This is a genomic window from Fulvivirga sp., from assembly GCF_040218215.1.
Lineage (GTDB): Bacteria > Bacteroidota > Bacteroidia > Cytophagales > Cyclobacteriaceae > Fulvivirga.
Genome location: NZ_JAVJQL010000006.1, coordinates 1 through 52,259, shown reverse-complemented (window position 1 = coordinate 52,259; position 52,259 = coordinate 1). Strand labels below are relative to the sequence as shown.

Genomic DNA, 52,259 nt, shown 5'->3' with positions numbered 1-52,259 from the left:
GCGAATGTTAGTGGAGTAGCAGAAGTAGCGACCATAGTAGTAAGTGAGGATGGCACCTGTGGTGGATCAGACATGAGCTTCACCGTAACGGTCTACCCGGACCCTGTACTGAACGTAGTGGCAGACCAGGTCTTCTGTCCTGGAGAGAGCGTAAGCATCCCATTGGGCAGCAATGTAGCAGGTTCAACGATCGCGTGGACGAATGACAATGCAGCTATCGGCATCTCAACTACGGGTAATGGCGACATCATCTTCACCGCCCCATCGAACAACACCGGAGCAGCGATAGTAGGCAACATCAGTGTAACGAGCAGTAAAGATGGCTGTACGAGCAGTACGCCAGAGACCTTTACGATCACGATCAGCCCTGACAATGTAATCACCCAGAAGGCGAACATTGCAGAATGTTCAGGGGACAACATCAGTGTAGGGCCTTTTGCAGTGAACACGGGAGCGAGTGTAACATGGACCAACAGCAACACTGCTATTGGTTTAGCGGCCAGTGGTACAGGAACCATAGCCGACTTTGCAGCAGCAGCGAATGTTAGTGGAGTAGCAGAAGTAGCGACCATAGTAGTAAGTGAGAACGGCACCTGTGGTGGATCAGACATGAGCTTCACGATCACGGTATACCCTCAGCCAACTATGAGTATAAACAATACACTCACTGAATTGTGCAGTGGAAGTACAACAAATATTACTCTTAATAGTACAACTGTGGGTGCTATCATGAGACTGGATGCCATTAGTGGTGCTGGTGTGGCTAGCGTTGGAGGCAAGAGCTCAATAGGTTTGACATTTACAGATGGAGGTCAAATTATGGATGATTTGACGAACCCTACTAATGCTCCTATAACAATAACCTATGAATTTAGTGTGAGTGTAAATGGTTGCTCCGATGGAGTTCCTCTTTTTACAACAAGTGTAATTGTAAACCCCAATCCAGATTTTACAATAAATAATGCAGCACCCGTTATTTGCAGTGGAGATGATGTGAATATTACATTAAACAGTAACACAACTGGTCATCAAATTAATCTTGTGAGTGTAGACTATGCAGGGGGAAATGTTACAGGAGGTAGTGCAGTAGGTCCTTACGTTGATGGCAATCAGATTACAGAGACTTTAATGAATACAACCAGCACAACACAGCTAGTTACATATATCTTCAATGTCATGACACCGGGGACTACGCCAGATTGCCCGCTGGTGCCAGTAACCAAGACAACAACAGTAACTGTCCAGCCACAACCTGTGATGTCTATCAATAACCTTACAACGGAATTATGCAGCGGTAGCACAACTGATATAACATTGAACAGTACCACTGTAGGTGCTGTAATGAGATTGGACGCAATTACCGGAGCAGGAGCAGCAAATGTTGGAGGTAAGACTTCTGTAGGATTAACATTTGTGCATGGCAACAAGATTACTGATGATCTAACCAATAACACAAATACTCCGATCACCATCACCTATGAATTTAGTGTTAGTGTGAATGGTTGTCCTGATGATGTGGCACCATTTGCAACAAGTGTAACGGTCAATCCTAATCCAATTTTAATAATTACCAATACTACAACTGAAATATGCAGTGGTGATGCAGTAGATATTGCTTTAAACAGCCCTACTACAAATCATCAAATTAATTTGGTTAGTGTCAATTATGGAGCAGTAACTGGTGGTTCGGCAACTGGACCGTTTACTGATGGAGCAGTAATAAATGATGTACTTAATAACAGTACAACTGCAGCAATTGATGTTGTTTATGAATTTCAAGTTGTGACAACGGATGGTTGTCCGGTATCTGTGCCAGTTAGCCAATTTACTACCGTTAAAGTTAGCCCTGCACCAACTTTTAACATTGCCAATAATTCCATGGTCATTTGTTCTAAAGAATTAACAGATATCGATATTTCTTCTCCCACCACAGGATCTGTCATAGAATTAGTCAATGTTGTCACTTCATCAGTGCAGATTGTTGGAACTCCAGCTATTGGATCAACATATTTAAATGGGGCTAAAATGTCAAACCAATTAACTAACCCAACAAATACAGTTCAGACAGTTCAGTATGAGTTTGAAGTTTCATTAAATAACTGTGTTAATCCTGTTAGGCAATTTGCTAATATTACAATCAATCCTATACCAAATGTTGCTACGTCAGTGGCAGCTCAAACCATTTGTGATGATGAGTTTACTAATATTACTCTCACAAACCCCAATAATGTAAGTACAACATCATTCTCATGGACTGTTGTTCAAGCTGGAGGGGTTAGTGGAGCTTCAAATGGCTCTGGAATCAGCATAATGCAGCAACTGAGTAATAACACCAACACTCCAGGAACCGCAACTTACACAATAACACCATCGGCTAATGGTTGCAATGGAGATGCCGTGACACTGATTGTAACAGTAAACCCAACACCAACTTTAGCTACCTCAGGGGATGAGACCTTATGCTCAGGAGAATCAACAAATATAGTTTTAACAAATCCTAATAGCGTTGCTGGAACTAGCTTTAGCTGGACGGTCATTAATAATATTAATTCTGTATCTGGGGCAACCAATGGTTCAGGAACATCCATTATTCAGTCATTGTTTGTCAATAGCAATTCTCCTGCAGGTTCGGTCACATATAGAATAACCCCTAGTGCCAATAACTGCGATGGGTCATTCCAAGATGTTACGGTAACAGTAAACCCACTGCCAGTGGTATTCGCAGGTTTTAACTATGAAATATGTGAAGATGCTGGCTTGCTTAATTTGACAGCTTCAATTACGGGGGCGGCATCCATAGGCACATGGACTGGAGGAAATAATCCAAGTGGATTCAGCAACAATCCAGTGGTGAATGGAGAGGTAATAACTTATGCATTTAATCAGGCTGATATTGATGCCGGGTCTGTTACATTTACTCTAACATCTGATGATCCTGATGCCGGAGGGCCATGTGCAGTTGCTTCAGATCAGATTACAGTAATAATTAAGTTATTGCCAATTGTTTCTTTTAGTGGGTTACCGGCTAGTGGTGAAACCGCAGATAATGAGCCATTAATTCAATTGACAGGATTTCCTTCTGGTGGCTCCTTTACTGGAGATGGTATCTTAGGTAATGCATTTAATCCGGCTGGAGGAAATGTAGGTGTAGATAATTTTATAACTTATACCTATACCGATCCAGCAACTGGCTGTACTAATTCAAATACGCAATCGATTTTTTTAAATGGAGAACCAGATGTAGAGTTTCCTACTCAAAATACAGATGTCTGTGAAAACTCTCCGCCATTGGAGCTTACTGCTATTCCATTTGGCGGTGTGTGGTCTATGGCTGATCCTCTTTTACCTGGAGTTGACCCTGTTGGTGGTGGTAATTATGTATTTGACCCTTCAAAAACGAGTTTGGGAAGTCAAAGAGTAGTTTATAATTACACTGATCCAGTAACATTAGCAACGAGTAGCGATACTTTGATTTATGTTGTCTATCCAGCGCCTGATGTTAATTTTGAACCGGCAAACTTATGTATTGATGAACCTATTCAGTTTAATGACTTATCGGTTATAGATCAGTCTATTGTACCTTCAGAAATAATAGGCTGGAACTGGCAATTTTTTGATGCTGATGATAATATAATAGGGGCCTCTAATGAGCAGAATCCATCTATCATATTTAACACGCCAGGGGATAAGAGAATTCGTCTTGAAGTGATTTCTAAATCCGGGACTTTTGAATGTTCAGCAAGTGGTGAGCAAATTATTACCATTGGTTCTGTTCCTGATACAAGGTTTGTTTGGCAAAGTGTATGTAATGGAGACTTTACAGCTTTTAATGATGACACAATATTGGATATTGGATCTATTATTAATTATGAGTGGAATTTTGATGATGGAAATGTGATTTCTGGGGCAGGAAATGCTAATGCTATAATTACTCATATTGATGGCTCTGAAACCATTGGCACATTTATGAAACCACAACATAAATATAATTCTGTTGGCGACTATGATGTGATGCTGACAGTTACTACTGGGGAAGGTTGTGTGAAATCATATTCTCAGAATATAAATATTTTACCTCAAACTGAAATCACTGACTTTCCTTATACAACTAACTTTGATTCTGATGATGCCAACTGGGCGGAAGAAGTTAGACTTGTCAGAGATACAAGTTTAATAAGTGACAACAGCTGGTTATATTCTAATACAGGGACAGGAGAAATCCAACCTAAATATTCAGGGGATGGCTTCTGGTGGACTGGCGCAAATAATGGTGCTTATTTTAATGATGAGCAAAGCTGGGTCAATGGCCCATGTTTTGACTTCTCAGCCATCGAGAGGCCAATGATTAGTATGAATATTATTTCTAACACAGACCAAGGCTTTGATGGTACTGTATTACAGTATTCTATTGATGGTGGTTTTACTTGGAATAATATTGGTTCTTTGGCAGAAGATGGAGGTATTAACTGGTATAATTCAAATGTTATTTCAGCAAAACCTGGTAACCAGCCATTAGGGTTTGGCTGGACGGGTAGAACGCTTAATGAAGATGAACAATTGGATTGGGTAGAAGTAAAACATAATTTAAATGTATTGAAGGGACAGTCAAATGTTCTTTTAAGAGTGGCTTTTGGCAGTAATTCTGATAACTCTGCTGCTCTGGAAGGATTTGCTTTTGATGACGTTTATGTAGGCGAGAAAAATAGACTGGTACTTGTTGAACATTTCACAGACTCGGAAAGGGAGATAAGCAGGACTGCTGACAACTACTTAAATACGCTAAAAACCCAGCAGATAACAAATTTTGGGGAAACTGACTTTACTATGCTTCAATATCATATTAACGAATCTGGAGGTGATGTATTTAATGCCGATAATAGTGAAGACCCGGGTTCACGTAGCTTGTATTACGGAATTTCACAAGCTCCTGGAACGGTAATGGACGGTAATCAGTTTAATGGTGCATATAATGATTTGACTACAAAGGAAATTGATATTAGGGCATTACAGGATGCGCTATTTGATATTAGGATTGATACCGTCTCAACGTCTGAAGATGTGCTTTCTGTAGCCGTTGATTTTGAAGCTATGGATGTTTTAAACTCAGTAGTTACATTACAAATCGCTGTTGTTGAAACTGAGATAACAAATAATGGACAAACTTATTATAATGTTCTAAAGAAACTTCTTCTTGGTAGTGAAGGCAGGACAATTAGTAACTCATGGACTAAAGGACAAATTGAATCTATCAATTACGATTGGCAAATTGATGTAGAAGTATATAACCCGGACAAATTGGCTATAATAGCTTTTGTTCAGGATAAGATCACAAGAGAGATATATGGTGCAGCACAAATAAAAGGACAAATTCAGGATGAGTCAACCGTGACCAGCATCGGCCAGGAAATACTGGATCAGGTAAAACAAATTACAGTTTATCCTAATCCTGCAAATGGTAATGTTAACTTCCAGTTACAGGAAATAGCTTTGGATGACTATACGTGGAAAATTGTTGATCAAAGAGGGGTTTCCATTATGTTAGGCGAACTGGAGTTTAATACTGTTGGAGTACATACTGTGGATGTTAACCATGTTCCTAATGGAGTGTATTATGTAATAATAGAATCAGCCGGAAAGCCAGTAATATATAGAAAACTAGCTATAATGAATAGACATTAGATAACAGACATAAATCAAATAAAAAGGGACAGCAAAAGCTATCCCTTTTTATTTAGGACGGGTCACGGGTCACCTGGTGTATATCAAGGTTTAATAACTTCGGAAACCTGATTAGCTAAATAAAGCGCATTCTCCGAAGAATTAAGCTTTTGCCCATAGTTCAGGGTTTTGGATAGATCAAAAAAGCTAACACCTTCACCATAAAACTTTTGATCAAGGTTGGCTTTGTCATGAATTATCAGTTTTGGATTTAAATGTTTGTATAATAATGTTTCTTCAAAACAGAAGAAATTAAAGACCCTACACTTTGTATATTTTTCAAGAGTTAAACCAAGTAGGTTTTTATCATATTGCTCTGAATCAATTAAAAATATTACCTCTTTTTGTTTTTTCATAACCGTATTCTTTTGGCTCTAAAATCATGTCACTAAATCTGTGCCAGTTGTGTAATGTCTGCTATTTTTGAAATTTGGATGATTTGGTTTGCTAACTATCCCATTTTGGGATGGGTTAGGTTTTTCAGAGACTATTTAAACTTGTTTTCCATTGCTATTCTTAACTCAGAGAGGGCTTTTTGAACAAGGGAAGATAGTTCATTTACCTTGCCGGGTATTTGATCTGTCCCTGTATTTTCCTTTGATGATTCTTCAATTTTTTTCACAATGGTTCTAGCCTTTTCAAGCCCGACAAAGGTAATAGAAGGCTTCAATTTATGGACTAATTTACTCACCTGATCCCAATCAGACTTGTCAGATGCCTTTTGAAGCTCATTGATAGCTACCGGTGTATTGGTTATGAATGTTTGAACCATGTCATTCATAAAATTCAGGTCTCCATCACATACACTTCTTAAATAATCAAGGTTGGTGAGTTTTGTTTGTTGAGCCTGCTCCTTTATGTAGGATTCAACACTTTTCTTTTCTACCCCAATGTATTTAGTTATTACTTTAAAAAGTGCCTCTGGGTGAAAGGGTTTAGAAAGGTAGTCGTTCATCCCCACAGCCTTACATTTATCAATATCACCTTTAATGGCATTAGCTGTAAGAGCGATAATTGGAATTTTGTTTTTAGGGGTTTCCAGCATTTTTCTTATTGTTCTAGTTGCTTCATAGCCGTCCATGATGGGCATTTGCACATCCATAAGGATGATGTCGTATTCGCCACTTTTTAATTTCTCAACTCCTATGAAACCATTCTCAGCACCATCAACAATACAATTCCACTTTTTCAGGATATTGATAGCATACAACCTGTTGATGTCATTATCTTCTATTAATAGTACCCTTAAATCTTTAAGTGAATGCTTAAGTGTTTCACTAAACTTTTTAGATGATTTTGGGTGAACAAGGTCTGTGGTGTCTCCTTCCTCATAAGGTATCATAAAGGTGAATATAGTCCCTTGATTTTCCTGACTTTCCACTTGAATTGTGCCCTTCTGAAGTTCGATCAACTCTTTAACAATAGTCAAACCCAATCCTGTACCGCCATATCGTCTTGTTACGCTTGCATCTGCTTGTGTGAAACTGTCAAATATGTGATGTATTTTCTCAGCGGGTATGCCTACACCTGTATCACTGATCCTAAATTGAATATACTTTATATTATTTTTCTTCTTTAATAAATTAACATCAATTCTGATTTCACCTACATGGGTGAACTTGACAGCATTACTGATAAGATTTATTAAGATCTGATTAAGTCTGGCAGGGTCGCCCAATAGTACCTGATCGGCCTCAGGTTCAATACTATAATTTAACTCAATGCCTTTTTCCTTAGATTGATACAAAAAGGTGTCCAGCACCGCACCTAGTTGATACCTGATATTAAAACCAATCTTTTCAAACTTAAGCTTGCCAGACTCTATAACCGAGAGGTCAAGTATATCATTGATTATTACTTTTAAGCTTTCTGTTGAATTCTTAATGGCATTTAAATATTGCTTCTTATCCTTTTCGCTGTTGGCTTCAGAAATGAGATTCACCATTCCTGATATACCATTGATAGGGGTTCTTATTTCATGGCTCATATTTGCAAGGAACTGCTCCTTTGCTTTTTGGGCTCTCAATAGTTCCTCTGCATCCTTTTTTCGTTGTGTTATATCTCTGCAATCAAGTATAAGTCCTTCAACACCACCTTTATGTTTTAAGTTAATGGAGTTAAATTCCAGATACCGGAAGGAGTTGTCTTTACAGAGAAATCGAAATTCAATGCTTTCATCATAAGGTTTGGAGATGCTTTTCTTGAATTCTGACTTGAATGATTTTAATGTGCTGGGTTTTATATAGTCAAAGAAATTTTTGCCTATTAAGCTGTCAGGAGCATGACCTAAAGTATCTTCTACTGATGGGTTGTGGTAAAGAATGTTGCCCTTATAGTCAACAATAAAAATTATATCTGAACCATCCTCAACTACAGCTTTATAAAATAAGCCTTGGTTCACATAATCGAGTAAACTTTTTATGGCCATTATTCAACTATTTCTTCCATCTCTTTTAAGTATCGGTAGATAGTGGATTTACCAATATCCAGTTTATCCGCTACTTTCAATACGTTGTTATCATACTTGTTCAGATAGTACTTAATTATTTTAAAAGTATAATCACGAAGGCTCATTTCTTCAAATAGGAAGTTTGATTCTTTGGATATGCTATTAAAAGAGATGTCTTCAGGCAATATTTCTGAGCCATTGGCCATTACTGCAGATAACTCAATAATGGATTTAAGTTCTCTTATATTACCAGGAAATGGATATTTTAAAAGAGTGTTTTGAGCTTCAACACTAAGCTGTAAAACAGGCATATCGTTTTCTTTTGCAAACTGCTGCAAAAAGAACTTTGCTAGCAAAATGATATCCCTATCTCTTTCACGTAAGGGGGGTAGGTGTATTGGCAAGCCTAACAATCTATAATAAAGATCTTCTCTAAAATTGCCAGCTTTAACTTCCTCAGCCAGATCTCTATGTGTTGCAACTATTAATCTAAAATCAAGAGGGATGATATCATTGCCACCAATTCTGGTAATCTCCCTTTCCTGAATAGCCCTTAATAATTTAGCCTGAAGGTTAATATCCATTTCCCCAATCTCATCAAGAAACAGTGTTCCTCCATTAGATTCTTCAAACTTTCCTGTTTTTCGGGTATTGGCTCCGGTAAAAGCACCTTTTTCATAGCCAAACAGCTCGCTTTCAATGAGGTCTTTAGGGATGGCTGCTATATTTACAGCTACCAAAGGTTTTTTCTTTCTTTTAGAATTGTAATGTATGGCCTTAGCCGCCAGTTCTTTACCTGTACCGGTTTCCCCTGTTATTGATACTGTTATATTTGTTTGAACGGCTTTTTCCAGTAATGAGAACACCTTTTTTAGCGCAGTACTGTTTCCTACAATACTAGAGTCAAATTCATATTTCTCAGAAATTTCCTGCTTAAGATGATCAATTTCTTTGGTCAGGGAAATATTTTTGCGAGCATTATTAATAGTATTTAATAACCTGTCTTTGGTTTCTTCATCTTTAATAATGTAATCATAGGCCCCTGACTTTAATAGCTCAACTGCTGTTCCTATTTTTTCTTGTGCTGATATGATGATCACTGGTATGTCAGGATCGAAGTCTTTAATACTTCTAAGCACCTTTTCACCTTCCATATCGGGTAGGGTATAGTCCAGCGTTATTATATTAGGCTTTTCATGCAGCCGATCTAAAAAGCTTTTGGCAGTATTAAAACTGGTTACTTCAAAATCTGGGTTTAGACTTAAAACATATTCTAAAAATTTTGTATAGGCTGAATCATCCTCAACTGCAAAAATCTTTACCGGTTCATTGTCATACATACGGGTAGCATTCAATATATGTAGAAATATAATACACTATTATTCAAAAAAGAACTTGGCAGCTAATTAATTGACTGGAAAATAATTACAAGCAAAATCAAAGCTACTTTTGAATGACATTTTTCATGTTTTATTAATTTAATGTCTAAATTTAAATCGAATTAATTTTAAACTTTTTTAAATATGATAGCGGAATTCAATGCCTTAAGTAATGAGGAAATTGAAACAATGTTGGCTGTGCCTATATTGGTGACAATACTTATAGCCGGAGCCGATGGTCAGATAGATAAATCGGAGGTTAACGAAGCAATAAGCATTGCTAAATTAAAGCAGAAAAAAGCAAGGGTAGGACTCATTGACTATTACGGTGAAGTTGGAACTGACTTTGAAGATAAACTCAAAGTGATGATACAGCATTTTCCTGTAAAGGCTGAAGAAAGAAATCCACTAATTATAGATGAGCTTACTAAGTTGAATACGATCCTACCTAAACTGGATAATAATTTTGCGATTGAGTTTTATGCCAGTATCAAGGATTTAGCCAAGAAAATAGCGGAGTCATCGGGTGGAATTTTAGGGTATATGGCGGTTGGTTACGAAGAGTCCAAGTTGATTGAGCTCAAAATGATCAACAATCCTTCTAAATAATACCTGAAACATAATATGTCATCAAAGCGAACGCTTATTGGAAGTTCTATAACTCCAATAAGGTTCGTTTTTTTTGTTTGGCTAGTATTCGTACTGGAGTATTCTTACAATTTACCCATCTCCCGATTTGGTATCTTGCCCAGAGAGCCTTTTGGAGTTATAGGGATTATAACAGCTCCCTTAATTCATGCTGGGCCTGCCCATCTTATTTCTAATACTGTTCCATTACTTTTCCTGGGCATCACGCTGTACTTTTATTATCCGGCTATAGCCAATAAAGTATTTTACTCATGCTATTTTATTACCAATATTTTGGTGTGGCTTGTTGCCAGGCCCAGTAACCACATAGGGGCGAGTGGCTTGATTTACGGGTTAGCTGCCTTTATTATTTTCTTTGGGTTGTTTAGGCGGGATTTAAAGTCATTGTTTCTCTCGGCCATAGTATTGGTAATGTATGGCTATATTTTTTATGGGGTATTGCCAAGCAACCCTCGGGTATCCTGGGAGTCGCATTTAATGGGGGCTATTATAGGGCTGGTGATGGCCTGGAAATATTTTGATAAGCGAAGTGTCTATAAATAGAAAAAGGCCTCGGTAGAGGCCTTTTTCTATTTAATTCAGTGACAGTTTATTGCTCAACGATTACTTCTATTTCCATGTAATCAACACTGTCAATTATGTCGCCATCTGAGTTTCCGTCAACAATAGCTATAATTTTCACAAGCCCTTTTTTACTTCCTTTATCTGCATCAAGTTGAAATGCAAATGTAGCACCAGCTTCGAATCCTGTTTTTCTATCTTCAGGAGTTGTGCCTTCTTCATAAAGTGCAATAAGGTCCAAATCTGTCTCAACTGCCAAATACTCTTCATCAGTTAAGGTAACATTTTTGAATGTTGTAGTATTCAAAGTGTTCCAAATTGATAGGTCATAGCCTGTAAAAGTAGGGTAGCTGGATGGAGATGCTAGGAAAACAGTTCCTGTAGCACCTGCAGCATAACCAAAATCAATATCACTTGAATTAGGAGCTGCACTTGCGTCAACCTCATTTTTGCTAACTGTTTCACCTAGATTAGTTGAAAAGAAAGTTTTTGAATCTTCACTTGCTAGTTGAGCATAAAGTAGTTTAGCAGTAAACACATTAGCCGGTGTACTCGCTTCAGTTACCTCAATAGTTAAAGTTTCAGAAGTGGTCTGAGATGCTCCATCCACAATAATATCATCAATTACAGTTACAGTGATTGTTGCAGTTCCTGCGTTGTTGAAAACAATTGGATCGAATGAGAAATCAGCGGATGTTGCTCCAGCATCTATTCCTAATGTAGTTCTTGTTTCTGTAACTGTAACTGCACCGCTTAACGTGGCAGTATTAAAACCACCAGGAGTACTAGCGTTTACAGAAATGATTAACTCATCATCTGTTGTCATACTTATTACACCATCAACTGCGGCAGGAGTAGTTGTCACTACAATACTTGGTCCTGCAGGTGTTGGTTCGTCATCATCACCACCACAACTAGCCAATAAAGTAAGACCACCTAGGGCACCCACCATAAACAATTTGCTAAATAATTTTTTCATGTTTTAAAAATTTTGTTTTCCTGTCTGTTTATCACAAATCATACCAAATTAACGTCTGTGTTTTTGGTAAATTGTAATGCAAATGTAGAAATTATATTACCAATACAACTATTGTTAATAGTACAATTCTATTATTTATTTTACTTAGGTGACTTTTCACTTTAGATAAATAAAATTCTAGTTTTGGGTCTACAATTTAATAATTATGAGTGCTACTCCTGAAGGCGTTTTGGCCGATTTAAAGCAGAAAAAATATGCTCCCATTTACTTTTTACAAGGAGATGAAACTTTCTATATTGATCAGATTTCGGATTATATTGAGGATAACGTGCTTACCGATGCCGAGAAAGGTTTTAACCAGACTATCATGTATGGGAGGGATGTGAATGTAAGTACTATTCTTAATAACGCCAGGCGCTTCCCCATGATGTCAGAGAAGCAGGTAGTTATTGTTAAAGAGGCACAAAACATCTCAGACTTAAATAGGGAAGAGGGTTCTAAAATGTTGATGGATTATCTGAATAATCCGGTACCTTCCACTATCCTTGTTTTCTGCCATAAAAATAAAGCCCTTGATAAGCGAAAGGCATTGGGTAAGAACCTTGATAAACTGGCAGTGTCAGTTACAACCAAAAAACTTTATGACAATCAGGTACCAACATGGATTGATGGCTATATTAAATCCAAAGGCTTAACAGCCAGTCAAAAGGCTGTGCTTATGCTTTCTGAAGCTATAGGCAATAATCTGGAAAGATTGACTAATGAGATCAATAAAGTGGCCATTAACCTTGATGGCAGCAAGGAGATAGATGAGCACTTGATTCAGAAGTATGTTGGCATAAGTAAGGATTATAATGTATTCGAACTACAAAAAGCTTTAATCCAGAAGGATGTGATAAAGGCCAATAAGATCGTGAATTACTTTGAGGCTAATGCCAGCAAGAACCCCATAATACCAATTGTCGCTAATTTATTCTCTTTTTATAGCAAGCTGTTAATGGCGTTACACGCAAAAGATAAATCTCCTAAGGGCTTGGCAAGTGTACTTAAAATCAATCCCTATTTTGTTCAGGACTACACTGCTGCCATGTCAAAATATTCGTTAATGCAGGTTGTGAATAATATTCATCATATAAAAGTGGCAGATTTAAAATCAAAAGGTGTGGATCACAACAGTACCAATAATTCTGGTCAAATATTGAAAGAGCTTGTTTTTAAGCTGTTGCACTAGATTCCATTAGACAAAAGCAGGTCAATTGTTTATATTTAATCCGTAGTCAAATTTATTTTTAAAGAAGACCATAATTTGAAGATGTTTTACGTTAGCTACATAACCAACTTCAAATAGAAGACCCTAGCACATCTATGAAATACAAACTATGGCTGATCAGTCAGCTAATTTTTTTTAACATCGCTTTTGGTCAAAACACCCAGTATTTTAATGACCAGGAATCATTATTTAGAGAAGGCCTTGAACTGTTAGATAAATCAGAATATACATCAGCACGGCAGAGATTTGAAAAGTACATATCTCAGTCCAGCAATGATGTTAAAAAGGCCGATGCAGAATATTACGTTGCATTTTGTGCTTTAGGTTTATACCATGAGGACGGTGAGAAGCGTGTTGAAGATTTTATTACAAACCATAAAGAACATCATAAGGCGGTTACTGCCTATTTCGAATTAGGTAATTTTTACTTCAAAGAAAAAAAGTATAAAAAGGCCGCTGAGTATTACGGGAAAGTCAATCTGGCCCTTATCACAGAAAATCAACGCCAGGAGACAAGGTATAAACTTGGTTATTCTCATTTTGCGGAGCGTAACTTTGAAGATGCCATAACCTATTTTAATGTATTGAAACGCCAAAATGGTGAATACATGGCTGCCTCCAACTACTATGCTGGTTATATTGAGTATGAGCTAAAACAATATGATAAAGCCATTATAGACCTTGAAAAAGCATCTCAAAATGAGGCCTATGCCAGTGTTGCACCAACTTTGTTAGCCAACTTATACTACAAGCAGAATCGTTATGATGACCTGATTGGTTTTGGAACCAAAGTCATTAACAAGTCAGAGGCGAATGCAAATCATAAAGATCTTTATTTGCTTTTAGGCGATGCTTACTTAATGAAAAATGATTTTGCCAATGCTTCTCAATACTATCATAAATATGAATCTGCAAATTCAAACCCTGCTAATGAAGTTAGATATCGTATTGGGTATACTTATTATAAAGAAGGGGATTACGATGAAGCCATTGATCATTTAAAAAGGGCAGCTACCGAAAAGGACAGTATTGGAGTTTATGCATCATACTATCTAGGTGTAATGTATTTGAAGCAGGGTAATAAACTATATGCAGTTACAGCGTTTGACAATGCTAGGAATAATAAAATAAACGAAGCATTAAGAAAAGAAGGAGCCTATCAGTATGCTAAAGTCACTTATGACCTTGGTAAGTCTGAAGAAGCAGTTAATGCATTCGAATATTATAAAACCCAATACCCAAAAGGGGAGCACATTGTTGAAATTAATGACTTGCTTTCCGAAGCCTACTTTAATTCCAATAATTATGATTTGGCCATTAATCATATTGAAGGGATGGGCAGTCTGACCAGAAGCCAACAAATGGTTTATCAAAAGGCCACCTTTTATAAAGGCTCTGAGCTTTTTAATAAGGGTGACTACAGACAGGCTATAGATTATTTTAAGAAATCGCTGAAATACCCTTTAGACCTGCAATACTCAGGATTGGCTAATTTATGGTCTGCCGAGGCTTATTCCGTAGGAAGGAGGTATGATGAAGCATTTCCTTATTACAGGGCTATTTTAGGCAATTCCCAATTAATCAGCACCAACACTGGCTTAAGGGCAAGATATGGAATTGGTTATGCCTATTATAATACTAAAGAATACGATAAGGCATTAATCCATTTTAAAGAGTATGTAAATGGTGTGGAGAAGCAATCAGATAAAATGTATTATGATGATGCCCTGCTTAGACTGGCCGATTGCTATTATGTGAGCAAATCTTATGACAACGCACTTAGTTTTTATGCTAAAGCTATCCAATTTAATAGAGCGGACAATGACTATGCCTTATATCAAACTGGTTTGATAAATGGTATTGAAGGTAATGTTAATGCAGCGGCTAAAGCTTTTGATGGTGTGATTGCCATTCCAAGATCAAGATATTTTGATGATGCACTTTTTCAAAAGGGGCAGTTATTCTTAGAAAAAGGGGATTATGAAGCTGCAATTAAAGGGTTTGACAGACTAATAGCACAAAAGCCTAATAGTAGGTTAATACCCTATGCCTATTCTAAAAGAGCCTCTGGTAACTACAACCTACAGCAGTATGAAAAGAGTATAAAGGATTATCAAACCATTCTTAATGAATATCCAACTCATAGTGTCGCAGGTGAGGTGCTTCTGCCACTACAGGAGGTACTTAATATCGTTGGTAGAGGTGGTGAGTTTGATCAGCAACTTGCTGCCTACAAATCGGCTAATCCGGAAAAAAGTGGCTTGGAAGCAGTAGAATATGAATCTGCGAAAAACCAGTACTTCAACCTGAACTATAAAAAAGCCATTGAAAGGTTGCAGGCATTTATAAAAACCTATCCTGAAGACCTCAGGGTTACGGAAGCATCTTATTATATAGCTGAGTCTTATTATAGGTTACGTGACTTCGAACCAGCGCTTGAAGTTTATAATGAACTAGTCACTAATACTTCTTATGAGCAGTACAATAGAATAGTAGGTAGAATAGCTGAGATAGAGTATTTGAGTGGTCGATATGATAATGCTATTTATTTCTTCTATCAGTTGGCTGATATTTCCTCAACCAAAAAGGAGCAATACAATGCATGGGCAGGCCTAATGGAATCCTATTATCTCAAAGGAACATACGACTCGGTTGATAGGTATGCGGAAATTATTCTTGAAAAGGGGAATGTTCATATCAGCTCTCAAAATAAGGCCTCACTTTACTTAGGGAAAGCTGATTTTGCTAGAGGAAATTATGAGCAAGCTCAGGATGAGTTTTTGACTACATTAAATACTGCCAGGGATGAGTACGGAGCTGAAGCGCAATATCTTTTGGGACTCATTTATTATAATACTAAAGAGTATCAAAAATCCATTGAAGCACTTATTGCCTTAAATAATAATTTCAATGCCTATACCGAATGGGTAGGTAAGGGGTACATGCTACTCGCAGAAGATTACCTTGCACTCGGGGATATTTTCCAGGCGAAGGGTACTTTAAAATCTATAGTTGAAAACTTCCCATTAGAGTTTTATAAAACTAAGGCAAAGCAAAAACTAGCCGAAATAGACAAAATGGTTAGTGAAGAAAACTCAGCAACAACTAATTCATCAGATAGTTTGATAAATGATAATTAACTGTTTGATTAATAATGAATTATAAAATGAATATAGAAAATATCTATCACCGAATTTCATTGAAAACAGCCCTGTTTTTAGTTTTTACCCTTCTCAGCACTGGTTTGTTTGCTCAGGAAGAATGGGAGAAAAATGATGGTGAGATTGAAGATGTAGAAATTCAAATTGTTAAGGATAGAGAAATAACGCTGCCTAAAGCTAACCGTAATTTTGAAAAAATACCGCCCTCTAGTATAGTTAGAACTCAACCTAATTTGGAGTATTTTTTCAGCAATTTGAACTTGCCGCTACCGGCATTAAATATTCGGGTTAGGCCATTAAGAATGAAAGATGAACCATTAAATAAGTTGTATGGTAATTATGTGAAAGCAGGTTTTGGCAACTACGCTACACCTTACCTGGAGGGTTATTTTTCAAACAAGAGAGACAACCAAATGATGTACGGTGCTCATTTTAATTTCCTTGATTCCAGAAATGGGCCAGTTGATGGCAAGAACTCTGGATCGGGGGTTATGAATGGAAATGTTTTCGGTAAATATTTCGGTAGTAAGGTTACGGCCAGTGGTGAAGTAGGTTTTGACAGAAGGCGATATAACTTTTATGGATACCCTGAAAATCAAGAAGTTGATGCAGATACATTAAAGCAAAATTTCAGTGTTATGCATATTCAGGGATATCTCGAAAACACTCAGGCTGATGCCAAGTTGAGTTACCTCGCGGGTTTTCAGTTTGATTATTTGACTGATAACTACGAAGCCAAGGAAAGTGAATTTCAGATAGATCTTAATACTGGTTTTGATATAGGTGGAACAACCAAAGCAGAGATAAAAAGTGATTTAGATATTATCTCGCAGAAAGATGTGCTTCTGGACGTTAAAACCAGAAACATTTTCCGGGTTAATCCAACATTAACTTTTGAATATGGTGGGTTTTTGATCAATGCAGGATTCAAGGCCATTTATGAGAATGATACTTTAGGAGATTCTGATGAAGTGCATTTTTATCCGGTAGCTAAAGCAAGATATCAGCTACGATCAGGGTTCACAGTATTTGCTGGTATTGATGGCGATATTGAAAAGCTCACATTAAGAAAGATGACTAATGAGAACCCTTTTCTAATGCCAAACGCCCAGGCCTTTAATACCAATAAAACCTTTCAGCTTTATGGCGGCATAGAGGGTAGTTTGAGTAGTAAAATGGGTTTCAGGTCAGGTATCAGTGTTAGTACTTATAAAAACATGTATTACTTTCTAAACAGCCCGCTTGATAAATCAAAGTTTATGGTTGTTTATGATCAGGGGAGTACTTCATTGGTAAATATCTATGGAGAATTAAGTTACAATAGAAACGAGGCCTTAAGGTTTATTCTTCGTGGAGATTATTGGGGATATGATACGGATGAAATACAAGAGGCTTACCACAGGCCTAATTATAAAGTGTCAGCAATTTCTACTTACAAGCTTTATGACAAATTCAGGTTTGAAGCAGAGGCATATATGCTTGGTGGAATAAAAGCTTTTGATTTTAATACTGGCGAAGATATTGATCTGGATGCGGCACTTGACCTAAACCTTAAGGCGGAATATCTTTTTTCTAAACAATTCTCGGCTTTTATCAGATTAAACAACTTATTATCAAACGAATACGAGGTTTTATATAATTACCCATCCAGAGGTTTGCAGGTGCTGGCAGGTGTAACATATAGCTTTTAATGGCCATTAATAGGGTTATTGTTATAAATTCCTATATTGTAATGCGCTTAATGTAAGTTCCTTAGATTTTGCACAGTCGAAAATTCGATTATTTTTGTATTAACTTACTTAACCAACAACCTTAAAGCATATATAATGGCTAAGAAAAAAGATGATGAAATAGAAGATAACAACGACTTCAATGATGATAACCAAAATGATTTTAATGAAGCAGATGATAGTTTTGGTTTACCCGATGTCGATTATCAACCGTTAGACGAAACCGCAGAGGAAGATACTTCTAGTTCATCTGATGACAGCACATCTTCCTATTCAGACGATTCTTCATCAAGCTATTCTGATGATACTGATTCTTCTGATGATACTGAAAGTGACAGTTACTCTTCTGACTATCAAGATACTTATGCTCAGGAAAATGAGCAGGAATCAACTAATGAGTATGTACCAGGAAGCTATACCCCTCCGCAAGAGGAGAGTTCTAACACTGGTAAAATTGTAGCCATTGTATTGATTCTGGCAGTGCTTGGAGTGGGAGGATGGTATTTCTTTATTCACAAACCTGCCCAGGAAAAGGAACAGGCAAGAATAGAAAAACTTAAGCAAGAGGAAGCAGCAAAACGGTTAGCTTCTGAGAAAAAAGCGGAAGAGGAAAGATTAGCACAGGAAGCTGCAGATAGAGAGGCAGCTAGGTTAGCCGCTGAAGAAGCCGCCAAACCAAAAATTGGAACCGTTGAAACAATTACGGCAAGAACCGGACGTTACTACGTTGTTATCGCTAGCGATATTGACGGGGATTTGGCGATGGATTTTGCTAACAAATTAACCAAAACAGGTGTGAGTATTCAGATAATACCACCCTATGGAACAAGTAAATTTCATAGAATTACCGTTGATAACCTTGATACTTGGGCTGCTGCTGAAAACAGAGCCAATGAGTTAAAGAGTGAATATGGCGAGGACGTTTGGGTAATCAAATACTAACTATGATATTAACACAAATACAGACCGCAGTGGATACAGCCTCTGCGGCCACTTCTCCTGACTCTGTAAGAATTATAGACCTCCTCTTTCAAGGAGGTTTTATGATGGTGCCTATAGCACTTCTTTCAGTAGCAGCTGTATATATTTTTATTGAGCGTGTACTTACTATCAAGAAAGCAGCAATGCCTTCAGAGGGTTTTATGAACCAGATTAGATCTTTAGTCGAAAAAGGTGATATCAATGGCGCTAAAATGCTTTGCCATCAGGAAGATTCTTCAATCGCCAGAATGATTGAAAAAGGTGTAAGCAGAATAGGAAGCCCATTAAAAAACATTGAAGTGTCAATAGAGAATGTAGGTAAAATTGAAATTTTTAAATTAGAGAAGAATCTTTCTCTTTTAGCTACTATTTCAGGATCAGCTCCTATGCTCGGCTTCTTAGGAACTGTAATAGGTATGATTCAGGCATTTATTGCCATTGCCCAGGAAGAAGGCTCAGTGAGCCCTAAATTGCTTTCTGAAGGTATTTATACAGCTATGATTACCACGGCAGCAGGGTTGTTTGTCGGTATTATCGCCTATCTGGGTTACAATTACCTTGTTACCAGGGTTCAGAAGATTGTCCATAAGATGGAATATAGTTCTGTTGAGTTTATTGATCTCCTTCAAGAACCAAAAAACTAAAGTCAGGTGTCTTTAAAGTCAAAACATAATGTAGAGCCGATGTTTAGTATGGCTTCAATGACAGATATCATATTTCTGTTATTGGTGTTTTTCATGCTTACATCTTCGTTTATAACGCCATCAGGTTTGCCTGTTAATTTACCCACAAGTAAGTCTTCTACGGTAGAAATGCAGAAAGTTTCTGTGACTATAACCAAAGAGCTGGATTATTACGTTAATGATAAAAAGGTTTCTAAAGGCCGTCTGGAAGGCGAGCTAAGAAGTAAGTTGATTGGAAAAGAGGGTGTGGTAGTACTTCATATAGATAGTAGCGTACCAACAGAACACCTGGTATTTGTGGCTGATTTAGCCACTTCATTGGAAGCTAAGGTGTCTATTGCAACAAAACCTAAGTAAATGACTGAGGAACAAAACGATAAGAAAAACAGAAGAACTGCTGCCATAGCATCGGTGACTCTGCATGCCTTATTGCTAGTTGCTTTTTTATTTATGCTTGCATGGAAAGAGCCTGATCCTCCACTTCCTGAATATGGTATTGAACTAAATTTTGGATTGGATAATGTAGGCTCCGGTGAGGAGCAGCCAGAGGTTGAAGCCAATGACAGTCAATCTCAAGAAGAAGCTGCCGAAAATGAATTGCCTGAAGAAACAGTAGAGTCAACTGATGATACTCAAACAGAAGAGGTGAATGAAGTGGCTGAACCAGTGGTGGAAGAAACTACTGTAAACGAACAGGCTTCACCAGATGTAGTAGCCAAAGAAGTGGTGAAAGAAGAAGTAAAGCCCGTAAAAGAAACCCCAAAAGAAGTTAAAAAGGAAACAACAAAGCCAGTTGAAAAAACTGAAGTCACAAAGCCGGAAGATGGAGCAAAAGGTAAAGACGGAGAGGCGACTGAACAAAAGGCGGCCAATCATGGCGATAATACTAACAAAGTAGGTGATAAGGGCCACGAAGAAGGAACCTTGGATTCCAGAGCATTATATGGTCAGCCTGGGGGAGGTGGCGGACCAGCGTTGCAAATAATTGGATGGATATGGGACGAGGTGCCTAATAAAAAAGATAAAAGCTCTGAGAATGGAATTGTAGTAATAGATTTTTTAATTGATCAAGATGGTTATGTTATGAAAACTACCATAAGAAATAGTAGTGTTTCAATGGCCATCGCTAAATTTTATGAGGATCAATTGAGGGATATAACATTCAGTAAGACAAATGATGGAGTTGTATCATCAGCAACTACAAAAGGCTCAGTAACCTTTGTGATCAAATCAAAATAATCTATTCCTCCTACGTTTTATGACGAATATTGATTTAGAATATGAGAACACTGTCAAGTTCTTATTCTCACAATTGCCAATGTTCCAAAGAGATGGTGCCAGTGCTTATAAAAAAGACCTGACCAATACCCTTAAACTATGCCAGTTTTTAGGAAACCCTGAACATCAATTTAAATCTGTGCATGTAGCCGGCACCAATGGCAAGGGCAGTTCTTCACACTATTTAGCGGCTATCATGCAAAAGGCAGGCTATAAAACGGGTCTTTATACCTCTCCACATTTAAAATCTTTTACAGAACGGATAAAAATCAACGGAGTAGAGATTACTAAAGAGGCTGTGGTTGAATTCGTGGATTTGATAAAGCCTTTAATAGAGGAGATCAAGCCTTCCTTTTTTGAGATTACGGTAGCCATGTGTTTTCATTATTTCGCAAAAGAGCAGGTTGATATTGCCATTATAGAAGTTGGTATGGGTGGCAGGTTGGATTCAACCAATGTCATCATTCCTGAGGTTTCGCTCATTACTAACATTAGCAATGATCATCAGCAATGGCTTGGGAATGATATAACAACGATAGCCGGGGAAAAAGCTGGCATCATCAAGGAGAATATTCCAGTTGTGATAAGTGAGCGCCAGCCTGAAATTGAAGGTGTTTTTGTTAAAAGGGCAAAGCAGCTAAATTCATACCTCTATTTCGCTGAAGATTATGTTCAAGTAGGCACCAACGAAGGGTTAGTCATTAGAACTGACAATATGGAGGTTAATGTTCATCATGTTCAAGAGGCTGCATATCAACAAAGGAATTTGAAAGGAGTGATTAAAGTTGTTGAGATTCTGAGAGATAGAGGGTTTGATGTGAATGAGAGTGCGATTGTTGCAGGAGTGGAAGAAGCTTTTGCAATAACAGGCCTAAAAGGACGCTGGCAAAAACTAGGATCAAAACCATTGAAATATTGTGATGTAGGACATAATGAGGCTGGACTTAGATATGTGATTAACCAAATCAAAAATTACACATTTGATAAGCTTCATATTGTTATCGGTGTAGTCAATGATAAAGAGCTCACCTCAGTTATGCAGCTACTACCTAAAGAGGCTCAGTATTACTTCTGCCAGGCTGATATACCCAGAGCATTACCTGCATCCAAACTACAGCAAGTAGCCAGTGAATATGACCTGATTGGTTATTGTATTCCCAATGTTAATAAAGCCATTGAGGTAGCTGAAAATAATGCCTCAGAAAATGATTTCATTTTTATAGGAGGCAGTAACTTTGTGGTTGCAGAAATTGAAGGTCTATAAAATTTAATCCTGAATGAGTAGAGGAAAGCTAAAGCGTTTTGCTGAGATAGCAGAGCGAGCTAACGTTATTGAGCCAAGTAAAGCAATCTATGAGCATGTAAAAGGTAATTGGCACAAAGATGTGTTTATAAACGACAATCCTATTACACTGGAGCTTGCTTGTGGTAGAGGCGAATATACTATTGGTTTAGGAAGACTTTTTCCTAATAACAACCACATTGGCATTGATATTAAAGGAGACAGGATATGGAAGGGCAGTGCCATAGCTGAAGAAGAGGGGTTGGAGAATGTGGCTTTTTTAAGAACGCATTTGCTAGAACTTAATAACTTTTTCGAACCAGGAGAGGTCAATGAAATATGGATAACATTTCCTGACCCAAGGCCAAGGGATAGGGATGAAAAACGAAGGGTCACTCATTCGAGATTTTTAGATATCTACAAATCAATAATTTCAAAAAATGGCATAGTTAGACTCAAAACTGATAACACAGGCTTGTTTGACTATACACTGGAAGTATTAAAGTCGCGAGAGGATATCAAAGATTTACATTTTACTCATGATCTATATCATTCTGAATATGTAAGTGAATGCCATGATATAAGGACAAGGTATGAGCAAAAGTTTAGTGCTGAAGGTCATGATATCAAATACTTAAGATTTGCATTTTTATGACCTTCAACTAATTGGTGCTAGAGGCTAAACAGTGCTCCGAACATAATACTTCCAAAGAAGATCATTATATAAAAAACCAAAACTATCGCCAGCAGAATGCCCATGAATTTGTAATGGGATTTTAAATATTTAAATGCGTACTCCACTTCCTGCTCAGACTTCGTAACAATGCCAATTTTCATGTGCGATGAGAATTTATACAAATAGTAAATTGGGAAAAAGTAAATTGCTGCTATAACAAGATAAATTACAGTAGCAAAACCTTTTGAAATGGGCATTGACGAACCAGTGGGAAGGTTGCTCATCACAGAACCAATAAATAATGCTATCAGTACCATCAGTGCTACAAAAACAAAACCCACAATGGAAATGAACATTGTCCATTTTCTGGTCTCGTTAAGATTCTTTAAGGATTGATCAGTAAGTTTTACACCTTCATTTGATTCGTACGATTCCATCATCTATAGTTTAAGGTTGAAAAAAATGTTACACCGGAAGTAAAAATAAAATTATTGACTGCATTTCCTCTCATTTTAATTTTAAATTTGCACTGCCCGTAAGGCTTGACCGTGTTTTTTAAACCTAACATTAAAAACAATACCGAGTGAGCCTTTTTCCAAAACAAGGCCTCATCTTGTATCGGCTTAGCCGATACGGGACCTCGTCAGCCAACTGGCTGTCAGGATAACAGTGGACTGTTGCGGTTGTTTAGGCAGCTCAAATCCTGTCGAATCAGGGGTTTAAAACAACCTTTTGACGCCTTACGGGTTATTTTTGGACTATTAATTTTGACAATTGAGATTTTAGGTGCAGATTGTTAAAATAGTAATATATTTGAAGTTAAGTTCTTTGTGATAATCTTATCAAGAAAGGCAGAGGGAAATGGCCCTATGAAGCCTTGGCAACCATGTCATTAAACTGGCAAAGGTGCTAATTCCACCCTTACACGTTGTGTTAAGGAAAGATAAGTCAGTATAAGCCTTCATTATTATAAAAATATTATGAGCTCTTCTGACCTATCAGAAGAGCTTTTTTTTTGTTTACTTTTTAGATTTTATGACTTTAAAACATCAATCATATTTAAAGCTAAGCGGCCTTGAGCCGCTGCTCGTTACCCCTGAAACCAATTTTGTGAATATTGGCGAGCGCACCAATGTCACAGGCTCAAAGAAGTTTTTAAACCTGATAAAGGAGGGTGACTATGACACAGCACTTGAAATTGCCCGCGAACAGGTAGAAGGTGGTGCTCAGATCATTGATATAAATATGGATGAAGGTATGCTTGATGGCGAGCATGCCATGGTCACTTTCCTTAACCTTATAGCTTCTGAGCCCGACATAGCCAGGGTGCCGATAATGATAGACTCTTCTAAATGGCACATTATTGAAGCTGGTTTAAAATGCATTCAGGGTAAAGGAGTAGTAAATTCCATCAGCTTAAAATCTGGAGAAGCCGAATTTATTGAGCAGGCTAAAAAGGTCAAAAGGTATGGTGCTGCCGTAGTGGTGATGGCTTTTGATGAAGATGGCCAGGCTGATACTTATCAGCGAAGGATAGACATTTGTAAAAGGTCATATGATATTTTGGTGAATCAGGTGAAATTTCCCGCTCACGATATCATTTTTGATCCTAACATTTTTCCTGTGGCTACAGGGATGGAAGAGCATCGCAAGAATGCACTGGATTTCTTTGGTGCAGCAAAGTGGATCAGGGAAAATTTACCAGGGGCACATGTTAGTGGGGGTGTGAGTAATGTGTCTTTTTCCTTTAGGGGAAATAACCCTGTTCGTGAGGCCATGCATTCTGCATTCCTGTATCATGGTATAAACCATGGTATGGATATGGGTATTGTAAACCCATCCATGCTGGAGGTCTACGATGAGATACCTAAAGACTTATTGGAGAAGGTGGAAGATGTATTGCTTGACAGAAGGGAAGATGCTACAGAAAGGCTACTTGAATTTGCTGATGGTGTCAAGGGTGGTCAAAAGAAAAAGGTCGCTGATGATGCGTGGAGAAGCGAGTCTGTGGAGTCAAGGCTGTCGCACGCTTTAATCAAAGGTATTATTGAATTCATTGATGAAGATACTGAAGAAGCCCGTGTGAAATATAACAGTCCATTGAGGGTAATAGAAGGGCCATTGATGGACGGGATGAATATCGTTGGAGACCTTTTTGGTTCAGGTAAAATGTTTTTGCCTCAGGTAGTGAAAAGTGCCAGAGTGATGAAAAAGGCTGTTGCTTATTTGGAGCCTTACATGGAGGAGGAGAAAAGAAGGAACAATACCCCCAAGGCTGGCAATAAGATTCTTTTAGCTACAGTTAAAGGAGACGTTCATGATATTGGTAAAAATATCGTGGGAGTGGTATTGGCTTGCAATAACTATGAAATCATTGACCTCGGTGTGATGGTTCCTGCTCAAAAGATCATTGATGCAGCCATAGAGCACGAGGTTATAGCGATAGGCCTTAGTGGTCTTATTACACCTTCATTAGACGAAATGGTGCATGTAGCGAAGGAAATGGAAAGGAAGCAACTCAATATTCCTTTGCTAATAGGAGGTGCAACTACGTCAAGAATTCATACTGCTGTTAAAATAGACCAAAATTATAGCGGGGCGGTTGTTCATGTATTGGATGCTTCCAGAAGTGTTCCTGTAGTAGGTGAATTAGTAAGCGGGAAAACCAGGGAAGCTTTTCATAAAAATGTGAAAAGCGAATATGAAGCCCTTAGAACGGACCATGCCTCAAAGCAGTCGGCTAAGAACTATATTTCCTTCGCCCAAGCTCAAGCCAATAAGGTAAACATAGATTGGTCAGAGTATAAGCCCACTAAACCTGCGTTAATTGGACGTAAGGTTATCGATGACTATCCTTTGGAAGAAATCAGGCCATATATTGATTGGACTCCTTTTTTCCAAACCTGGATGCTTAAAGGTAAGTACCCACAAATATTTGATAATCAAATGATTGGGAAAGAAGCAAAGAAGCTTTTTGACGATGCCAATGCGATGCTGGATGAAATTATAGCCAATAAATCACTCAAGGCTCAAGCGGTTATTGGCTTGTTTCCTGCTCATAATACCGGTGATGATGTCATAATTAATGATGAAGGCAAAGAAGTGGAATTCCACTTTCTTCGTCAACAGGGTAAAAAGGGTGCCAATTTGCCTAACATCTCACTTGCCGATTTTGTAGCGCCTAAGGATGATTATATGGGCGGATTTGCCGTGACAGCAGGCATTGGACTAGACAAGCTGGTGGAAAAATATGAAAGTGATCATGACGATTATAAAAGTATAATGGCCAAAGCTTTGGCAGATCGGTTGGCAGAGGCGCTTGCAGAGTTGATGCATGTTAGAGTTCGTAAAGAGTTTTGGGGCTATGCAAAAGGTGAGTCACTGTCTACTGAGGAGCTCATTAAGGAGAAATATCATGGCATACGTCCTGCACCGGGTTATCCGGCCTGTCCTGACCATACGGAGAAACGAATCTTATTTGATTTACTGAAGGTAGAAGAGCAGACGGAAATTGTACTTACTGAATCATATGCCATGTATCCGGGAGCAGCCGTGAGTGGGTTCTATTTTGGACACCCACAATCTACGTATTTCGGTTTGGGTAAGGTCAGCAAAGATCAAATTGAAAATTATGCTAAACGGAAAGGTATGACCATTGAAGAAATAGAGAAGTGGCTATCACCTAATCTGGCTTATTAAATACATTATTTTTTAGACTTTAGAATTATGAAGATTACAGAACAAATAGAAAAAGCGAAGAAAACATTATTCAGCTTTGAAATATTGCCCCCATTAAAAGGAGAAAATATTAAGAATCTGTTCAATCACATTGATCCTTTAATGGAGTTCAAACCTCCTTTTATTGATGTTACTTATCACAGGGAAGAATATGTATATAAAAATAGAGGTAATGGATTGTTGGAGCGTAAGTCGATTAGAAAGAGGCCTGGAACAGTAGGGATATGCGCAGCCATAAAAAACCGCTATGAAGTTGAGGCAGTACCTCATATTATCTGTGGTGGGTTTAACAAGGAAGAAACAGAGAACGCATTGATAGATTTGGACTTTTTGGGGATACAAAATGTGCTTGTACTGCAAGGTGATGCCATTAAAACAGAACCTATGTTCGTGCCAGAACCAGAAGGACATAAATATGCTTCAGAGTTATTGGGCCAGGTGAAAGACCTGAATAATGGCATCTACTTAGATGAAGAGCTTTTAAATGCATCTCCAACCGATTTCTGTATTGGTGTAGCAGGCTATCCGGAAAAGCACTATACGGCTCCCAACATGAAAAATGACCTTAAATATCTAAAGATGAAAGTAGATATGGGAGCAGATTATATAGTAACTCAAATGTTCTTTGATAATTCGAAGTACTTTGAATTTGTAGATAACTGTAGAAATGAAGGAATCAATGTGCCTATTATTCCGGGGCTTAAACCTTTAACCAGCAAAAGGCAGATATCTGTTCTTCCAAGGTTTTTTCATATTGACATTCCCGAGGCGCTGGCTGATGCTATAGAATCTTGTAAGGACAACGCTCAGGCAAAAGAAATAGGAGTGGAGTGGACTATTCAGCAGTCTAAAGAGTTAATGGCTAAAGGAGCCCCTGTATTACATTATTACTCTATGGGTAAGTCAGATCCAGTGTATAGTATTGCGAAGGCCTTGTTCTAGAATCTAGTCCCTTTTAAGGAAGATAAAGTCACCACCTTCATCACCAGCAAGGCTGATGGCACCATACTGCGGTACCTGACCAGTCTCGCTGTTGTTGATCACAGAAAACTTAAAGTTGCTGAAGACTTGTTCTGTAGATAATAACGGTGCCTGATTGTAGGCCAGATTCTTGACCAAATATTTTATAAATACACTTTGATCAGGAACGGTGGAAAGTGCTCCACTGGTCATGGCTTTACGGCTTGGTCTTTTGTACATTTCGAGCATTGCCTTACCGTTCATGCTCACAGCACGTTCTTTCAAAATACTGCCCCCGAAGCAGGCATCAGCTATTAATAAAGTATGTTTGGATTTAATTGCACGGATGTAATCCCTGATTGTTCCATTGGACAACCACTGTGACTTTGAAACCTTTGAAGCATCAGAAGGCAACCAGAATCCCTGATTGAGCTGATCGTCCCAAATCCCGTGGCCGGCATAAAATATCAGTAAATTGTCGCGCTCCTTTACTGTATTGGCTAATTTGTCAAAAGCGTCTATAAGGTTTGATCGGGTAGGGTTCTTTAAAAAGGTAATATTCTCCTTTTCAAAAGTATAGTACGTGGTAAGTGCATCTATGAGCTTTTCAGCATCATTGATGGGTTGGGCAAGTGTAGGAATACCTTCGCCAGGATAATCATTGATACCGATAACAAGCGCATAATATTTACGCTCTTTTAGAGCCTTCACAAGTTCAGTGCCTTCAAAATCATCATAAGCCACCTCAGCTACTGGCTCATTCAGGCTGCTTACAACTACTTCTTTTGACTGTTGTGTTATAGATATTTTCCCAGAAACTGCTGGTAGACATCCGCCCCAAACAGGGTTAAAACCCCAGGTGCCATCCAATTTATTGCCATCTGCGGCAAGTTTAATTTTAGGCAAACAGTGCAAACCCTTCTTATATATGAAAGCTGTGGCAGTTAATTCAACTTCACCATCTTCAAGATAGCCGTTGAAGTAGTATTTGCTGGAGTCTCTTTTTCCTATTACTTCAATAGTACCAGTCAGTGCCTTGCCATCTTCATTGATGATAACCTTAGTATCATAAACCTTTCGCCCAGCATTGAGTTCACCAGACCAAATACCTGAAAGTTGTTGTGCATTACTGGAAATAGTGACAGTTATACTAAGTACGGAAATGAGTATTTGTCTCAAATACATGCCCCAAGTTACTTAAAATCAGTAAGTTTTATGCAGTCTAGTTGATTAGATCTGTAAGCTCTTCTTTTGACAATTTGAATAAACAGATACGATCAAACCTGCCCGCTACAGAAGTGTTACCTACAACTGCCAGTCCCATATCTTCTGTCACAGTAAAGTCTGCGATCTGATAAGGATAGGTGCTACCAAGATATTTAGTGCCTAACAATTCACCCGATGTCTTGCTGTAGGCCATCAAAATAATCTGGCCACTTTTGGTATTACTACCATATAGAATGGCCTCTTGTCCGTCAATATTAATTAGGTCAAGAACAACCGGGGCATTATCAGATAGTTCAGGAAAAGCATTTCCCTCAAAATCTGTGGCACTGGTAGTCCCTGTGGTATTGAGATCTATTGATGGTATAATAAAGTTGTCTCCAAAGTTGAACCTGGATAAAGCAAAATTGCCACCATTTATTGACATACCAGAGCTAAAACCCCCATCATCCTGTTGGCCTTGTACTACACCTAAAGGTTCATCACCAAAATTTGTAAAGACCAGCGACATGGTATAATTATAGAACCCGTTAAAATAATAAACGCCTCCATTCATTCGTCCGGCAAAGAAGGGGAGCTGCCTTCCTGTTCTCGTAAAGTGAGTGATTATAGGAGCTTCTGTATCGCTTCCAGCTCCAATACCATAAGCTGCTGATTGAAGTGTTTGTCCGGTTGTGCTTATTCTGGATATTATTGAATTCTTATCCCCATTATTATAACTAAGTGCTAGTATGTTTTCACCATCTTCTGCCATATACATTGGGTAGGAGAGCCCTGTTGGGTTTATGGCAGTAATTCTAGAGCTGTCATTTACAGTAAACAATATAGCTTGCAGGCTGGTGGCATCCATGGCCATAAAGTAATAACTGTCTGCTATTTTCACCAATTGATCAACAGGTCCTACATACTGCTCATCTATGATTTGCTCTTCAATAAAATTACCTTCCTTATCAACTTTAATTAAGTTTACTCCGGTAAAGTTTGATGTTTCTATGCGTTTGCTGCTCAAAATGAGATATCCGCCATCTGTGGTTTGTTTGATATCAATGGGGATAAATGAGGCGTCAAACAGGTTATTGTCATATATTTTGAAGAACCCTTCTGAAGGATCAACGGCATCATTATCAGAAATGTCACACCCTGCGAGCACCAATAAACTCAAAAGAAAATAAAATACTTTATTCATTACCTTACAGCATTATGGCCTTCACTACTGATAAATCTTAGTGGAAACAAGGCTCCAAAATTGAAACTTAAATTATTTAATTGTACGTCATCCAGAGCATCTCCTAAACCTGATAGCTGATTTTCAGCGTACCTATTCTTTTGGTCAGCGATATTATTGAGTCCGTGCTTGTAAGACGCATCAAAGACTAACCTGATGTTCCAAAAGTCATAGGCAACGCCAACCCCACCGAGAATTCCAACTGATGATTTGATAAAAAGATCATTAGCACCAATAATCAATTGCTGATTGTCAAAGGGGCCAGCATTTCCAGAAGCATAGTCAGTCCCGGAAATTTCAATTTCCTTGTTGGCATTTGTCAAAGTGGCATAATAACCTCCAACCTGTACGAAAGGCCTGAATTTTGATCCTTTTAAAATATCGTACTTTATAATTAGTGGAAGCTCCACATAATCCAGCTTATGATTGTAATCATATTTGAGGTCAATAGAGTTGGCAGAATTTTCTGAACTTAGCCATTGGTAGGTGTTAGAGTATGAAAATGACTGCCTTCTATAGTTTGGCTGGAAGCTGAATGAAAAGCCCTGATGATAAAAAGTGATTTCCAGACCAGCCTGACCTCCGAGCTTATCCCATGAATCATAATCCTTGTCCAGATCTGATGCTGGGTAGTTAACAGGACTGAAACCATAATATTGCTGAGAGACATTTGGCTCAGTTAAATTGGCACCAGCTTTGAAACCTAACCACCACTGTGTCTTCTCAAACTTATCAGCTTCTGAAGGCTTTTTAGTATTGTATTTGTGTTTATAGAATTGGCCATGTGCAGCAAATGATAACAGCATAAATATGCTGAGACTTAGTATGGTGGACTTTTTAACCATGTCAGTAACTTACTATTAATTTTTTAGTCTGTTTTAATAAGCCTGATTCTATTTTACAAATATAAAATCCAGGTTTAATATTACTTAAATCTATTTTAACGTCATGATCACCTACCGATCTGCGCTCATCCATTAAAGTGGCAACTTGCTTACCATCAGCATTTAGCAACATAATCTTAACATTATTCTCTGTGTTAATCTTAAAGTTAATATTAACAAAATCTTTAGCAGGATTTGGATAAAGGTCATTTAAATTAAACCTATCATTAAAAAAACCTTCAGTACTGGTTATTTGCTCAACAGTTACTGGTAGAGGCTCGTAACTTCCACCTTCTTCTTTAGGTCCATCTATGAAATTTCCAAAAAGAATGTCATTTTGAATTACACTCTCATCTACTTGCATCCAGTCTTTAAGAATATTGGCATAAACCTGTCTGTAGTCATATTGCATATCAACATTCCCACGACCATTATTTAAATCCTGATTAGTACCAAATACCCCGGGTCTAACGCCTTTGCCAAACAACATCATTGGTCCCCCTGTACCGTGGTCAGTACCGAAACTACCGTTTGAATCGATTCTTCTGCCGAACTCTGATGTTGTGATGGTCAAGACTCTGTCTTCCAAGCCTCGCGCCCTTAAATCAGCCTGAAAGGCCTGCATGGCGCTACTGATATGGTAAAGTTTTGTGGCGTGAGCACCCATTGTAGGGTCGTAGCTTTCGACTTGTTCAGCATGGGTGTCAAATCCACCAATTCTTGCCAAAAACACTTTCGTCTTAACACCTTGTCCTGCACCGCCTCCATCCAAAAGTCTGGCTATCAATTGCAATTGAGAGGTGAGTGGGTTTCTTAAACTACTGACTGGCGCATTAAACGGATAGTTTTCAGGATAAGTCACACTTGAGGGGCTAGATGCATCGTAGACCTCAAACAGTCTTGCTGCATAATCTACAGATTTTTCTTCTAACCCTAATATCCAGTTAAGTTCTTTACCATACGGTGTATTATCAAGATTGGTAGGTGGTTTGCCTCTTGGGTCAATCAATTGATCGTCAAAACCTTCCAGGTCATCTACTAAATTGGCAAAAGTATCAGGTGTGCCAGCCAATGAAATGGATGTTGGAATATTGCCTTCCTGATGGAAAACAAGGGATACATCACTGCCTAACTCAATGGCCAGCGGGTCTGGGTTATCAGCATTAGGGAAGTCATCCGGATATATTTCAGGTGCAATACAACTTTGCAAATAGCGGCCCACCCAACCAGAAGAATAGTAATCATCAGGACCACCACCCATATGCCATATGTCCCTGCCTCTGAAGTGGCTGCCATTATTATTAGGGTAAGATACACCTTGTACTATGGCCATCCTTCCTCTGTCATAAAGGTCCTTAGCTCCAAGCATATCGGGGTGTAAGCCGACCTGATCTGCCAAGGGCATTGTGCTGTCTAGCGGAATATATTTTCTGACACTATTCTTTGCAGGAATGGCTATATTGGCCCTTCTGCTATAATAAAGCTCATACTGGTCAACGGGAATGATAGTATTTAAACCATCATTACCACCATGCATTTGTAGTATGATAATTACCCTATCGTTCGTGCTTGTTTCAGCTAATTTCAGAAAATGACTGTGTTCTGCCATCACCCTGATAGGAATGCTGTTGAGGGAAAACCCTGCGCCAGCAGCTAAAGGCAATTTCTTTAAAAAGGATCTTCTTTTCATAGCTTAAAACAGTTGGTTTTCTGGTGACTGCAACATGGCATTAAACAGGCGTTTCAAATATTCTCCAATCTCCAAGTAATTGGCCGAATTGGCATATAAAGATTCCCACTCTACAATGGCGATATCTACTTCAGCCTCGTAATCTGCAAAGCCAAGAAAAGACTGGAGGAAGAACCTTAAGCGTTCCTTTGTCAACTCCCCACCATCAACATCATAACTAAGATTATCGGCCATTGTAAATACATAGGCAGCAAGATCAATGACCAATTGACGGGCATCGCCTGCATTAGCAGCAAAATTGACATTTACGAAAGCGTAAGGGTCTATATAAATCCTATCTTCTGATGGATTTAAAATTTGCCTAATGAAGTTATAGCGCTGTGTTAAGTAATTAGTTGAAATCCAATTTCTATTATATACCGGAAACTGGTGGTAAGCCGAATAGCCCGCAACTTCAAATGGTTCATAGAAATTCATCCCCATGCTGTCCATAGAGCTCAAGAGCTGTCCTGTTTCGTTATAAAAACCTTCAAGGTCACCAGTGTAAGATGGTAACTCGTAGTTAAAGAAACTTAATGTGCCAAGTACCAATTCCAATGGCGATTTTATGATACCACCAAATTTATCATCTTCAATGCCGGCAACGGCTTCATAGAAGTGTTCACTGGCAAATAACTCTTCAAGTACCATTTGAACCTTATAATCATTATTGATCAGGGTTTGTGCCATTTCGGCAATGATGGTATTGTCTATTTCAGGAGTAATTTCATAATACACGTAGAAGCGATATAGCTTTCTGCATAAATGTTTTGCCGTTTCTTCTTTGGTGTATATTAACTCAATAAGTTGGCTAATCTCATCCAAAATACTTTCTTCGGTTGGTTGGCCACCATTGAGCAGAGCAGGATCAGCAGTAATCTGGGTATTATCAAATCTTGGGCTGAAGGTTTTTAGCACTACATTATTTTCATGGGCAGTTGCAATATTGCCTCCTTTAATGACACCTCGCGGCAAATTTGTGTAAGGGTCGATGTTTACAAAATCATCATCAATATCAAACCCCGTCAGTACATTAGCTGCTGCCCTTACATCTTGTTCTGTAAAATTGATATAGTCACCAGGTTCTGGTATGTCTGGCAAATTACCTTCAAGTCCACGACCAATAGTATATAACTCCAGCATTTCACGGGCATAATTCTCGTTAGGACTGCCTTTAACATTGAGGTTGCCATCCAGGAATTTGAGCATGGCGTTATCAACACTTATCTTTTTGGTGAGTTCTTTAATATTCAGAACTAAAGTATCATTTTCAGGAAGCCCTGTGTCTTCATTGACTATCTGTACATCAACATCATTTTTATCAAACGCAAATAACCTGAATAAGGCATTTTGAAAATAGGTTGCCCTACTATCATCTACCTTGGTCATTATGGTGGTGAAATAGGTGTGGTAGAAAAATACCACCTTCTCTCTGGTCTTGTATGATAATTTTGAACTATCATCCACATCAACACCAAGACATTGACCAATCATCCATTGCTTCAGGAAATCCTGCAATTCATTATCACCACTATTGGCATCGGTAACTCCAGAAATCCACTCTTGACCCGTTTCAGTATCCACTGGCAGAGGAGGGTCTGGTAAATTGTCTAAGAAAAGTGATGGTATTGCTTGCTGTGGCGTCATAGCCGCCAGCATATCGATGCTTGCTTTATTAGCACTGAAGGTTGCTCTCCTTAATAGATGAGCAGCTTTTTTCGTTCCTAACGTACCTGTAAAAGGAGCTAAAGGCATAATTTTTCTAATTAAAGCATTAAACTAAGTTTTTTTGAATGAAAAATTCAAGGAAGTAGATGAATGGTTTGTTAAATCGACCAATGAGGGATTTTTGCCTTTTATGGTACGGATAGATAGCTTTGCTTCAAACGAAGCATATGAAAATAATCGACTGCCCTCGTGATGCCATGCAGGGCATACATGAATTTATCCCAACAGAAAAGAAGATTGAATATATTAATCAATTGCTCAAAGTTGGTTTTGATACTATAGATTTTGGAAGTTTTGTGTCGCCCAAAGCCATTCCTCAATTAAAAGATACAGTTGAGGTGCTTGAAAATCTTGATCTGGACTCAACCAAATCTAAACTTTTAGCGATTGTAGCCAACACTAGAGGAGCTGAGGATGCTGTTAAACATGAAGCCATTACCTATTTGGGTTTCCCGTTCTCTATTTCTGAAACCTTTCAGCAGCGAAATACCAATAAAAGCATTGTTGAAGCCCTTAATACTTTAAATGAAATACAGGAGTTGTGTGTAAAACATAATAAGGTTTTGGTCACTTATATTTCCATGGGCTTTGGTAATCCTTATGGCGACCCTTTTGATGTTGACGTAGTGGCCAAGTTTACAGATATTATTTCTTCATTAGGCATTAGTATTATTTCACTGGCTGATACCATTGGCGTATCGAATGATGAGAATATTACCTATTTATATACTAACTTAATTAAGGCATATCCTCATGTTGAGTTTGGAGCGCATTTGCATTCTAATCCTGCCACGGCACTTGATAAAATAAAATCAGCTTATAAAGCAGGATGTAAAAGATTTGATGGAGCCATTAGAGGTTTTGGCGGTTGCCCCATGGCAAAAGATGACCTGACCGGGAACATCGCAACGGAGTTGATCGTTTCCTATTTACAAGGTCAGGGTCTTGATTTGGGAATTAATCAACTGGAAATGGATAATTCAATTATAGCATCTGGGGCTATTTTTGATCATTATCATTAATATAGAATAATATAATATTCGGCATTATTTTCGCTTATAAATGAAAATTCAAAAAGGAAGTAAAAATGTTAAAATACACATTAGCTAGTTTAATACTAGTAACATCAGCAATTACAGCGTTTAGCCAGACCGCTAAAGAGTATACCGAACAGGGCATAGCCATGTATGAGAAAAGAGAGTATATGCAGGCCATTATCAATTATAATTTGGCAATTGATAAAGATGCTAATTATGCACAGGCCTATTACATGCGTGGAAGGGTAAAAGAGGAGTTTGATGATATTCATGGTGCCATGAAGGACTTTAGTACAGCCATTGAAAAGAATAAGAAGTTTGATGAAGCTTACTTTGCAAGAGGTGTTATCAAATTTGAACTTCAGGATTATTATGGAGCAATAGCAGATTTCACTTCAAGTATTGAGATTAACCCTAATAACTTAAATGCCTATTATAAAAGAGGTCAGGCTAAACATCAGCTTGACGCTTATCAGGATGCAATTTCTGACTGTACACAAATCATAGAGCTTAATCCCAAAAGTATAGATGCATACTACTTAAGGGGGATTTTAAGATTGGAATTTGGCCAGCTTAAAGAAGGTTGCCTTGATTTAAGCAAGGCAGGTGAACTTGGTGATGTCAAAGCATATGATCTCATTCGTGAAAAGTGCAACCAGCGCGTTTTTTCAGGGGATGGAGGCTATTAAAGATTAGAGACAGACAAATTCAATGATTTTGGAAGCCAATGGATAATTTAATTCATTGGCTTTTTTTATTGAATTACAAGCTTGTACGCTGTCGCCAAGTGTCAACTCACTTAGGCCTTTGTAGTAATGTCCCGGGCCACTATTTGGGTAATTCTCAATGAGCATATTAAAAGCAGATATAGCCTCTTCATGCTTCCTGTTTTTTTGCAAGCACCAGGCCTTGCCAAAAATAGCTTCTTCACTTACAATCCTTTTATTCAAGATGCCGTCAAACTTAACAAGAGCGCTATCAAATTCATTTAGATAGAAAGCTTCCAACAGTCCTATATTAAGGTTGATGCTATCTTCATTATATCCGGTATCTAAAGATTTTAAAAAATTGACTTTAGACAATTCAGCCTGACCATCTGCCTTCATGGCTTTTGCCTTAATGAAGAATAGCTCTGCTCTTTCCTTATTGTCCTTGGTGTATTCAAGGCCTTTGTCGGCATATTGTATGGCTCGAAGTGGAAGGTTAAGATCATTGAGGCACAGTCTGGATAACTGAATGCTTGCCTTTCCAGATTTAGAACTGAAGAACTTTATTGCCCTTTGATATTCCCGTGCGGCATCTGCATAGTTATGCTGGTTTTGAAATTTCAAACCCTCTTCATAAGCATAGCTCCCTGAGTAATAGGAGAGTGCTATGGGACCACCAATGCAAAGGCATAGTAAACCAACAACAAAAAGAGCCCCATACAACTTTACCCTTTTACTATATTCATACTTTATGTTGCTATAGCTTGGTCTTGCTTCATGATAATGTGGAAATTGATGAAGTTTAAAGGGACTAGGAGTAATAATAGATCTTAATTTTTCATCATATAAGTCCTTTTTACTGCTATCTGATAAGATACGGTTGGCCTCGTTTACTCTTTTAAATACATCTTCCTTGCCAGGATTTCTATCCGGATGATATTTTTTTGCCAGCAGCCGATAGGCTTTTTTTACTTCATCGATTGAAGCGAAATTGTCTAGCCCCAACGTTCGATAGTAATTATCTATCATTTGTTAATTGCCAGTTTGAACTTCTTACCGGGTAGTGAAATTACTAACCCTTTAAATTCTAAATTTAACAGAATAGATGCGAGCTGACTCACCGACAGTGATGTTTTCCAACTCAGATTGTCGATCATCATTCCATCAACATGTTCAACAAGTGCATTGACAATTGTTAGCTCATCTTCATTAAGTTCTGAAAGATCAGGCAGCTTGTTGCCTGCCTCAGGGTTATTTGCCTCCCAATTCATGATATACTCAATATCCTTTCCTGAGTTAATTAAATGCGCCTTATTAGAGCGAATTAAATTGTTACAGCCTAAAGAAAATTCTGAGTTCACATTCCCCGGAACTGCAAACACATCCTTATTATAGCTATTGGCAATTTCAGCAGTAATCAAAGCACCACCTTTTGCAGCAGCCTCAACCACTACTATTGCATCGGCCATGCCAGCAATTATACGATTACGTGCAGGAAATTTCGGTGCATCTGGTTTAGCATCTAAGGGGTTTTCTGAAATAAGGGCACCATGCTCAATCATTTTATTTGCCGTGTCTCTATGTATGGCTGGGTATATTACGTTTACCCCGCTGGCCAATACACCAATAGTGGACAGGTTGTGTTTTAATGCTGATTTGTGAGCGTGTATGTCTATTCCATAGGCCAGGCCACTAACTATTACAGGATTATGAGGTGCTAAATGCTCAATAATATGCTCAGTAATCTCTTTACCATAAGCAGTAGCTTTTCGGGTACCAACAATAGAGACTATTTTGTTCGAATTGAGATCAGCAGCTCCTTTGTAATATAAGAGACTTGGCGCATCATTGATGTGATTTAGTCGTTTGGGGAATGCTTTGTCAGTATGCAGTAATATCTGAACGCCTTCTTTATCACATTTATTGAGTTCTACTTCAGCCCTTTTCATAGGAATATCCTTTGAAATAGAATCTGCAGTGAAAGCACCTATCCCGGGGATTTTGAGAAGCTTGCTTTTAGGCGTTTTGAAAACGGCTTCAGCCGAGCCACAATAGCTAACCAGTTGTTTTACTAGCATATGGCCAATACCCGGAATAAAATTGAGCGCTAGTTGTGCCAACCTATCCTGACCTGCCAAAACATTAAGTTTTTAAGAGATGTTCTTTTTAAGCTCTTGAAGGAAGGATTTGACCTTTGTCAATGAATCTATCATCTCCATTTTGTCTTTTACCTGATCTGAGTTGCTTCGCAGCATGTCCTTGGCACCTTGAAGGGTAAATCCTCTTTCTTTCACCAAGTGGTAGATGATCTTAACATTTTCGATATCCTCTTTGGTGAACTGCCTGTTGCCTTTGCGGTTCTTTTTTGGTTTAATGAGGTCAAACTCAGTTTCCCAAAAACGAATTAAAGAAGTAGCCACATTAAACATACCCGCCACTTCTCCAATGGCGTAATATTTCTTTTCAATGGTTTTTTCTTTGTAAGGCATATTTAGTTTTGAAGATAGGTAATTCTTCCACTTTCGTCAATGTTTACCGGCACTTCGGGAAAATCTTTTTTTGTTAACTCAATTATTTTCCTAATTACCCTTTTCTGACTATCGATTGATGGACCACCAGAACCAAGTTGTATAATAGGAGTGATGTCGGCAAACAGAAACTCACCAGTAGCATTGGTACTCACCTTTATAATAGGTGCGAGTCCATTGTCTCCTCTCAGGTTAAATCGTGCATAAGTGCAGAAATTCCCTAAACTGTAGGCAATAAAGCGTTTCTTATAAACTTCTACTGCCCGTGTTACGTGCGGCCCATGACCAAACACAACATCAGCACCGGCATCTATCACAGTATGGGCGAACTTGTAAACATCACCTCTGTTTTCACCATAGAAGTACTCGTTTTTGCGCAAGACATTTTGATAATTACTTCCTTCAGCGCCTCCATGGAATGATACAATTACAATATCAGATATTGAATCAAGATGGGTAATAATCTCTTTAGCGTTATTTAAATCATTAATACTTACAGTCCCCGTGTTGGGTGCAAAAGCTGCAAACCCATACTTCATTCCATCAATCATGAAAGTAGTGTAAGGTTGTCTTAGCTGCCCTGCGTGGTTGATTTTTAATGAATCCAGAACCTTCATCGTGTTTTTTCTTCCAGACTCACCAAAGTCACCTGCATGATTATTGGCGGTACTCATTACATCAAATCCTGCATCGACAATGTTACTCATGAGCCTTTCAGGAGATCGGAATATATAGCAAATTTTGGGATCCTTGCAGTACTTAGCATCACCGCCTTTGTCTAAAATTACACCTTCCAAATTACCGAATGTTACATCAGCATCTTTAAGTACGCCATTCACATCACTCCACAAATCTTTGCCATTATTTGCGGGCAGGTATGTGGCATCTGGGTAATTAGTGCCCATCATTATATCACCAACACCTATTATAGATACAGTGTCTTTCAGGAGTCTATAGACTTTAATCTCAACAGAATCCGGAATAACCACTACAGGTTCTTTAATTACAGAATCAATTTCTACAATGACAGTGTCCTGAATTTCTGTCTTAAGGGGTGGTTGCTGCGTTGTGGTTTTTTGTGCAACCTTACAGGAGGCGGCACTTCCAATTATAATCAGTACAAAAAATACTTTCTTCAGAATAAGGACAATAGATTCTTGTTCTGAAGACGTCAAAGATTCAGTTACTTTATGCATTAAAATTCCTGCAATTAATCTAAAGGAATGGTTTCTTGCTGAGATATCTCGATAAGTTTTTCATACTCATCATTATCAAGATCTCGCTGGAAGAAGTTTATCGGATTGATTGGCTTGTAGTTGAATAGCACCTCATAGTGTAGGTGGGGAGCTTCAGATCTGCCTGTGCTTCCTACATATCCAATTACTTGTCCTCTTTTTACACTTTCTCCACGTTCAACAATATAATTTGTTAAGTGGGCATAGCGCGTTTGATATCCATAACCATGATTTACAAACAAGACATTCCCATAAGTGCTTGAACGATAAGATGCCGTAATAATACCATCGCCAGTTGCATAAACAGGCGTACCAGTAGGAGCGGTGAAATCTAAACCTTCATGCTCACTCCAGGTTTTCAAGATAGGATGGAAGCGTCTACCAAATGTAGTATGAAGTCTCGTTAGCTCTTTATTGTTGATGGGTTGAATAGCAGGCCTCGAAGCCCACATTTTTTCTTTTTCTATTAACAGGTCAGAGATTTGATCATATGACTTGCTCTGAATGTAAAGTTTCTTTCTTAGGTTATCAATTCGCTGGTAAGTACCAATAATAAGCTCTGAGTCTTCCAATTCCTGCTCTAATAGACGCTCATATTTATTGTGACCACCAACACCACCTTCCCTTATGGTTGCGGGAATGGCGTCAGTATCAAGAATTACCCTGTAGATATTATCATCTTTAAATTGTAGCTCATCAATACTTGCATATGCATTATTGAGGTTATTATTTAAAATGTTCCATTCCAGTTTTAGTTTGCTGTTTTCAGAACGCAGGTTAGATTCTTTTACTGGGGTGAAATTTGCTCTATACACATAAATCAATCCCAGAGCCATAATAAGAGATACAGTAAGAAAGCCTGCTACGTTGAGCACCATCGCACTTCTTGAAACCTTGATGGGTTCATATTTGCAAGTCTCTGTGTCGTAGTAATACCTTATTTTCGCCATGTGCTAAAAATGTAAATTCAGTTTAAAAAATTAGTCAAAAGATTGATTTTCGCGAGACGCCAATTCAATCAGTTTACTATAGTCATGGTTATTTACTCCGTTCATTATATAATTGATGGGGTCTAATTTAACGCCATCTTTTATAATTTCATAATGAACGTGTGGGGCTGTCGATCCTCCGCTACTTCCAACTTCCCCGATAACCATTCCTCTTGTTACAACATCGCCAACTTTAAGATTTACTTTGCTCAGGTGAGCGTACTTTGTGACATAGCCAAAGCCATGATCAATTTCTATATAATTCCCATAGCCTGTTTCCAGCTCGCTATTGGTTTTTATCATTTTTACTTTGCCGTTACCCGTGGCATATACCTCAGACCCCCTGGTGGCAGCGAAGTCAATGCCTTCGTGCATTACCCGTGCTTTGTGAAATGGGTTTATTCTATTGCCAAACCCGGACACAAGTTGTGTTAGGTTTGGATTGTGGATAGGCTGAATCGTTGGAATGGCTTTTAGTAGTTCTTCATTGTTTTTGGCAAGATTCATTATCTCGTCAAATGACTGATTAACTATTCGTGCCTTTTTCTTCAGTTTATCAACGCTCCTTTTGGTATTTAAAACCAGTTTTTCATTTTGCAAACCTTCCTCCAATATATCCCTATATAAGTCTGCACCGCCACTACCAGCCTGTAATACAGTTGGTGATAAAGGTTCAGCTTCGTAAATCTTTCTGTAAATGTTATTATCCCTTTCAGTAAGGGCGGCAATCACCTGATCTACTTCTTCCATTTCAGTTTCAAGTGCGCTGTAGTGCTTTTTGAGCTCTTTGTTTTCTTTTTTCAATTGAGCTTCAACCGGGGTTTCAAAATAGGTATTGTACGCAAGCACCAGGCTGATAGCCATAACCAAAGCAACCGCTAAAAACCCAAGGAAATTAAGTGTTACGTCTGATTTTGTGACTTTTGCTCGCTCGTATCGGCAGGTTTCTGTATCGTAGTAATATTTTATTCGCGCCATTAATATTGTAAGCTAAAAACTACTATTTTTGTGCTCTTTGAATCATTAAGTTTAAAAAAGTTGCGCATATCAGTTGATTTTATACCTCTGACTAACCGCAATATATCATTTTTCTCTGAAAAATACATAAGGTTGCAAATTTATCATTTTTTTTCATAATCCATGGATTCTAAGTCAGTTAGACAAAAATTTCTAAACTTCTTCATTAACAAAAATCACCAGATAGTAGACTCGGCTCCGCTGGTAAATAAGAATGACCCCACTTTGATGTTTACCAATGCCGGTATGAATCAATTTAAGGACTTTTTTCTTGGCAATGAAGAACCCAAAAACAAGCGCGTGGCAGATACCCAGAAATGTCTGAGGGTATCAGGAAAACATAATGACCTTGAAGAGGTTGGTTTGGACACCTACCACCATACTATGTTTGAGATGCTGGGCAACTGGTCTTTTGGTGATTATTTTAAGAAAGAGGCCATTGAATGGGCCTGGGAGCTGCTTACAGTGGAGTTTAAGTTGCCTAAAGACAGGTTATACGTATCTGTTTTTGGTGGCGATGAGGGCGATAACTTAGAAGTGGATCAGGAAGCTTTTGACCTATGGGCCAACATTGTTGACAAAGACCGGATTATTTTCGGATCAAAGAAGGATAACTTCTGGGAAATGGGCGATACAGGTCCCTGTGGACCATGTTCAGAAATACACATTGACCTCAGGTCAGACCAAGAGGTGGCTGAAATTCTCGGGAAGGACCTTGTGAATAATGATCACCCTCAAGTTGTTGAGATCTGGAATTTGGTATTTATGGAGTTTAACAGACAAGCTTCAGGCAAACTGGTAAACTTACCTGCCAAACATGTAGATACCGGGATGGGCTTTGAGCGTCTTTGCATGGCTATCCAGAAAAAGAAGTCCAACTATGACACAGATGTCTTTACCCCTTTAATTGCTTGTTTGGCTGAAAAGGCCAATGTGAAATATGGTGTTAATGAGCAAACTGATATTGCCCTAAGAGTTATTTCAGACCATGTAAGGGCCATTGCATTTGCTGTAGCTGATGGTCAGTTGCCTTCAAATACAGGTGCTGGTTATGTCATCAGAAGGATATTGAGAAGAGCGGTTCGCTACGGATTTACCTTTTTGAATTTTAAAGAGCCGTTTATCTATGAACTGGTTGATATTCTGGATCAGCAAATGGGGGAGGTTTTTAATGAGTTAAGGGTGCAAAAGGACTTTGTGAAGAGAGTGATAGAGCAGGAAGAGCATGCTTTCCTTAAAACGCTTGATAAAGGATTGAAAAAGTTGGAAGGTATTAAGTCAGAACTGGCTGATGTTAAAGATAAAGTGATATCTGGTTCTTTGGCATTTGAATTATATGATACTTATGGCTTTCCTTTTGATTTAACATCTCTAATTGCAAGAGAAAATGGCCTTTATGTAGATGAAAAGGGTTTTGCTGAGGAAATGCAAAAGCAAAAGAACAGATCCAAAGCTGATGCTGTAAAAGAAACTGGCGACTGGACAGTACTTAAAAAAAAGAATAAGGTCGAATTCGTTGGTTATGATCAACTGGAAGCAGAATCTTCAATAATTCAATACAGAATCATTAAACAGAAAGGGAAAGAGGTTTATCAGATTGTATTGGATAAAACGCCTTTTTATGCTGAAAGCGGTGGTCAGGTTGGTGATAATGGTTATTTAGAATCTGATTCTGAAAGATTAAAAGTGCTTGATACAAAGAAGGAGAATGACCTGATCGTTCATTTGGTGGAGAAGTTACCCACTAATGTGGAGTCAAAGTTCACTGCGCAAGTAAATGGCAGTAAGCGTAAAATGACCATGAACAATCATACTGCCACGCATTTGCTCCACCATGCGTTAAGATCAGTATTGGGTGCGCATGTCGAGCAGAAAGGGTCTTTGGTTAATGAAAAGATATTGAGGTTTGACTTCTCACACTTCCAAAAAATGACAGACGAAGAAATTGGATCTGTTGAGAAGATGGTAAATGTTATGATCAGGGAGAATCTGCAATTGGATGAAAGAAGAAATATGCCAATTGATGAAGCTAAGAGCCTAGGGGCGATGGCTCTTTTTGGTGAAAAGTACGGAGATCAGGTACGTGTTATCAAATTTGGTGAGTCAGTAGAGCTTTGTGGTGGTACACACGTGCAAGCCACTGGTAATATTGGCTACTTCAAAATAATATCAGAAAGCTCAATTGCTGCCGGTGTAAGAAGGATAGAGGCTATTTCTGCTGATGCTGCAGAGGAGTTTATTAATGAGCAACTTCATTTATTAGATGAGGTCAAAAGCCTTTTGAAAAGTCCTGCAGATGTAAAAACTTCTATTCAACAGTTGGTTGAGGAGAAGAACCAGCTTGAAAAAGAGATATCAGCACTACACGCTGGGCAAACACAAAACCTTAAAAAGGAGATTTTAGCTTCAAAAGAAGTCAATGGAAGCATTACTAAGATTATCAAGAAGGTATCACTTCCTAATGCAGATGCATTAAAGCAATTATCATTCGAATTGAAGAATGAACTTAATAATCTGTTTCTAGTTCTGGCCGCTGACATTCAGGGCAAACCTCAGATTGCCGTTACTATAAGCGAAAACCTTGTGAAAGATAAAGGTTTAAATGCAGGTAATATTGTTAGAGAGTTGGCTAAGGAAATACAAGGTGGTGGTGGTGGTCAGCCTTTCTATGCTACGGCAGGTGGAAAAGATATTAGCGGATTGGAACGCGTAGTTGAAAAGGCACTGAATATAGTTTAGTATTGTAGGCCTAGGTAGTACTGAAAAATGAAAAAAGAGATTAGGGACAAGTATGAGGTTGTAATTGGTTTGGAAATCCATGCCCAACTATCCACGGCATCAAAAATATATTACTCAGACTCCACCGAGTTTGGAAATGCACCTAATACCAATATCAGTGCAATAGCACTTGGGCATCCCGGCACTTTGCCTATTCTAAATAAGAAGGTTGTAGAATATGCCATAAAAATGGGTTTGGCCTGCAACTGTGATATTACAAGAGAAATGATTTTTGATAGAAAGAACTATTTCTATCCAGATCTTCCAAAAGGATATCAGATAACCCAGGATAGAACGCCAATATGTGTTGGAGGTGAAATACCCATCAACCTTAAAGAAGGCGGAGAAAGGGCAATAAAACTTAATAGAATTCACATTGAAGAAGATGCGGGTAAATCGATGCATTTGGCCGGAGAGGCCGACACTTTGGTAGATTATAATAGGGCAGGCGTTCCTTTAATTGAGATTGTTACCGAGCCTGTAATCAAGGATGCCTATGAGGCGCAGACCGTGCTAAGCGAAATAAGGAAACTTGTACGTTACCTTGAAATCTGTGATGGTAATATGGAAGAAGGCTCCATGCGGTGTGATGTTAACATTTCAGTAAGAACTGTTGGCGCTAAAGAGCTAGGCAAAAAGGCCGAGGTAAAGAATCTTAATTCCATAAGAAATGTACAGAGAGCTATTGATTTTGAAACGAAGCGTCAAATAGAAGCACTTGAGGCAGGAGAGGAAATAGATTCTGAAACCCGGAATTTTGATGATGTTACCGGCATCACCACTGGAATGAGGACAAAAGAAGCTTTGAATGACTACAGGTATTTTCCTGACCCTGATTTAAGTCCGGTTCATGTTTCTGAAGAGTGGTTAAACAGCATCAAAAGTACGATGCCAGCGTTGCCTCGTGAGCTTTATCATAAGTACATCAAAGAATATGGTCTGCCAGAGTTGGATGCGCTGGTACTAACAGATACTAAGGAGCTAGCCACATATTTTGAAGAATTATCTTCAATCACAAAAAATTATAAAGCATCATCAAACTGGATGATGGGGCCTGTTAAGTCATACCTTAACGATTCATCTATTAAGATTGAAGATTTTACTTTAAGTCCGAACAGATTAGCCGAATTGATAAAACTGGTTGAAGATAATAAGGTTAGTTTTTCAGCCGCTTCACAAAAACTATTTGCAGCTTTAGTAGCTGAAGAAAGTAAATCTGCTTTACATCTGGCTGAGGAAATGAACCTGATGCAGGACAGTGATACTGATACGCTAGGGGAATTGGCCGATGCTATTGTAGCAGAATTTCCAGATAAGGTTTTGGCATATCAGAAAGGACATAAGGGACTTTTAGGTATGTTTATGGGCGAATTGATGAAACGCAGTAACGGAAAAGCTGACCCTAAGGTGGCTAACGAACTATTAAGACAGAAGCTGGGTTAAAAAACAAATAAACTGATGACGAAAGCAATGCTAAGAATTATTTTAGGTTTAGTAATTATTACAAGTTGCACCTCAGGCAATGGTTCTGTACAAGTTGAAAATGGAATCAATATTTCAGGTACAGTAGGGTTCCCTCAAACTGGTGATATCCTTATTGAGGAGTATGTAGGTAATCAGCCTCAGCCATTTGATACATTAAAGCTGGACGAGAATTATAAGTACAGCAAGAATGTCAATATTGAAAGACCTGGATATTACAGACTTAATTTTTACAATAAGCAATTTGTTAACCTGATTTTGAATGAAGATGATGTAGTGGTTAATGTTGATGGCAATGAAAGAGGCGGATTTGTAGAAATTAGCGGATCTAAGGACCATGATTTTATAGAAATGGTACAGCAAATGAATGCTGAATTCCAATCTTCACCGCAAGTAGCCGAAATCAATAATAGATTTGGATTGGCCAACAGTCAACAGGATGCAGCAGCCATAAATACCATTAGGGATGAGTATATGGAGCTTGACAGTGAGTTTAAAAAGCAGATAGCTGCTAAAATTGACTCTGCTGGAGCTTCTTTAGGGGTTATAGAAATACTAAAATCCGGAAGGTTCTTAGATAAAGACCAGTTTCAGGATACCTATCATAAAATAGCTGAAGAAGCCAAAACCGAGCTATCTAATTCTACTGTTGCCATGGACTTTGTCAATGAAGTAGAGGCCAGCAAGAACTTAGCCATTGGTATGGTTGCCCCTGATATTGCATTACCTAACCCTGATGGAGAAATAGTAGCGCTATCATCACTGAGAGGAAAATATGTATTGGTCGATTTCTGGGCCAAATGGTGCGGACCTTGCCGAAAGGAAAATCCTAATGTGGTAAAAGCTTACAATAGGTTTAACGCTAAAGGATTTGAAGTCTATGGTGTATCCCTTGACAGGAGAAGAGAAGACTGGTTGCAAGCCATAGAGCAAGATGGCTTGCACTGGACTCAAGTGTCTGATCTTAAATACTGGAACAGCGAGGCAGCCAAAACTTATAACATAAAGGCCATTCCTTTCGCCTTATTGCTAGACCCTGATGGAGTAATCATTGGCAAAAACCTAAGAGGTAGAGAGCTTGAAAGAAAGCTAGAGGAGATTTTTGGGGAGAGTTAGAGACTGTAATAGTTTTGATAGAAAAGTTGATAGAACTTAGTATACAAATTATTGGTGATCATCGTGGTAAAATGGTCAGGCTGCAGTTATAAACTAAGGGTGTAAATACAGCTTAAAGCTCATGAGAATATTATTTTTCTTCATTTTGGCACTTACTGTTGGCTATTATGGTGCTTTTGGTCAAGATGATCAGAAAATGATGAGAAGAGATGCCATTTCTAAGCTTGGCAGTTCTATTAATTATCCCAAATTACCTAACTTTTACATTGTTGATAGTGTTGTACTAATTTCAGAAAGTCAGGCTTCGAAACATGGTTTTTTTAAAAAATCGAAGCATGTTTCATTAGTGGCTAGCTCAAAGGAAAGACATATTTGGTATTTTGAAACCAAAATGATCTTCATTTACAATGATGTTCAGCTTGATTGTACCACAATAATGGATTTGACTTCTTACAAACATTTAAAAGTAAAAACTCTTTCCTCAGATCGATTGAGAAGAAAGTATGGTTTAACAAGTGAAAAAGGTGCTTTTTTCATTGTATGTAAAGAATAACCTCCGCTGGTACTCGTTACAAACGAGCGCTAGTTCAGTATTTTAATTTTCCCCGGCCTTGTTTCGTGTCCTCATGAAACATTTAAAATAACCAAGGAATGGTAAGTAAAGACACTTACCATTGGCTATAATTTACGATCATTTTTAAGCTATATTCTGAACCTCACAATATAGTCATGCGTTATTTATCGCATGACAAGAAGCTTACTGTCCACCTTGCTTTTTATCACCTTGCTTTCAGCTCCTGCCTTATCACAGAAGACAGATTCTCTTATTAGAAAAAGTATATTTTTTGGTGGTGGTAGTTATTACGTAGATGAGTACCAGAGCATTGAGCTTCAGGATTTTATTCTAAATGTTGAAAAACTGGAGAATTACGAGATCGTTCTATTTAGCCATACCGACAATATAGGAGGGAAGGAGTATAACGAATGGCTCTCTTTTATGCGAAGCACGGCAGTGCAGGACAAGTTAATAGAAATAGGAATTGCCGAGGAGATGATGGAGATCAAAAACTTCGGAATGAATAATCCTTTGTACCGCAACAGCTCCTATAATGGTAGGCACATGAATAGACGCGTTGACGTCATCCTTGTGCCCATAGTGTTTTAATTACTTTGTGGTCTGGCCTTCGTACATGTCAGTAAAAACCTTATCTATAGGCTCCCAGAGCTCAATTTTATTTCCTTCAGGATCAATGATATGAACAAACTTTCCATATTCGTAGGTTTCAATTTCATCTAACACAGTTACCCCATTCTTTTTAAAATCTGCCACCAACCCTTCTAAGTTTTCAACTCTGTAGTTGATCATAAACTCTTTCTGTGAAGGCTCAAAGTATTTTGTTTTGACATCAAAAGGACTCCACTGAAGGTATCCTTTAGAATCCGGGTTGTCTGAATCTCTGAATTCAAACAGTGATCCATATTCGTTAGTCAAAAGACCTAAATTCTTACTGTACCATTCTTTCATTTTTGCAGGATCTTCTGCTTTAAAGAATATCCCACCAATACCCGTTACTTTTTTACTCATGATCTTGAAGTTTTAAATTGGAAATATGATGCTGATAAAATTGAGATAATAAGACCTATGACAAACACTGTGATAAACATTATTGCGAATTGCATGCCTACACTGTCCCACATAGCCATATCAGCCTGAAATTGTGTCTGAGCCGCTTCAAATTCTTGTACACTCAGTGAAGCCTTCATCTTTTCTAACTGGTAAGCACCGTAGTTATCAAGAAAATCAGGATAAAGCCACTTGTAGTAAATGATACTGTAGATGCCGAATGCAATAGAAGGAAACGCTGATATGGCCGATCCAATGCCCAGATATTTCATGAATGAGCTCTTGCCTTGTTTAATATGATATTCCCTGATGCCTAGAAATACAAAAACCAGGCATAGCATGATACCACCATACCCGAGTAATTCATCGCGGTCAAAGTCAATACCCTCAGGAAGTCCGAAAATCAAATAAGCCACTACCTGGATACCCATTATAATAGCTATAGATCTTAATCCATTTTTAACGATAATGTTTTTCATAGTTTTTTTATTCAAATGAAGTGATTTAGCCCAGAACACGGCTCATACTTTAGTATGAAATGTTCAAATTCAGCCTTTTGTACTACTACTTTATAATTCCATATTCCTTTGCTTTTTTAATAGCCTCAGTTCTGCGTTTAGCCTCCAACTTGGAAAGCAGATTAGACACATGGGTTTTTACTGTGCTTTCTGATACAAACAACTTATCGGCAATTTCGATATTAGAAAAGCCCTCGGCCATAACAGTCAGCACCTCCATTTCACGACTGCTAATTTGTAAAAGCTGAATTTTTCGTTCATTCGGAGCAAACTCATCTTTCAGATAGCTGGTTTTGGTTATGATGTACTTTCTAAGTACGAAGCCGAATGCTACTAAGCCAACTGCAGCTATGGCGACAAGAAACTCTGAATAATAGCTTCGATTTGAAATAGAATAATTACTCAACTCTAGCAATATCCCAAGTAAAAGGGCCAGCAGTCCGAACCGAAGAATAATCTTAAACACAGAATAATTTTTTGATCAATAAAATCAATTTTTGATAATAATAAAATATTGTAATCACTTTATGAGGTAGATATGAAAATTACTTTTAGCTTCTCGTTTTTATTAATGCTACCTTTGCAGTTCATTAATAATTATTATCTATTGACAAATTTTTCAGAATTAGGACTTTCTGCATCTTTGCTACAAGTCCTTCCTGAGCTGAATTTAATTGAACCTTCAAAAATTCAGCAGCAGGCAATACCCATCTTAATCAAAGAAAAAACACGAGATTTTATTGGATTAGCACAAACAGGTACGGGCAAAACAGCGGCATTTGGACTGCCTTTGCTAGATGCTATAAATGTTGATTTAAAAGAAACCCAAGCTTTGGTTTTGGCCCCTACACGTGAATTAGGGCAGCAGATTGCACAACAGATACAAGCGTTTTCAAAATACATGAAAGGCGTTAGAGTACAGGTTGTTTATGGTGGAGCATCTATTGTTCCACAGATGAAAGCGTTAAAAAATACACCACACATTGTTATTGCAACACCAGGTAGATTGCTCGACCTTATTAATAGAAAGGCAATTAACCTATCAGGCATCAGACATGTAGTATTTGATGAAGCTGATGAAATGTTAAACATGGGCTTCAGGGAAGATATTGATACTATCTTGTCTTTCACCCAGGGACAGAAGTCTACATGGTTGTTTTCAGCAACTATGGCTCCTGAGATCAAGCACATTGTAAACAAATACATGGATAACCCTAACGAAGTACGCATAGACAGCGGAAATGTGGTTAACCAGAATATTGAACACAAATATTTTATTGCCAGTGCCAGAGATAAAATAGAGGTGATGAAACGGATTATTGAGCTTGAGCCCGATATGCGTGGCATTGTCTTTTGCAGAACAAAGTTGGACACACAGAACCTTGCGCAGCAACTTCAGGCCAAAGGGTTGCCTGTAGACGCCATTCATGGTGATTTATCCCAGAGCCAAAGAGATCAGGTGATGAAACGTTTTAAAAACCATTCATTGGAGTTTCTGATTGCTACTGACGTTGCAGCAAGAGGTATAGATGTGAATGACCTAACACACGTGGTGCATTACAGCATGCCTGATGACTTGGAATATTATACACATAGAAGTGGTAGAACTGGCCGTGCTGGCAAAAAGGGTATTTCTATTTCCATAGTAAATAGCAGGGAGCAGAGTAAAATCAGGCACCTTGAGAAAAAACTTAAGTTAAGCTTTTCTCCTTATGTATTGCCTGAGGCCGTGCATGTTGAAAACAAGAAGCTTGTAGAATGGGCAAATAAGCTTGTGGCTACAGAAGTTGACAAAAAGGCCATCAGTGAGCATATGGAAGATGTCCATTTGATTTTGGCTCAACTGACTAAAGAGCAGATGATTGAGAAACTAGTGGCGTGGGAGATTACGGAACTGGGCATAAACAAAAACAGCAATTTTGATAGTTCTGGTGGAGGATTTGGAGACAAGGGAGATAGAAGTGACCGAGGTCGATCTTCCGATAGAGTTGAAAGCAAGAATGACCGTTATTTTGTCAACTTAGGGAACATTGATGGCATCAACAAAAGAGAATTAGCAGATTTTGTTGCAGAAACCTCTGGCTTGGATAAAAAGCTAATTGAAGGCGTAATCATAGAAGATAGAAGATCATATTTTGAATTAGAGAAAGGTCATGCAAAAACTATAAACACTGCATTTGCAGGTCTATTTGTTAATGACAGAGAGATTAGGGTAAACCTGGATAGGCCAAAGTCAGGAAATGATAGGTCTGGTAGAAGAGGAGGCAGAGATGGTCGTAGACCTTCATCATCACAAGGTGGAGGTTACAAAGGTAACTTTAAACCCAAAGGTGGTAAGGGTGGTGGCGGACGTAGAGGTGGAAGACGCTAATAGGCCAACCCCAAACAGTTAATATTTTGGTATAATACCGATAACATAAAAATAAAATACGCTTGATAGCTAAAATGAATTTATTTTAGTTACGTTTGCGACAATATTTACAAATTTTAATAATGAAAGAAGGAACAGTAAAATTTTTTAACGATTCAAAAGGATATGGTTTCGTTAAAGACTCAGAAGACAGTAAAGAATATTTCGTTCACGTATCTGGTCTAATTGACGAGGTTAGAGAAAATGACGAAGTTACTTTCGAACTTGAAGAAGGTAGAAAAGGGTTAAACGCAGTTAACGTTAAGTTAGCTTAATTTATATCTGATTAACTATTGAGAGTCTCGGCCTTTGGCTGAGACTCTTTTTTTTTGATATAATGGACAAAAATGGTTGGTAAAATCCTTGTAACTCACAGATAATCAATAGGATATGCATGGTTCATTGAAAATCGTTTCAATGAGCTTTTTTTTGTATATGAAAAGTGCAAAAAAAGATGTTGGGCTTGTGGCCATTTAGATGCTATTAAATGGTCAAAACGAAATGGAAAACAGAGATACAAGTGCAAAAACTGCGG

The 52,259-nt window shown here is 38.2% G+C and carries 43 protein-coding genes and 1 riboswitch; of the genes, 24 read left to right on the top strand and 19 right to left on the bottom strand.

Going from position 1 to position 52,259, the window contains the following annotated elements; genetic code table 11:
• A partial coding sequence (locus tag RIB54_RS01620; RefSeq protein WP_350098985.1) for a PKD-like domain-containing protein occupies positions 1-5,679 on the top strand: 5,679 nt, incomplete at its 5' end.
• A gap of 83 nt (positions 5,680-5,762) precedes the next feature.
• On the opposite strand, the gene RIB54_RS01615 is transcribed toward RIB54_RS01620, so the two are convergent.
• The 3 genes from RIB54_RS01615 to RIB54_RS01605 all read right to left on the bottom strand — a co-directional run bounded on the left by RIB54_RS01615 (position 5,763) and on the right by RIB54_RS01605 (position 9,507).
• Positions 5,763-6,074: a hypothetical protein gene (locus tag RIB54_RS01615; protein ID WP_350065356.1), complete on the bottom strand. Its 312-nt coding sequence runs from the start codon at positions 6,072-6,074 to the stop codon at positions 5,763-5,765.
• 131 nt (positions 6,075-6,205) lie between these two features.
• A complete protein-coding gene (locus RIB54_RS01610; protein ID WP_350098984.1) occupies positions 6,206-8,146 on the bottom strand; it encodes a PAS domain-containing hybrid sensor histidine kinase/response regulator in 1,941 nt (646 codons plus the stop codon).
• Positions 8,146-9,507, bottom strand: coding sequence for a sigma-54-dependent transcriptional regulator (locus RIB54_RS01605; RefSeq protein WP_350065360.1), 1,362 nt, complete (start codon positions 9,505-9,507; stop codon positions 8,146-8,148). The genes RIB54_RS01610 and RIB54_RS01605 overlap by 1 nt, the downstream gene beginning before the upstream one ends.
• 183 nt (positions 9,508-9,690) lie before the next feature.
• Between RIB54_RS01605 and RIB54_RS01600 the strand changes: the two genes are divergently transcribed.
• Positions 9,691-10,155, top strand: a complete 465-nt coding sequence (locus tag RIB54_RS01600; protein WP_350098983.1) for a hypothetical protein — start codon at positions 9,691-9,693, stop codon at positions 10,153-10,155.
• Between the two features lie 15 nt (positions 10,156-10,170).
• Positions 10,171-10,737 carry a rhomboid family intramembrane serine protease gene (locus RIB54_RS01595; protein WP_350098982.1) on the top strand — a complete coding sequence of 189 codons (567 nt, stop codon included), beginning with the start codon at positions 10,171-10,173 and terminating at the stop codon, positions 10,735-10,737.
• Between the two features lie 46 nt (positions 10,738-10,783).
• On the opposite strand, the gene RIB54_RS01590 is transcribed toward RIB54_RS01595, so the two are convergent.
• Positions 10,784-11,734 (bottom strand): hypothetical protein, encoded by a 951-nt coding sequence (locus RIB54_RS01590; protein WP_350098981.1) that lies wholly within the window; start codon positions 11,732-11,734, stop codon positions 10,784-10,786.
• A 205-nt stretch (positions 11,735-11,939) separates the two neighbouring features.
• Between RIB54_RS01590 and holA the strand changes: the two genes are divergently transcribed.
• The 9 genes from holA (at position 11,940) to trmB (ending at position 22,774) form a co-directional block, all read left to right on the top strand.
• The gene (gene holA, locus RIB54_RS01585; RefSeq protein WP_350098980.1) at positions 11,940-12,965 is read left to right on the top strand and encodes a DNA polymerase III subunit delta; all 1,026 of its coding nucleotides are present in this window, start codon (positions 11,940-11,942) and stop codon (positions 12,963-12,965) included.
• A 134-nt stretch (positions 12,966-13,099) separates the two neighbouring features.
• Positions 13,100-16,144: a tetratricopeptide repeat protein gene (locus RIB54_RS01580; RefSeq protein ID WP_350098979.1), complete on the top strand. Its 3,045-nt coding sequence runs from the start codon at positions 13,100-13,102 to the stop codon at positions 16,142-16,144.
• Between the two features lie 26 nt (positions 16,145-16,170).
• On the top strand, positions 16,171-17,856 hold the full coding sequence (locus RIB54_RS01575; RefSeq protein ID WP_350098978.1) for a TonB-dependent receptor: 1,686 nt from the start codon (positions 16,171-16,173) through the stop codon (positions 17,854-17,856).
• A gap of 135 nt (positions 17,857-17,991) precedes the next feature.
• Complete coding sequence (locus RIB54_RS01570) at positions 17,992-18,837, top strand: hypothetical protein (protein ID WP_350098977.1); 846 nt, start codon at positions 17,992-17,994, stop codon at positions 18,835-18,837.
• 2 nt (positions 18,838-18,839) lie between these two features.
• Positions 18,840-19,520 (top strand): MotA/TolQ/ExbB proton channel family protein, encoded by a 681-nt coding sequence (locus tag RIB54_RS01565; RefSeq protein ID WP_350098976.1) that lies wholly within the window; start codon positions 18,840-18,842, stop codon positions 19,518-19,520.
• A gap of 6 nt (positions 19,521-19,526) precedes the next feature.
• On the top strand, positions 19,527-19,916 hold the full coding sequence (locus tag RIB54_RS01560) for an ExbD/TolR family protein (protein ID WP_350065378.1): 390 nt from the start codon (positions 19,527-19,529) through the stop codon (positions 19,914-19,916).
• A complete protein-coding gene (locus RIB54_RS01555; RefSeq protein ID WP_350098975.1) occupies positions 19,917-20,798 on the top strand; it encodes a hypothetical protein in 882 nt (293 codons plus the stop codon). It abuts the gene before it with no gap.
• A gap of 19 nt (positions 20,799-20,817) precedes the next feature.
• The gene (locus RIB54_RS01550) at positions 20,818-22,101 is read left to right on the top strand and encodes a bifunctional folylpolyglutamate synthase/dihydrofolate synthase (RefSeq protein ID WP_350098974.1); all 1,284 of its coding nucleotides are present in this window, start codon (positions 20,818-20,820) and stop codon (positions 22,099-22,101) included.
• Between the two features lie 13 nt (positions 22,102-22,114).
• Entirely contained in the window at positions 22,115-22,774 is a 660-nt protein-coding gene (trmB, locus tag RIB54_RS01545) for a tRNA (guanosine(46)-N7)-methyltransferase TrmB (RefSeq protein WP_350098973.1), read from the top strand.
• A gap of 17 nt (positions 22,775-22,791) precedes the next feature.
• Here trmB and RIB54_RS01540 read toward each other — a convergent pair whose 3' ends face one another.
• Positions 22,792-23,235 (bottom strand): hypothetical protein, encoded by a 444-nt coding sequence (locus RIB54_RS01540; RefSeq protein WP_350098972.1) that lies wholly within the window; start codon positions 23,233-23,235, stop codon positions 22,792-22,794.
• A gap of 396 nt (positions 23,236-23,631) precedes the next feature.
• Positions 23,632-23,745, top strand: a riboswitch (SAM riboswitch).
• Between the two features lie 85 nt (positions 23,746-23,830).
• Here RIB54_RS01540 and metH point away from each other — a divergent pair.
• Entirely contained in the window at positions 23,831-26,494 is a 2,664-nt protein-coding gene (gene metH, locus RIB54_RS01535) for a methionine synthase (RefSeq protein WP_350098971.1), read from the top strand.
• Between the two features lie 27 nt (positions 26,495-26,521).
• A complete protein-coding gene (gene metF / locus RIB54_RS01530; protein WP_350065389.1) occupies positions 26,522-27,475 on the top strand; it encodes a methylenetetrahydrofolate reductase [NAD(P)H] in 954 nt (317 codons plus the stop codon).
• Between the two features lie 3 nt (positions 27,476-27,478).
• Here metF and RIB54_RS01525 read toward each other — a convergent pair whose 3' ends face one another.
• Genes RIB54_RS01525 through RIB54_RS01505 form a run of 5 tightly spaced genes read right to left on the bottom strand, consistent with a single transcriptional unit; the run spans position 27,479 to position 34,310 of the window.
• Positions 27,479-28,678: a caspase family protein gene (locus RIB54_RS01525; protein ID WP_350098970.1), complete on the bottom strand. Its 1,200-nt coding sequence runs from the start codon at positions 28,676-28,678 to the stop codon at positions 27,479-27,481.
• A 37-nt stretch (positions 28,679-28,715) separates the two neighbouring features.
• Complete coding sequence (locus tag RIB54_RS01520; RefSeq protein WP_350098969.1) at positions 28,716-29,903, bottom strand: lipoprotein; 1,188 nt, start codon at positions 29,901-29,903, stop codon at positions 28,716-28,718.
• Positions 29,903-30,748, bottom strand: coding sequence for an outer membrane beta-barrel protein (locus RIB54_RS01515; RefSeq protein WP_350098968.1), 846 nt, complete (start codon positions 30,746-30,748; stop codon positions 29,903-29,905). The genes RIB54_RS01520 and RIB54_RS01515 overlap by 1 nt, the downstream gene beginning before the upstream one ends.
• Before the next feature lie 40 nt (positions 30,749-30,788).
• On the bottom strand, positions 30,789-32,516 hold the full coding sequence (locus RIB54_RS01510) for a DUF1501 domain-containing protein (protein WP_350098967.1): 1,728 nt from the start codon (positions 32,514-32,516) through the stop codon (positions 30,789-30,791).
• 3 nt (positions 32,517-32,519) lie between these two features.
• A complete protein-coding gene (locus RIB54_RS01505) occupies positions 32,520-34,310 on the bottom strand; it encodes a DUF1800 domain-containing protein (RefSeq protein WP_350098966.1) in 1,791 nt (596 codons plus the stop codon).
• Between the two features lie 140 nt (positions 34,311-34,450).
• Between RIB54_RS01505 and RIB54_RS01500 the strand changes: the two genes are divergently transcribed.
• On the top strand, positions 34,451-35,305 hold the full coding sequence (locus tag RIB54_RS01500; RefSeq protein WP_350098965.1) for a hydroxymethylglutaryl-CoA lyase-like TIM-barrel protein: 855 nt from the start codon (positions 34,451-34,453) through the stop codon (positions 35,303-35,305).
• Between the two features lie 65 nt (positions 35,306-35,370).
• The gene (locus tag RIB54_RS01495; protein ID WP_350098964.1) at positions 35,371-36,009 is read left to right on the top strand and encodes a tetratricopeptide repeat protein; all 639 of its coding nucleotides are present in this window, start codon (positions 35,371-35,373) and stop codon (positions 36,007-36,009) included.
• A 3-nt stretch (positions 36,010-36,012) separates the two neighbouring features.
• Here the strand turns inward: RIB54_RS01495 and RIB54_RS01490 are convergent, their stop codons facing one another.
• The 6 genes from RIB54_RS01490 to RIB54_RS01465 are packed head-to-tail and all read right to left on the bottom strand — an operon-like array spanning position 36,013 to position 41,757.
• Positions 36,013-37,056 carry a DnaJ domain-containing protein gene (locus RIB54_RS01490; RefSeq protein ID WP_350098963.1) on the bottom strand — a complete coding sequence of 348 codons (1,044 nt, stop codon included), beginning with the start codon at positions 37,054-37,056 and terminating at the stop codon, positions 36,013-36,015.
• Complete coding sequence (gene dprA, locus RIB54_RS01485) at positions 37,053-38,165, bottom strand: DNA-processing protein DprA (RefSeq protein WP_350098962.1); 1,113 nt, start codon at positions 38,163-38,165, stop codon at positions 37,053-37,055. The genes RIB54_RS01490 and dprA overlap by 4 nt, the downstream gene beginning before the upstream one ends.
• A gap of 12 nt (positions 38,166-38,177) precedes the next feature.
• Positions 38,178-38,516 carry a MerR family transcriptional regulator gene (locus RIB54_RS01480; RefSeq protein ID WP_350063259.1) on the bottom strand — a complete coding sequence of 113 codons (339 nt, stop codon included), beginning with the start codon at positions 38,514-38,516 and terminating at the stop codon, positions 38,178-38,180.
• 2 nt (positions 38,517-38,518) lie between these two features.
• Positions 38,519-39,751 carry a CapA family protein gene (locus tag RIB54_RS01475; protein ID WP_350063258.1) on the bottom strand — a complete coding sequence of 411 codons (1,233 nt, stop codon included), beginning with the start codon at positions 39,749-39,751 and terminating at the stop codon, positions 38,519-38,521.
• 14 nt (positions 39,752-39,765) lie between these two features.
• Positions 39,766-40,740 (bottom strand): M23 family metallopeptidase, encoded by a 975-nt coding sequence (locus RIB54_RS01470; RefSeq protein ID WP_350098961.1) that lies wholly within the window; start codon positions 40,738-40,740, stop codon positions 39,766-39,768.
• Between the two features lie 30 nt (positions 40,741-40,770).
• Positions 40,771-41,757: a M23 family metallopeptidase gene (locus RIB54_RS01465; RefSeq protein ID WP_350063256.1), complete on the bottom strand. Its 987-nt coding sequence runs from the start codon at positions 41,755-41,757 to the stop codon at positions 40,771-40,773.
• Between the two features lie 162 nt (positions 41,758-41,919).
• On the opposite strand from RIB54_RS01465, the gene alaS reads away from it, so the two are divergent.
• The 5 genes from alaS to RIB54_RS01440 all read left to right on the top strand — a co-directional run bounded on the left by alaS (position 41,920) and on the right by RIB54_RS01440 (position 48,337).
• The gene (gene alaS, locus RIB54_RS01460) at positions 41,920-44,535 is read left to right on the top strand and encodes an alanine--tRNA ligase (RefSeq protein WP_350098960.1); all 2,616 of its coding nucleotides are present in this window, start codon (positions 41,920-41,922) and stop codon (positions 44,533-44,535) included.
• Between the two features lie 27 nt (positions 44,536-44,562).
• Positions 44,563-46,017: an Asp-tRNA(Asn)/Glu-tRNA(Gln) amidotransferase subunit GatB gene (gene gatB, locus RIB54_RS01455; RefSeq protein ID WP_350098959.1), complete on the top strand. Its 1,455-nt coding sequence runs from the start codon at positions 44,563-44,565 to the stop codon at positions 46,015-46,017.
• A gap of 15 nt (positions 46,018-46,032) precedes the next feature.
• Positions 46,033-47,172, top strand: a complete 1,140-nt coding sequence (locus RIB54_RS01450; protein ID WP_350063253.1) for a redoxin domain-containing protein — start codon at positions 46,033-46,035, stop codon at positions 47,170-47,172.
• A 121-nt stretch (positions 47,173-47,293) separates the two neighbouring features.
• Positions 47,294-47,725 (top strand): hypothetical protein, encoded by a 432-nt coding sequence (locus RIB54_RS01445; protein ID WP_350063252.1) that lies wholly within the window; start codon positions 47,294-47,296, stop codon positions 47,723-47,725.
• Between the two features lie 192 nt (positions 47,726-47,917).
• Positions 47,918-48,337, top strand: a complete 420-nt coding sequence (locus RIB54_RS01440; protein WP_350063251.1) for an OmpA family protein — start codon at positions 47,918-47,920, stop codon at positions 48,335-48,337.
• Here the strand turns inward: RIB54_RS01440 and RIB54_RS01435 are convergent, their stop codons facing one another.
• The 3 genes from RIB54_RS01435 to RIB54_RS01425 all read right to left on the bottom strand — a co-directional run bounded on the left by RIB54_RS01435 (position 48,338) and on the right by RIB54_RS01425 (position 49,780).
• The gene (locus RIB54_RS01435; RefSeq protein WP_350063250.1) at positions 48,338-48,757 is read right to left on the bottom strand and encodes a VOC family protein; all 420 of its coding nucleotides are present in this window, start codon (positions 48,755-48,757) and stop codon (positions 48,338-48,340) included.
• Positions 48,754-49,275 carry a DUF4199 domain-containing protein gene (locus RIB54_RS01430; RefSeq protein WP_350063249.1) on the bottom strand — a complete coding sequence of 174 codons (522 nt, stop codon included), beginning with the start codon at positions 49,273-49,275 and terminating at the stop codon, positions 48,754-48,756. Before RIB54_RS01430 ends, RIB54_RS01435 begins: the two co-directional genes overlap by 4 nt.
• Before the next feature lie 85 nt (positions 49,276-49,360).
• On the bottom strand, positions 49,361-49,780 hold the full coding sequence (locus tag RIB54_RS01425) for a response regulator transcription factor (RefSeq protein WP_350063248.1): 420 nt from the start codon (positions 49,778-49,780) through the stop codon (positions 49,361-49,363).
• A gap of 72 nt (positions 49,781-49,852) precedes the next feature.
• Here RIB54_RS01425 and RIB54_RS01420 point away from each other — a divergent pair, with 72 nt between their 5' ends.
• From RIB54_RS01420 to RIB54_RS22390, 3 genes are all read left to right on the top strand, one after another.
• Positions 49,853-51,685 (top strand): DEAD/DEAH box helicase, encoded by a 1,833-nt coding sequence (locus RIB54_RS01420; protein WP_350098958.1) that lies wholly within the window; start codon positions 49,853-49,855, stop codon positions 51,683-51,685.
• 122 nt (positions 51,686-51,807) lie between these two features.
• Positions 51,808-51,999, top strand: a complete 192-nt coding sequence (locus RIB54_RS01415) for a cold-shock protein (protein WP_155179601.1) — start codon at positions 51,808-51,810, stop codon at positions 51,997-51,999.
• A 108-nt stretch (positions 52,000-52,107) separates the two neighbouring features.
• Positions 52,108-52,259 (top strand): transposase-like zinc-binding domain-containing protein (locus RIB54_RS22390; RefSeq protein ID WP_502879589.1); only part of this gene is annotated, 152 nt, incomplete at its 3' end.

What these genes read in the sequence shown, in the direction of transcription:
- RIB54_RS01615 (WP_350065356.1), bottom strand. Translation starts at nt 6,074, where the DNA reads ATGAAAAAACAAAAAGAGGTAATATTTTTAATTGATTCAGAGCAATAT.
- RIB54_RS01610 (WP_350098984.1), bottom strand. Translation starts at nt 8,146, where the DNA reads ATGGCCATAAAAAGTTTACTCGATTATGTGAACCAAGGCTTATTTTAT.
- RIB54_RS01605 (WP_350065360.1), bottom strand. Translation starts at nt 9,507, where the DNA reads ATGTATGACAATGAACCGGTAAAGATTTTTGCAGTTGAGGATGATTCA.
- RIB54_RS01600 (WP_350098983.1), top strand. Translation starts at nt 9,691, where the DNA reads ATGATAGCGGAATTCAATGCCTTAAGTAATGAGGAAATTGAAACAATG.
- RIB54_RS01595 (WP_350098982.1), top strand. Translation starts at nt 10,171, where the DNA reads ATGTCATCAAAGCGAACGCTTATTGGAAGTTCTATAACTCCAATAAGG.
- RIB54_RS01590 (WP_350098981.1), bottom strand. Translation starts at nt 11,734, where the DNA reads ATGAAAAAATTATTTAGCAAATTGTTTATGGTGGGTGCCCTAGGTGGT.
- holA (WP_350098980.1), top strand. Translation starts at nt 11,940, where the DNA reads ATGAGTGCTACTCCTGAAGGCGTTTTGGCCGATTTAAAGCAGAAAAAA.
- RIB54_RS01580 (WP_350098979.1), top strand. Translation starts at nt 13,100, where the DNA reads ATGAAATACAAACTATGGCTGATCAGTCAGCTAATTTTTTTTAACATC.
- RIB54_RS01575 (WP_350098978.1), top strand. Translation starts at nt 16,171, where the DNA reads ATGAATATAGAAAATATCTATCACCGAATTTCATTGAAAACAGCCCTG.
- RIB54_RS01570 (WP_350098977.1), top strand. Translation starts at nt 17,992, where the DNA reads ATGGCTAAGAAAAAAGATGATGAAATAGAAGATAACAACGACTTCAAT.
- RIB54_RS01565 (WP_350098976.1), top strand. Translation starts at nt 18,840, where the DNA reads ATGATATTAACACAAATACAGACCGCAGTGGATACAGCCTCTGCGGCC.
- RIB54_RS01555 (WP_350098975.1), top strand. Translation starts at nt 19,917, where the DNA reads ATGACTGAGGAACAAAACGATAAGAAAAACAGAAGAACTGCTGCCATA.
- RIB54_RS01550 (WP_350098974.1), top strand. Translation starts at nt 20,818, where the DNA reads ATGACGAATATTGATTTAGAATATGAGAACACTGTCAAGTTCTTATTC.
- trmB (WP_350098973.1), top strand. Translation starts at nt 22,115, where the DNA reads ATGAGTAGAGGAAAGCTAAAGCGTTTTGCTGAGATAGCAGAGCGAGCT.
- RIB54_RS01540 (WP_350098972.1), bottom strand. Translation starts at nt 23,235, where the DNA reads ATGATGGAATCGTACGAATCAAATGAAGGTGTAAAACTTACTGATCAA.
- metH (WP_350098971.1), top strand. Translation starts at nt 23,831, where the DNA reads ATGACTTTAAAACATCAATCATATTTAAAGCTAAGCGGCCTTGAGCCG.
- metF (WP_350065389.1), top strand. Translation starts at nt 26,522, where the DNA reads ATGAAGATTACAGAACAAATAGAAAAAGCGAAGAAAACATTATTCAGC.
- RIB54_RS01525 (WP_350098970.1), bottom strand. Translation starts at nt 28,678, where the DNA reads ATGTATTTGAGACAAATACTCATTTCCGTACTTAGTATAACTGTCACT.
- RIB54_RS01520 (WP_350098969.1), bottom strand. Translation starts at nt 29,903, where the DNA reads ATGAATAAAGTATTTTATTTTCTTTTGAGTTTATTGGTGCTCGCAGGG.
- RIB54_RS01515 (WP_350098968.1), bottom strand. Translation starts at nt 30,748, where the DNA reads ATGCTGTTATCATTTGCTGCACATGGCCAATTCTATAAACACAAATAC.
- RIB54_RS01510 (WP_350098967.1), bottom strand. Translation starts at nt 32,516, where the DNA reads ATGAAAAGAAGATCCTTTTTAAAGAAATTGCCTTTAGCTGCTGGCGCA.
- RIB54_RS01505 (WP_350098966.1), bottom strand. Translation starts at nt 34,310, where the DNA reads ATGCCTTTAGCTCCTTTTACAGGTACGTTAGGAACGAAAAAAGCTGCT.
- RIB54_RS01500 (WP_350098965.1), top strand. Translation starts at nt 34,451, where the DNA reads ATGAAAATAATCGACTGCCCTCGTGATGCCATGCAGGGCATACATGAA.
- RIB54_RS01495 (WP_350098964.1), top strand. Translation starts at nt 35,371, where the DNA reads ATGTTAAAATACACATTAGCTAGTTTAATACTAGTAACATCAGCAATT.
- RIB54_RS01490 (WP_350098963.1), bottom strand. Translation starts at nt 37,056, where the DNA reads ATGATAGATAATTACTATCGAACGTTGGGGCTAGACAATTTCGCTTCA.
- RIB54_RS01480 (WP_350063259.1), bottom strand. Translation starts at nt 38,516, where the DNA reads ATGCCTTACAAAGAAAAAACCATTGAAAAGAAATATTACGCCATTGGA.
- RIB54_RS01475 (WP_350063258.1), bottom strand. Translation starts at nt 39,751, where the DNA reads ATGCATAAAGTAACTGAATCTTTGACGTCTTCAGAACAAGAATCTATT.
- RIB54_RS01470 (WP_350098961.1), bottom strand. Translation starts at nt 40,740, where the DNA reads ATGGCGAAAATAAGGTATTACTACGACACAGAGACTTGCAAATATGAA.
- RIB54_RS01465 (WP_350063256.1), bottom strand. Translation starts at nt 41,757, where the DNA reads ATGGCGCGAATAAAATATTACTACGATACAGAAACCTGCCGATACGAG.
- alaS (WP_350098960.1), top strand. Translation starts at nt 41,920, where the DNA reads ATGGATTCTAAGTCAGTTAGACAAAAATTTCTAAACTTCTTCATTAAC.
- gatB (WP_350098959.1), top strand. Translation starts at nt 44,563, where the DNA reads ATGAAAAAAGAGATTAGGGACAAGTATGAGGTTGTAATTGGTTTGGAA.
- RIB54_RS01450 (WP_350063253.1), top strand. Translation starts at nt 46,033, where the DNA reads ATGACGAAAGCAATGCTAAGAATTATTTTAGGTTTAGTAATTATTACA.
- RIB54_RS01445 (WP_350063252.1), top strand. Translation starts at nt 47,294, where the DNA reads ATGAGAATATTATTTTTCTTCATTTTGGCACTTACTGTTGGCTATTAT.
- RIB54_RS01440 (WP_350063251.1), top strand. Translation starts at nt 47,918, where the DNA reads ATGACAAGAAGCTTACTGTCCACCTTGCTTTTTATCACCTTGCTTTCA.
- RIB54_RS01435 (WP_350063250.1), bottom strand. Translation starts at nt 48,757, where the DNA reads ATGAGTAAAAAAGTAACGGGTATTGGTGGGATATTCTTTAAAGCAGAA.
- RIB54_RS01430 (WP_350063249.1), bottom strand. Translation starts at nt 49,275, where the DNA reads ATGAAAAACATTATCGTTAAAAATGGATTAAGATCTATAGCTATTATA.
- RIB54_RS01420 (WP_350098958.1), top strand. Translation starts at nt 49,853, where the DNA reads ATGAAAATTACTTTTAGCTTCTCGTTTTTATTAATGCTACCTTTGCAG.
- RIB54_RS01415 (WP_155179601.1), top strand. Translation starts at nt 51,808, where the DNA reads ATGAAAGAAGGAACAGTAAAATTTTTTAACGATTCAAAAGGATATGGT.